Annotated in this window: 48 protein-coding genes and 2 pseudogenes (2 of these 50 cut by a window edge); 31 read left to right on the forward strand and 19 right to left on the reverse strand. The window is 65.1% G+C overall.

Annotated elements, in window-relative coordinates; translation table 11 throughout:
- From EIH27_RS00250 to EIH27_RS00255, 3 genes are all read right to left on the reverse strand, one after another.
- Positions 1-670: the start of an NAD(P)(+) transhydrogenase (Re/Si-specific) subunit beta gene (locus EIH27_RS00250; protein ID WP_420892131.1), read on the reverse strand. Its footprint begins 794 nt before the window's first position; 670 of the gene's 1,464 nt are visible here — the first part of the coding sequence; its start codon is at positions 668-670; its stop codon lies off the left edge, out of view.
- A gap of 121 nt (positions 671-791) precedes the next feature.
- On the reverse strand, positions 792-1,100 hold the full coding sequence (locus EIH27_RS07920) for a proton-translocating transhydrogenase family protein (protein WP_241152907.1): 309 nt from the start codon (positions 1,098-1,100) through the stop codon (positions 792-794).
- Between the two features lie 44 nt (positions 1,101-1,144).
- On the reverse strand, positions 1,145-2,341 hold the full coding sequence (locus EIH27_RS00255) for a Re/Si-specific NAD(P)(+) transhydrogenase subunit alpha (RefSeq protein ID WP_241152908.1): 1,197 nt from the start codon (positions 2,339-2,341) through the stop codon (positions 1,145-1,147).
- 239 nt (positions 2,342-2,580) lie between these two features.
- On the opposite strand from EIH27_RS00255, the gene EIH27_RS00260 reads away from it, so the two are divergent.
- From EIH27_RS00260 to EIH27_RS00285, 6 genes are all read left to right on the forward strand, one after another.
- The gene (locus EIH27_RS00260) at positions 2,581-3,363 is read left to right on the forward strand and encodes a hypothetical protein (protein WP_124038960.1); all 783 of its coding nucleotides are present in this window, start codon (positions 2,581-2,583) and stop codon (positions 3,361-3,363) included.
- A gap of 92 nt (positions 3,364-3,455) precedes the next feature.
- Positions 3,456-4,037 (forward strand): heme-binding beta-barrel domain-containing protein, encoded by a 582-nt coding sequence (locus EIH27_RS00265; protein WP_124038961.1) that lies wholly within the window; start codon positions 3,456-3,458, stop codon positions 4,035-4,037.
- Positions 4,030-4,680, forward strand: a complete 651-nt coding sequence (locus EIH27_RS00270) for a hypothetical protein (protein WP_124038962.1) — start codon at positions 4,030-4,032, stop codon at positions 4,678-4,680. Before EIH27_RS00265 ends, EIH27_RS00270 begins: the two co-directional genes overlap by 8 nt.
- Positions 4,670-4,972 carry a DUF2516 family protein gene (locus EIH27_RS00275; protein WP_164461555.1) on the forward strand — a complete coding sequence of 101 codons (303 nt, stop codon included), beginning with the start codon at positions 4,670-4,672 and terminating at the stop codon, positions 4,970-4,972. Before EIH27_RS00270 ends, EIH27_RS00275 begins: the two co-directional genes overlap by 11 nt.
- Positions 4,965-5,417, forward strand: a complete 453-nt coding sequence (gene dtd / locus EIH27_RS00280) for a D-aminoacyl-tRNA deacylase (RefSeq protein ID WP_124038964.1) — start codon at positions 4,965-4,967, stop codon at positions 5,415-5,417. The genes EIH27_RS00275 and dtd overlap by 8 nt, the downstream gene beginning before the upstream one ends.
- 265 nt (positions 5,418-5,682) lie before the next feature.
- Positions 5,683-8,283: an ATP-dependent Clp protease ATP-binding subunit gene (locus tag EIH27_RS00285; protein ID WP_124038965.1), complete on the forward strand. Its 2,601-nt coding sequence runs from the start codon at positions 5,683-5,685 to the stop codon at positions 8,281-8,283.
- Between the two features lie 144 nt (positions 8,284-8,427).
- Here EIH27_RS00285 and EIH27_RS00290 read toward each other — a convergent pair whose 3' ends face one another.
- Positions 8,428-9,291 (reverse strand): 3-hydroxyacyl-CoA dehydrogenase family protein, encoded by an 864-nt coding sequence (locus EIH27_RS00290; protein ID WP_124038966.1) that lies wholly within the window; start codon positions 9,289-9,291, stop codon positions 8,428-8,430.
- A gap of 357 nt (positions 9,292-9,648) precedes the next feature.
- On the opposite strand from EIH27_RS00290, the gene EIH27_RS00295 reads away from it, so the two are divergent.
- Both EIH27_RS00295 and purB read left to right on the forward strand, forming a co-directional pair.
- Positions 9,649-10,293, forward strand: coding sequence for a sugar O-acetyltransferase (locus tag EIH27_RS00295; protein WP_124038967.1), 645 nt, complete (start codon positions 9,649-9,651; stop codon positions 10,291-10,293).
- A 171-nt stretch (positions 10,294-10,464) separates the two neighbouring features.
- Positions 10,465-12,003 (forward strand): adenylosuccinate lyase, encoded by a 1,539-nt coding sequence (gene purB / locus EIH27_RS00300; protein WP_124038968.1) that lies wholly within the window; start codon positions 10,465-10,467, stop codon positions 12,001-12,003.
- Between the two features lie 64 nt (positions 12,004-12,067).
- Here the strand turns inward: purB and EIH27_RS00305 are convergent, their stop codons facing one another.
- From EIH27_RS00305 to purC, 10 genes are all read right to left on the reverse strand, one after another.
- Positions 12,068-12,313, reverse strand: coding sequence for a hypothetical protein (locus EIH27_RS00305; protein WP_124038969.1), 246 nt, complete (start codon positions 12,311-12,313; stop codon positions 12,068-12,070).
- A 234-nt stretch (positions 12,314-12,547) separates the two neighbouring features.
- Positions 12,548-13,957: a phosphoribosylamine--glycine ligase gene (locus tag EIH27_RS00310; RefSeq protein ID WP_164461556.1), complete on the reverse strand. Its 1,410-nt coding sequence runs from the start codon at positions 13,955-13,957 to the stop codon at positions 12,548-12,550.
- Positions 13,958-14,006: 49 nt separating this feature from the next.
- Positions 14,007-15,545, reverse strand: a complete 1,539-nt coding sequence (gene purH, locus EIH27_RS00315; protein WP_124038971.1) for a bifunctional phosphoribosylaminoimidazolecarboxamide formyltransferase/IMP cyclohydrolase — start codon at positions 15,543-15,545, stop codon at positions 14,007-14,009.
- Positions 15,546-16,133 (reverse strand): phosphoribosylglycinamide formyltransferase, encoded by a 588-nt coding sequence (purN, locus tag EIH27_RS00320; protein ID WP_124038972.1) that lies wholly within the window; start codon positions 16,131-16,133, stop codon positions 15,546-15,548.
- A complete protein-coding gene (purM, locus tag EIH27_RS00325; RefSeq protein WP_124038973.1) occupies positions 16,126-17,136 on the reverse strand; it encodes a phosphoribosylformylglycinamidine cyclo-ligase in 1,011 nt (336 codons plus the stop codon). Before purM ends, purN begins: the two co-directional genes overlap by 8 nt.
- A complete protein-coding gene (purF, locus tag EIH27_RS00330) occupies positions 17,136-18,686 on the reverse strand; it encodes an amidophosphoribosyltransferase (RefSeq protein ID WP_241152909.1) in 1,551 nt (516 codons plus the stop codon). The genes purM and purF overlap by 1 nt, the downstream gene beginning before the upstream one ends.
- Entirely contained in the window at positions 18,668-20,830 is a 2,163-nt protein-coding gene (gene purL / locus EIH27_RS00335; protein ID WP_277424084.1) for a phosphoribosylformylglycinamidine synthase subunit PurL, read from the reverse strand. Before purL ends, purF begins: the two co-directional genes overlap by 19 nt.
- 60 nt (positions 20,831-20,890) lie before the next feature.
- Positions 20,891-21,562, reverse strand: a complete 672-nt coding sequence (purQ, locus tag EIH27_RS00340) for a phosphoribosylformylglycinamidine synthase subunit PurQ (protein ID WP_124040067.1) — start codon at positions 21,560-21,562, stop codon at positions 20,891-20,893.
- A 5-nt stretch (positions 21,563-21,567) separates the two neighbouring features.
- A complete protein-coding gene (purS, locus tag EIH27_RS00345; RefSeq protein WP_124038974.1) occupies positions 21,568-21,816 on the reverse strand; it encodes a phosphoribosylformylglycinamidine synthase subunit PurS in 249 nt (82 codons plus the stop codon).
- Positions 21,816-22,532 (reverse strand): phosphoribosylaminoimidazolesuccinocarboxamide synthase, encoded by a 717-nt coding sequence (purC, locus tag EIH27_RS00350; RefSeq protein ID WP_124038975.1) that lies wholly within the window; start codon positions 22,530-22,532, stop codon positions 21,816-21,818. Before purC ends, purS begins: the two co-directional genes overlap by 1 nt.
- A gap of 260 nt (positions 22,533-22,792) precedes the next feature.
- On the opposite strand from purC, the gene purE reads away from it, so the two are divergent.
- The 6 genes from purE (at position 22,793) to EIH27_RS00380 (ending at position 32,989) form a co-directional block, all read left to right on the forward strand.
- Entirely contained in the window at positions 22,793-23,275 is a 483-nt protein-coding gene (gene purE / locus EIH27_RS00355) for a 5-(carboxyamino)imidazole ribonucleotide mutase (RefSeq protein WP_277424085.1), read from the forward strand.
- An 87-nt stretch (positions 23,276-23,362) separates the two neighbouring features.
- Positions 23,363-24,475, forward strand: coding sequence for a 5-(carboxyamino)imidazole ribonucleotide synthase (purK, locus tag EIH27_RS00360; protein ID WP_124038976.1), 1,113 nt, complete (start codon positions 23,363-23,365; stop codon positions 24,473-24,475).
- A gap of 147 nt (positions 24,476-24,622) precedes the next feature.
- On the forward strand, positions 24,623-26,254 hold the full coding sequence (locus tag EIH27_RS00365; protein ID WP_124038977.1) for a formate--tetrahydrofolate ligase: 1,632 nt from the start codon (positions 24,623-24,625) through the stop codon (positions 26,252-26,254).
- Positions 26,255-26,511: 257 nt separating this feature from the next.
- Positions 26,512-29,232: a pyruvate, phosphate dikinase gene (ppdK, locus tag EIH27_RS00370; protein WP_124038978.1), complete on the forward strand. Its 2,721-nt coding sequence runs from the start codon at positions 26,512-26,514 to the stop codon at positions 29,230-29,232.
- A gap of 282 nt (positions 29,233-29,514) precedes the next feature.
- Positions 29,515-30,942, forward strand: coding sequence for a restriction system modified-DNA reader domain-containing protein (locus EIH27_RS00375; RefSeq protein WP_124038979.1), 1,428 nt, complete (start codon positions 29,515-29,517; stop codon positions 30,940-30,942).
- Between the two features lie 433 nt (positions 30,943-31,375).
- Complete coding sequence (locus EIH27_RS00380) at positions 31,376-32,989, forward strand: C40 family peptidase (RefSeq protein WP_241152910.1); 1,614 nt, start codon at positions 31,376-31,378, stop codon at positions 32,987-32,989.
- A gap of 145 nt (positions 32,990-33,134) precedes the next feature.
- On the opposite strand, the gene EIH27_RS00385 is transcribed toward EIH27_RS00380, so the two are convergent.
- The gene (locus EIH27_RS00385; RefSeq protein ID WP_124040070.1) at positions 33,135-33,632 is read right to left on the reverse strand and encodes an inorganic diphosphatase; all 498 of its coding nucleotides are present in this window, start codon (positions 33,630-33,632) and stop codon (positions 33,135-33,137) included.
- Positions 33,633-33,981: 349 nt separating this feature from the next.
- On the opposite strand from EIH27_RS00385, the gene EIH27_RS00390 reads away from it, so the two are divergent.
- The 16 genes and pseudogenes from EIH27_RS00390 (at position 33,982) to EIH27_RS00465 (ending at position 51,041) form a co-directional block, all read left to right on the forward strand.
- The gene (locus tag EIH27_RS00390) at positions 33,982-35,109 is read left to right on the forward strand and encodes a D-alanyl-D-alanine carboxypeptidase/D-alanyl-D-alanine-endopeptidase (protein ID WP_164461557.1); all 1,128 of its coding nucleotides are present in this window, start codon (positions 33,982-33,984) and stop codon (positions 35,107-35,109) included.
- Positions 35,109-36,134, forward strand: a complete 1,026-nt coding sequence (gene tilS, locus EIH27_RS00395; protein WP_124038981.1) for a tRNA lysidine(34) synthetase TilS — start codon at positions 35,109-35,111, stop codon at positions 36,132-36,134. The genes EIH27_RS00390 and tilS overlap by 1 nt, the downstream gene beginning before the upstream one ends.
- A 13-nt stretch (positions 36,135-36,147) precedes the next feature.
- Positions 36,148-36,714 carry a hypoxanthine phosphoribosyltransferase gene (gene hpt, locus EIH27_RS00400; protein WP_124038982.1) on the forward strand — a complete coding sequence of 189 codons (567 nt, stop codon included), beginning with the start codon at positions 36,148-36,150 and terminating at the stop codon, positions 36,712-36,714.
- Positions 36,711-39,041: an ATP-dependent zinc metalloprotease FtsH gene (ftsH, locus tag EIH27_RS00405; RefSeq protein WP_241152911.1), complete on the forward strand. Its 2,331-nt coding sequence runs from the start codon at positions 36,711-36,713 to the stop codon at positions 39,039-39,041. The genes hpt and ftsH overlap by 4 nt, the downstream gene beginning before the upstream one ends.
- A gap of 62 nt (positions 39,042-39,103) precedes the next feature.
- Positions 39,104-39,670: a GTP cyclohydrolase I FolE gene (gene folE / locus EIH27_RS00410; RefSeq protein WP_124038983.1), complete on the forward strand. Its 567-nt coding sequence runs from the start codon at positions 39,104-39,106 to the stop codon at positions 39,668-39,670.
- Positions 39,671-39,718: 48 nt separating this feature from the next.
- Positions 39,719-40,561 carry a dihydropteroate synthase gene (gene folP, locus EIH27_RS00415; RefSeq protein WP_241152912.1) on the forward strand — a complete coding sequence of 281 codons (843 nt, stop codon included), beginning with the start codon at positions 39,719-39,721 and terminating at the stop codon, positions 40,559-40,561.
- Positions 40,561-41,514: a 2-amino-4-hydroxy-6-hydroxymethyldihydropteridine diphosphokinase gene (folK, locus tag EIH27_RS00420; protein WP_124038984.1), complete on the forward strand. Its 954-nt coding sequence runs from the start codon at positions 40,561-40,563 to the stop codon at positions 41,512-41,514. The genes folP and folK overlap by 1 nt, the downstream gene beginning before the upstream one ends.
- Complete coding sequence (locus EIH27_RS00425; RefSeq protein ID WP_124038985.1) at positions 41,511-41,975, forward strand: DUF3180 family protein; 465 nt, start codon at positions 41,511-41,513, stop codon at positions 41,973-41,975. Before folK ends, EIH27_RS00425 begins: the two co-directional genes overlap by 4 nt.
- A gap of 97 nt (positions 41,976-42,072) precedes the next feature.
- On the forward strand, positions 42,073-42,567 hold the full coding sequence (locus tag EIH27_RS00430) for a PH domain-containing protein (protein WP_124038986.1): 495 nt from the start codon (positions 42,073-42,075) through the stop codon (positions 42,565-42,567).
- 275 nt (positions 42,568-42,842) lie between these two features.
- Positions 42,843-43,061: pseudogene (locus tag EIH27_RS08105) on the forward strand (PH domain-containing protein); the annotation flags it as partial.
- Positions 43,062-43,500: 439 nt separating this feature from the next.
- Complete coding sequence (locus tag EIH27_RS00440; RefSeq protein ID WP_124038987.1) at positions 43,501-44,247, forward strand: PH domain-containing protein; 747 nt, start codon at positions 43,501-43,503, stop codon at positions 44,245-44,247.
- 109 nt (positions 44,248-44,356) lie between these two features.
- The gene (locus EIH27_RS00445; RefSeq protein WP_124038988.1) at positions 44,357-45,226 is read left to right on the forward strand and encodes a ketopantoate reductase family protein; all 870 of its coding nucleotides are present in this window, start codon (positions 44,357-44,359) and stop codon (positions 45,224-45,226) included.
- A 427-nt stretch (positions 45,227-45,653) separates the two neighbouring features.
- A complete protein-coding gene (poxB, locus tag EIH27_RS00450; RefSeq protein WP_124038989.1) occupies positions 45,654-47,387 on the forward strand; it encodes a ubiquinone-dependent pyruvate dehydrogenase in 1,734 nt (577 codons plus the stop codon).
- A 178-nt stretch (positions 47,388-47,565) separates the two neighbouring features.
- On the forward strand, positions 47,566-48,453 hold the full coding sequence (locus tag EIH27_RS00455) for a Rossmann-like and DUF2520 domain-containing protein (RefSeq protein WP_124038990.1): 888 nt from the start codon (positions 47,566-47,568) through the stop codon (positions 48,451-48,453).
- 105 nt (positions 48,454-48,558) lie between these two features.
- A complete protein-coding gene (gene lysS, locus EIH27_RS00460) occupies positions 48,559-50,073 on the forward strand; it encodes a lysine--tRNA ligase (RefSeq protein ID WP_124040056.1) in 1,515 nt (504 codons plus the stop codon).
- 8 nt (positions 50,074-50,081) lie between these two features.
- A complete protein-coding gene (locus tag EIH27_RS00465) occupies positions 50,082-51,041 on the forward strand; it encodes an NAD(P)-dependent oxidoreductase (protein ID WP_124038991.1) in 960 nt (319 codons plus the stop codon).
- Positions 51,042-51,167: 126 nt separating this feature from the next.
- Here the strand turns inward: EIH27_RS00465 and EIH27_RS00470 are convergent, their stop codons facing one another.
- The 3 genes from EIH27_RS00470 to EIH27_RS00480 form a co-directional block, all read right to left on the reverse strand.
- Positions 51,168-52,013 (reverse strand): SMP-30/gluconolactonase/LRE family protein, encoded by an 846-nt coding sequence (locus tag EIH27_RS00470; RefSeq protein ID WP_124038992.1) that lies wholly within the window; start codon positions 52,011-52,013, stop codon positions 51,168-51,170.
- Positions 52,014-52,179: 166 nt separating this feature from the next.
- A complete protein-coding gene (locus EIH27_RS00475; RefSeq protein WP_124038993.1) occupies positions 52,180-53,850 on the reverse strand; it encodes a S1C family serine protease in 1,671 nt (556 codons plus the stop codon).
- A gap of 130 nt (positions 53,851-53,980) precedes the next feature.
- Complete coding sequence (locus EIH27_RS00480) at positions 53,981-55,972, reverse strand: dolichyl-phosphate-mannose--protein mannosyltransferase (RefSeq protein WP_241152913.1); 1,992 nt, start codon at positions 55,970-55,972, stop codon at positions 53,981-53,983.
- 132 nt (positions 55,973-56,104) lie between these two features.
- On the opposite strand from EIH27_RS00480, the gene rsmI reads away from it, so the two are divergent.
- Positions 56,105-56,917, forward strand: coding sequence for a 16S rRNA (cytidine(1402)-2'-O)-methyltransferase (rsmI, locus tag EIH27_RS00485; RefSeq protein ID WP_124038994.1), 813 nt, complete (start codon positions 56,105-56,107; stop codon positions 56,915-56,917).
- 525 nt (positions 56,918-57,442) lie between these two features.
- On the opposite strand, the pseudogene EIH27_RS08075 reads toward rsmI, so the two are convergent.
- Positions 57,443-57,671 (reverse strand): annotated as a pseudogene (locus tag EIH27_RS08075) (isochorismatase family protein); its annotated part runs 347 nt beyond the window's last position; the annotation flags it as partial.

Raw genomic sequence — 57,671 nt, forward strand, 5'->3', positions numbered from 1 at the left:
TGATGCCCAGCGCCAGGGCCGCCACGGCCACGATCACGAGGTAGCCGATGCCGCCGCGCACGCCGGTGGTATGCCCGAACACCACAATGAACGCGATGGCCAGCACCGCCAGGCCGAGGTTCACCCAGTTGTGTCCGGGGAGTGCCCGCGGTTTGCCACTGATACGCCCGGAGAGCTTGAGGTAGGCCACGATGGATCCGGTGAACGTGTAGGCGCCGATGAGCACGGCCAGGCCCACCTCACCCATGTGGAACGCGTTCGTCTCCGTGGCGGCGCCCGGCGTGGTGAGGAAGGAATTGAATCCCACCAGCACCGCGGCCAGCCCCACGAAGGAGTGGAGCATCGCAATGAGTTCCGGCATGCCGGTCATTTCCACCCGTCGCGCCCAGGTAATACCGATCGCGGCGCCAATGATGAGCGCGAGGGCGATGAGCGCGGCCGAAAGCACGCGGTTACCGGAGTCCAATGTGAGGGCCAGGAAAATAGTGCCGATCAGCGCCGCCGTCATGCCGACAATGCCCAGCGTGTTGCCGCGGAGGGCGGTGGTCTGCTTGGAGAGTCCGGCCAGTGCAAGGATAAAGAGGAGCGCGGCGGCAATGAGAACCAGCGTGTCAATGCGGGTGGCGGCGCTCGCGAGGCCCGTTGACGCGGCCGCGGTTCTGGTTGACACGCCGGCTGTTCGAACCAGGGCCCCTGGGCCGGCCGCTGCGCCTACCGCCCGGACCGGACCGGTAGCGAGAGCGGCGCCCGCACTTCCGATCGCCGTCGCCCCAAGAATAATGAGTGGCATATCAACTCCTCTTGAACATTTCGAGCATCCGGCGCGTCACCGTGAACCCGCCGAAAATGTTGATGGCAGCTACCGTGAGGGCGATAAACGCGAGGATACGCACGGCCAAGTTGCCGGAGGTGATCTGCATGATCGCGCCCACCACGATGATGGCCGAGATCGCGTTGGTCTCGCTCATGAGCGGGGTGTGGAGCGCGTGCGTGACCGCGGTAATCACGTAGAAGCCCACCACGCAGGCCAGCATGAACACCACAAAGTGGCTGGCCATGGAGGGTGGCGCCAGCAGGATGAGTAGCACAAAGAGGGCCACCGCCAGTGTTTTCCACAGGTACGACGTCGTCCGCTTCCGCGCGGCTACCTGCGCCGCCCGCTTTTCATCGGCGGGACCGACGGGGCGGCTACAGGGGCCGGGGCCGGGGCTGGCGCCGCGGAGACCTTGATCGCGGGTGGGGGCCAGGTGATGTCGCCGCTATGCGTGGTGAGGATGCCGCGCACAATCGGGTCCTCTTGATCGAGGACCAATTGGCCATCCTTGGCCGGAGTAGCAAGGCGCAGGAAATTCACCACGTTCTGCCCGTAGAGCTGGGAGGCCTGCGCGGGCAGCCGGGCGGGAAGATCCTCGTAGCCGATAATGCGGACACCGTTATCGGTGGTCACCGCTTTACCCGGCACGGTGCCCTCCACATTGCCGCCCGCGCTCGCACCCATGTCCACGATCACGGAACCGGGAACCATCCCGGCCACGGCGTCGCGGGTAAGCAGAATCGGCGCGGCTTTCCCCGGGATCAGGGCCGTGGTGATGACAATGTCCGCGCTCGCCGCCTGCGCGGCGTAGACGGCCTGGGCACGCAGGGTGTCGTCGTCGGACATTGCTTTCGCGTAGCCGTCCGCGGATTCCTGCGTGACGGGGATGGCCACGAACTCGCCGCCCATGGATTCCACCTGCTCGGCGGTTTCGGGGCGCACGTCCGTCGCTTTGACGACGGCGCCGAGGGCATGCGCGGTCCCGATGGCCGCCAGGCCCGCCACTCCGGCACCGATCACGTAGACGGTGGCGGGCGGCATTTTCCCGGCCGCCGTCACCTGGCCGGTAAATACGCGACCGAACGCCGCGGCCGCCTCAATAACCGCCCGGTAGCCGGCAATATTGGACATCGATGAGCGCACATCCATGGACTGCGCGCGGGAAATACGCGGGATGGCGTCCAGCGCGAGGCCGGTGATGCGGCGGGCGGTCAGCGCCTCCGTCAAGTCCTTACGCTCGGCTGGGTGAAGCCGCGAGATGAGCGTGGCGCCCGGATGCATGAGGGCAAGCTGAGCATCCGTGGGTGCGCCGAGCGCGGTGACAATGTCCGCGCCCCATGCCTCCGCGGCGGTGCCGATCGTGGCGCCCGCATCTTCATAGTGGGCGTCCGGCATACTGGCGCCCGCCCCGGCGCCGGCTTCCACCACCACCTGGTAGCCAAGTTTGATGAGCGCGGTCACCGATCGCGGCGTGGCAGATACCAGCGGTTGGCCGGGCCCCGATTCATTGGGTATTCCTATCAGCAACGTGTGCTCCCTTGCATCCGTAGTATTCGCTGACAGCTCCAACGTAGCGCGAATTGAGGCGGGGATGCGAATGATGGGCGCACACGGGCATGCAAAGAAAATGCGTGATGAAGTAGGGACGCCGGACCCGAGAGCGCCTGTCGGCGCGAAGGCCGCTCGAAGCGGCAATAATTGGAGCCCGGGGCTTTCTAGGCCCGGCGTCGGCCCCAGTGTATCGGGTAAATGGGATACTTGAAAACATGACAGCACGCATCGCCCACACTCCCGCGCATCTTAAACCGCACGTTTCCGCGGGTATCCCCCTGTTTGACGCGGCGGATTTGGTGCCGGTGGTGCTGGCCGGACTGCTGGTAGCGGGTGCGCTCCTGGCGCCGAACTTTCTGCTCGGCGGTGTAGCCGTGGCGGGAATAGGGGTGTGCCTGGCGGTGGATGGTGGGCCGGCGCTAAGACTCCCGCACCATGAAATGGCGGGCGGCATGGCGGCTCTAGTGCTGGCCGCCGGTATTCTGGCCGGCTTCTACGGAACCGCTATCACCCTCGCCTGCGTGGCAGGGATCGGGGTAGCGCTGGTGTTTGTGGCCGAGATGCTCCGGGCGGACGGGCGCCTGGACCTGCTCCGTCAGTTGACGGGCACCTTTGGCATCATGATGGCAATTCTGGCCGGATGCCTGTGGGTGCTGGCCTTTCGCGTGCTGGGAGATGGGGCCGCGGTGACAACCACGGCGTGCGCGCTCGCGGGTGCCACCGTAATCCGCGCGCTACTGGGTGGACGCCTGGGGGCCCGGTTGGGGGCCGAGTGGACAGGGGCGATAGTTGGTATGCTGGCATGCGTCGCGGGTGCGGCGGGCGCCGTGTATGCGGGAGCGCCGCTGTGGATGGGTGCGGCCGGTCTGCTCGCCGGACTTCTCTCCTGGGTGGGGGACGTGCGTCGGAATGGTGCGCCGGCAAATTTCGCCACACGCACCGCGCCACTGGCGATATACGGCGCGCTCGCCTACGCGCTCGCGGCCGCCATCGCGTAGGACGGCACACGGGACGTATGTGGGCAGAAATGTGCGCGAACGGCGTCGTCGGAACCGTGGCCCGCACCGGCGCGATGCCTTAGCCTGGACGCATGACATTTGCGATTCCCGCTGATCTAGCACCGGAAAACTACCCGATGGCGTGGCTGGTGGGCGCCTGGCGCGGCGCTGGTGTGCTCGAGTATGAGGGCATCGAGGCTACCGGATACGTTCATGAACTCCATATTGATAACGACGCCGCTGGCCCCTACCTGCGTCTGCGCTCCGATATTTGGCTCACCACCGAGCCGCCGGAACAGGTGGATAACGAGGTGGCCGGCGGGCGCATGTACGCCGCGCTCACCAAAGGGCAGCTGTGGAGCTCCACCACCGGATACCTGCGTACCTCGCCCGGCAAGAAGCCAAGCGATGGCCAGTACCCGCTGGAGGGGATGACGGCCTCGGGCGCCGGGCATGCCATCACCTGGGCCGGCGTGATTCGCGGCCCCCAGTTGCGTTTCGTTACGGATCTCATCGCTACCACCCCCACGGCCACCGGTATCGACGGTGAGCAGATCATTGCAGGCCTGGTGGATTCGGACCTGTTCTACCGCGTGGATATGGCTGCCTTCGGTCAGGAGATGCGCTCCTACTTCGCCGGCCGGCTCTCCCGCATCGAGACGTCGAGTGAGTAGTTTCCTTCAATTACCGGGTGCCGTTCCCGGGCTCGACGCCGATGTTCCCGCCCACTTTGGGCGGCCCGGTGCGGAGCAGCGGAACCTTGGAGAGGGCCGCGCGGTCGTGGACCTGGGGATTGCGGGGGAGCGGGTGCAGGCAATCGTCGGCGCGGGCGGAATCGGGCTGCGCATGCTGGGTATGCGTGCGGACGCCGCCGCTCGAATTCCTGGGACCCGGGTGGAGTTACCCGGCACGCTGGGGGAGGGCACCTCGCGGTACTGCGTGGTGCTGGTGGACGACGCCGCTGCGCCGGCCGCGCTTGAGGCGGGACTGGAGCCAGCCGGGATGCTGGCCTGGGAGGCGGAGCGAGTCCGTGAGGTCCGTCCACGTCTCCTGCGGCCCGCGCCGGCGGTCGACGTCGCGCATCACGCGGTGCGGCGCCTCTACCTTGAAGGGCACGAGGCCGATCTGCCCGCCACCGGCACACCTGTGACCGTTGAAGCCACGGCGACGCGTGTGGGCACGGTGACCACCGCTGTGCGGGACTGGGAGGACGGCCCGGTGGCGCTCGCCGTCGTCAGAACTGACGTGCCGCTAACCGCTATCCTTACCGTTGGCGAATTCCGCGCCGCTCAAGAGGAGGTGGACCGTGGTCTATAACATTATTTCCGGAGTGTTCCTGGCGATTCGGGCGGCCATTTTCCTATTCAGTACGTGGGCGCTGGTGAGCATGTTGCGGCGGGACGCGATGGATTTTTCAGCCACGGTGCGTGGGCGCGGATTTTGGCTGGCCGTACTGATTGGCTGCGCGGCGGTGTCACTGATCGGGCTGCTGCGCGGCGGTGTGCCAGGGCTGCTCGAGTGGCTGGTGCTTTACGGACTGGTGTATTACATGGGCCCCGAGGAGCAGCGCATGGGGCCGCCGCGGGAGCAATGGGGGCATCATGCGTAGCATTATTCAGCGCGTCACGCGTGCCAGCGTGAGCATCGACGGACAAAAGACGGCGGAGATTGGCCCAGGCCTGCTGGTGCTGCTCGGCGTGACGCACACGGACGGGCCGGCGCAGGTGGAAAAGACCGCGCGGAAAATTGCCCAGTTACGGATTCTTCGGGCCGGCGACGGCGGTGACTCGCCCAAGGAACGCCGCAGTGCGGAGGAGGCCGGCGCGCCCGTGCTGGTGGTTTCCCAATTCACGCTGTATGCGGATGTGCGCAAGGGACGCAGCCCCTCGTGGTCTCATGCGGCACCCGGGGACGTGGCCGAACCCATCTATGAGCAGGTGGTCGCCGCGCTGCGGGACACCCACGGTCTGGAGGTATCCACCGGCCAATTCGGCGCGGACATGGCAGTGGAACTGGTGAACGACGGCCCCTTCACGCTGCTCGTCGAGGTGTAGCGGAGCGGGCGAACGGGCTGGATGGCGGGGCGGGGGGGCCCCCCCGGGGGGGCAAGCCTGACCGCCCGAAGCGGGGGCACACCCGCCCGCCTAAGGCCAGATATACGCGCCTCGCTGTTGTACACGCAGCCGCGCGCGAACGTCGTCGTACTCGCGTCCGCACCTCGGCGTCGTTGTGCATCCCACCCACGCCGGTGGCGAACAGTGGCCTAGAACCGGCCGTGTTCTGGTTACTGTTGGTGATAATCCATGAGAAGGAGTACCCATGTTTGAACGGTTTACCGACCGCGCCCGGCGAGTCATTGTGCTCGCCCAGGAGGAGGCTCGGGGCCTGAAGCACAACTACTTGGGTACGGAGCATATCCTCCTTGGCCTCATTCGCGAGGGGGAGGGCGTGGCAGCCAAGGCGCTGGAATCGCTGGGCATCACGCTGGACGCCGTACGTGCCCAGGTTATTGACATCATCGGGGAGGGGCAGGAGTCCCCTACGGGCCACATCCCGTTCACCCCGCGAGCCAAGAAGGTCATGGAATACGCCATGCGAGAGGGCCTTCAGCTCGGACATTCGTATATTGGTACGGAGCATCTGCTGCTCGGCCTCACCCGTGAGCCTGACGGCGTTGCGGCGCAGGTACTGGTGAAGCTCGGCGCGGATATGCCCACCGTGCGCAACCAGGTGAACCAGCTGATCTCCGGATACCAGGGCAAGGAAACGGCGGGCGTTGGCGCCGGGCCGGCGCAGCGCGAGGGCCGCAAGTCCGGCTCCACGGTGCTCGATCAGTTCGGACGCAACCTCACCCAGGCTGCGCGGGACCACAAACTGGACCCTGTGATCGGGCGGCATCGGGAAACCGAGCGCGTCATGCAGGTGCTCTCTCGGCGCACCAAGAACAATCCGGTGCTCATCGGCGAACCCGGTGTGGGCAAGACAGCCGTGGTGGAAGGCTTGGCGCAGCTGATCGTGGCCGGCAATGTGCCCGAAACGCTCAAGGATAAGCAGCTCTACTCCCTCGATATGGGGTCCCTGGTGGCCGGGTCGCGCTACCGCGGTGATTTCGAGGAGCGGATGAAGAAGATCCTCAAGGAGATCACCACCCGCGGGGACATCGTGCTGTTTATCGATGAGATTCACACACTGGTGGGTGCCGGTGCGGCGGAGGGTGCACTCGATGCGGCCTCCCTCCTCAAGCCCATGCTGGCGCGTGGCGAAATTCAGGTGATTGGCGCTACCACACTTGATGAGTACCGCAAGTACATCGAGAAGGATGCGGCCCTGGAGCGTCGTTTCCAGCCCATCCAGGTGGATGAGCCCTCCACGGAAGAAACCGTGGAGATCCTCAAGGGTCTGCGTGACCGCTATGAGAACTTCCACCGCGTGACCATTACGGATGGCGCTCTCGAGGCGGCGGCTCGCCTTTCGTCCCGCTATATCAACGATCGCTTCCTGCCGGACAAGGCCATTGATCTCATTGACGAGGCCGGGGCGCGCCTGGCCATTCGTAAGATGACGGCACCGCCGGAATTGCGTGAACTCGATGAGAAGATCGCGGAGGTGCGCCGCGCCAAGGAAGCGGCCATTGACGCGCAGGACTTTGAGAAGGCGGCCTCCCTCCGCGACGAGGAACAGAACCTCGGCAAGGAGCGGGACGCCAAGGAAAAGGCCTGGAAGGACGGGGACATGGATACCGTCTCCGTGGTGGATGAGAATCTCATCGCGGAAGTGCTGGCCATGTCCACGGGTATCCCGGTGTTCAAGCTCACCGAGTCCGAATCCGAGCGTCTTCTCCACATGGAGGATGAGCTGCACAAGCGTGTGATCGGCCAGGACGACGCCGTCAAGGTGCTCGCCCAGGCAATTCGCCGTGGCCGTGCCGGTCTCAAGGATCCCAACCGTCCCGGTGGCTCCTTCATCTTTGCCGGCCCCACCGGCGTCGGAAAAACGGAGTTGGCCAAGGCCGTAGCGCAGTTCCTGTTCGGGGACGAGTCCGCGCTCATCACGCTGGACATGTCCGAATACGCGGAGAAGCATACGGTCTCCCGCCTGTTTGGTGCCCCTCCGGGGTACGTGGGATATGAGGAGGGTGGCCAGCTCACCGAAAAGGTGCGCCGCAAGCCGTTCTCCGTGATCCTGTTCGATGAGATTGAGAAGGCCCACCCGGACCTGTTCAACTCGCTTCTCCAGATCCTGGAGGAGGGACGCCTCACGGACTCGCAGGGCCGCATGGTGGACTTCAAGAACACGATCATCATCATGACCACGAACCTGGGCACGAAGGACATTGCCAAGGGCGTGCAGACGGGCTTCCAGTTCGATCAGGACACGAAGACCAGCTACGAGCGGATGAAGACGAAGGTTTCCGAGGAGCTCAAGCAGAACTTCCGCCCCGAGTTCTTGAACCGTGTGGATGAGATCATCGTGTTCCCGCAGCTTGGGCGCGATGAGATCCTTCAGATCGTGGATCTCATGGTGGGCCGGTTGGACAAGCGTCTCGAGGACCAGGGCATGGCGCTGGGTATCACCCAGGATGCAAAGGAGCTGTTGGCGGACCGCGGTTTTGATCCGGTGCTGGGTGCCCGGCCGCTGCGTCGCGCCATTCAGCGAGACATTGAGGATGAGCTGTCCGAGAAGCTGCTGTTCGGTGAGTTCAAGCCGGGTGAGCGGATCATTGTGGGTGTGGACAAGGAAAACATCCCGATGAGCTTCACGTTTACCGCGCAGCCGAAGGATGACCCGCTGCCCGAGGGCGTGCAGGCCGTTGAGGCGGCGCCGGAGATGAACGGTATGGTTCATTCCGTTGCGACGACGCCGGGTGGTTCCGGTGATTCGCCGCAGCCGGAGGGCGGACTCCGGGCTGCTGTGGAGTAGGTGATGGCTGATGGGGGCAGCTCACGCGCGTGAGCTGCCCCCATTGCTATGTCCGGGTGCCTGACCGGGCTCTTCTGCGTTTCAGGATTTGAGTTCCCGAGGTGAGAAGAGCTCGCGGTAGAGGAGTCCGCGGTAACCGGGACCTTACTTATAGCTGTAGAAGCCCTCACCCGTCTTCCGGCCGAGCTTACCGGCGTCGATGTACTGACGGAGAAGCTTGCGCGGTCCCTCCGGCAGGTGTGGGTTCTCGGCGGCATAGTGCTCTTCGATGTCAAGCACAACATCGAGGCCCACCTGATCCATGAGCTTGAATGGGCCGAAATCAGACCCCACAAGGTTACCCAGCATGGCGTCAATGTCCGCCGGAGTGCTCACGCCTTCGTAGACCACCTCGAGGCTTTCCCGCTTGATAGCAGCCCAAATGCGGTTTGCGATGAAGCCGGTTGATTCCTTCATGGCTTCGTGCGGATCGAGTCCGTATTCGGGCAGAACCTTCTTCAGCGTGTCCATGACCTCCGGAGCCGTCTCCCCATCGGACATGAGATCCATGACGGTGACCGTTGGTGGCATGTAGAAGTGCGTGTTCAGGAAGCGTCCCTTATCGGTGATGGGACCGGAGAGAAGGCGGGAGGCATAGGACGAGGAGTTGGTGGCGAAAATCGTGTCCGCGTCCGCGGCGGCGTTGATCTGCGTCCACACTTCCTTCTTGAGGTTGGGGATCTCCGGTACCGCCTCGATGACCAACCATGTCCCCTTGAGCGCATCCTCGAGCGACGTGTAAGCGACGGCACGCCCAGCCTCGCCGCTGCCCCGCTGCTCAATAACGCTGGGGAGAGTCTCCTTGACATACTCCACGGCGGCAGTTCCAGCCTTGGGGTTCGTATCGTAAATACGCACTTCGCCGCCGCGCGTGGCGAACATGAGGGCAATGCGGCGCCCGAGCGTGCCTGATCCGACCACCGTGACCGGGCGATCCTTTACCTCTTCAAAAGTGTGCGAGTAGTTCACGTTTCCTCCTTGAATCTGAACTATGTGTATGAGAGATCATATGAATTCTTGGCAATTAGCACAACAGGCATATTTAAATTAGGGACTTACGCCCCGACGTGTGGTCCTGGGTGCCGGCGTAACGGCCAATCGTGAAGAAGCGGCGCGCATTGCATGCGGGGCTTCGCGCCGTACCGAGCCCGTGTTGTCATTAGGGGTCTACGGTTTTGTTTGTCCTCGACGCCTGTTACCGGCACCTGTGTTGCGGGATGGATACCGCCGGAGAGCGATACAACGCGGCGGCCCCATTGCTATGCCGCGCGAGAATTTGACACGATAACTGGTTGCGAATGACTAGTTGTGGATAAGGGGACTCACATGGCAATGAGCACGTGGGATGCAATGGTGGCGGGTAAGCCGTACGTGGCGGAATCACCGGATTTGGCGGCCGTGCGCGCTGAGCACCTGGCCGTGCAGGATCGGCTCAACGCGCTAGGCGCCGCGGACTTGGACCGGGTGCGTGAACTTGCCCCGCAACTGTTCGGCAGCTTCGGTGCGGGCTCCACGCTGGTCCCGCCCATCTACTTTGACTACGGCGCAAACACGACGGTGGGTGAGAACGTGTTCATCAACACCGGCACGATCATTTTGGATTGCGCGCCCGTTCATATTGGCAACGAGGTGATGATCGGCCCGCGCGTCACCATCACGGCCGCCTCGCACCCGGTTCATCCCGGCACGCGCCGCTCGCTCATCGAGTACGCGAAGCCCATCACCATTGAGGACGGTGTGTGGATCGGTGCATCGGCCACCATCGGTCCCGGCGTAACAATCGGTGAAAACTCCGTGGTGGGCGCCGGTGCCGTGGTGCTCCATGACGTGCCCGCAAACGTCGTGGTGGGCGGCGTGCCCGCCCGCGTGCTGCATGAGATCGGGGAGCGCGACGCCGAACGCGGACGCGAGTTCGTGGCCGGCTACCGGGAGTGGTCCGGCATCGACAAGTCTGAGGAAGCGGGCTTTTAGGGCCGGCGAACGCGGTGGGCCTCGGGGATGCGCTGCGTGCGCTCCGGGGCGGGGGACGACGACGTCGTGCGCCGTCCAGTAGGTAGACAGCTCGCGTTCGCTATGTGAAAGTGTGGAGGACTTCTCTCCACCGGGCCGTTTTATGTCGGAGCGACGTGCCAGAATCGAAGCATGATCGACTTCTCCCAGGATCCTTCGATTACGCTCGGCCCACTGGATGGCCGTTACCGTGCTACCGCTGCGCCGCTCGTCAACTATCTCTCGGAGGCGGCGCTCCACCGCAACCGCGTGCGCGTAGAGGTGGAGTGGCTCATCTTCCTTTCCACCTACACGCGTGTGCTCACCCGGCCCGCTGGGCTTCCGGCGGCCTGCGAGGCGGATATTGCCGCGGCGCAGGCCGTCCCAGAGGGTGATACGGATGCTGTACGCGAGAACGGGGCCGAGCACCTCGACGTCGTCGAACCGGCGCTGGATAGGGAAGAAATCGCCTATCTGCGCGCCATCCCCGCGGCCATGGGAGATGCGGAGCTGGCGGAAATCGCGGAGATCGAGCGCACCACCCGGCATGATGTTAAGGCCGTCGAGTACTTCATTAAGCGTCGGCTGGATGAGGCGGAGGAGAAATTGGGGCGGGCCACGGCGCTCTCTCATTTCCACGAGGCCGTGCACATTTTCGCCACCTCAGAGGACATAAATAACGTGGCCTACGCACTGGGAGTGCGTGAGGCGCTCGCCGGCGTGTGGCTGCCCGCCGCGCGGGAACTGGAAAACCGGCTGCGCCAGGCGGCGGCCAAGTATGCCGACATTCCGATGATGGCGCACACCCACGGACAGCCGGCCACGCCCACCACCGTGGGGAAGGAAATGGCCGTGTTCGCCAGGCGTTTCGCGCGGGCGCTGGCGCGGGTGGCCGCGGACCCGATTCTGGCCAAGTTTAACGGTGCCACCGGCACGTACGGCGCGCATGTGGTCTCCGCACCTGGCGAGGATTGGATTGCGCTTTCGCGGGCTTTTATTGAGGGGCTGGGACTCGAGTGGAATCCGCTCACCACGCAGATTGAACCCTCCGATTGGTTTGCGGACATTGCGGCGGATATGGCGCACGCAAACCGCATCGCGCACAACCTGGCCACGGACATGTGGACCTACATTTCGCTGGACTACTTCCACCAGAACCTGGCGTTCCAGGGCTCCACCGGTTCCTCCACTATGCCGCACAAGGTCAATCCCATTCGCTTCGAAAACGCGGAGGCGAATCTGGAAATCTCGAGTGCGCTGCTGGAAACGCTGGCGCAAACGCTGGTCACCACGCGCATGCAGCGGGACCTGACGGATTCCACGACCAAGCGGAATATCGGCAACGCGCTGGGCCACTCCGTGCTGGCTTTCCATAATCTGTGCGGCGGCCTGGATGGCGTGGATCCCAACCGGGTGCGGCTGGCTGAGGATCTGGATCACGAATGGGAGCTGCTAGCCGAGCCGATTCAGCAGGCCATGCGTGCGGCTTCGCTGCGTGGTGCCACCGGTATGGAGGACCCGTATGAGCGGCTCAAGGCACTGACGCGCGGCCGCAAGGTGGGGGAGCAGGAGATGCGCGAATTCATTTCCGGGCTCGGGATGCCCAAGGATGTGGAGGCCCGCCTGCTTGCACTCACCCCCGCGGATTACGTGGGCCTGGCCGGAAAACTGGCCGGCATGATTGACGCGTAATGAAGTGGCCTTCACGTCGAGATCGGCGTGAAGGCCACTTATGTCTTGGTATCTCCTGCGCTAGCTACGCCTTGTTACGCCCTGCCTGGATGAGGCGAAAAAGAATGCACGCGACAGCGGCCATGACGGTCAGCATGAGAAACGTGGGGATCCAGTTGTTGCGAATCGAGGTGATCCCAACGCCGAGTGCATGCTGCCAGGTTTCGCCGGCGCTCAGGGCATCCCCGAAAGGGAAGAGAAAGAATCCTGCGAGTGTTCCGAATATAACGGCTACCCACGCGGTGACGAATTTCTTTGCGGTTAGCTTCATTGCAGCCCCTGACTGACTATTTGTTTAGTAGTAGCAGGTTCAACGGAGCCGCCGTTTGCAATTACTGTACGTTTGTCAGCTCGGGTCCGTTGAGATCCTTTGAATCGATATAGACATGCATGACGATACATGGCCGAGGGCTCCCGTGGGTCTTTTTGCTTGAGTAATACGACCGGGTTGGAGAACGGTTAACAATCATTGGTATTAAATCTTCAGAGCACACGCTAGGCTGCCCTAGAGCGCGCGGGCGGCGATGTCCCGGTGATAGAACACGTGCTCCAGCTTGAGCCCGTCCAGATAGCCGAGTGCCCGGTCGCGGGCCGCGCGCAGATCGGCGCTGTGGCACACGGCCATGAACAGCCGTCCGCCATCGGCCGTATATCCATCCGGCCCCGCGGCCACACCGGAGAAGTACACGTGCACTCCGCCGGTGGGTGCGCCCGCGGCCGGCGCCTCGAGATTTGGCAGATCGCCCAGTGGGAATCCCCTGAGCGGCGTGCCCGGGTAGCCGTCAGCGGCGGCCATAATCCCCACCGTAAATCCGTTCCGCCAGCGAATCTCCGGCGTTTCCTCGGCGGCCACGCGCTCCACCACCTCGGCCAGATCCGAATCCATCTGCTCCAGGAGCACCTGTGTTTCCGGGTCCCCGAAGCGGCAGTTGAACTCAATGACCTTGGGGCCCTGGGCGGTGAGCATAAGGCCCGAGTAGAGCATGCCCGTGAACGGGCACCCCTGTGCCCGCATCTCCGCGAGCACGGGTGCCACAATCTCGCGCTCCGCCCGCGCGATCACGGCCTCGGAAATTTGCGGCACCGGCGTGTAGGCGCCCATCCCGCCTGTATTTGGACCGCGGTCCCCGGTAAAGGCGCGCTTGTGGTCCTGTGACACGCCCAATCGCACCATCGAGCGTGGCCCCACCAGGTGGAACAGGGAGAACTCCTGGCCCTCCAGGTATTCTTCGACGACGACGCGCGTGCTCGCCTCCGCCTCTGTGCCATCCTCTGCCCCGGCGCTCGCGGTGGCCTGATCCGCGGCCTCTGCCAACCCGGCGCTATCGGCGCAGTGCTCCGCAACCACACGGGACGTGGATGAGACGGGGGATGTGGCGGTCGGCGTCGTCGAAAAAATGGCCGCCAGCGCATTCTGTGCGGTAGTCGCATCCGCGGCGATCGTGACGCCCTTGCCCGCGGCGAGGCCATCCGCCTTCACCACGAACGGCGTGGAGAAATCATGGGCGCGGGCGAAGGCGAGGGCTGCGTCGAAGGAAGAAAACGTGCGGGAACGGGCCGTGGGCACGCGGCGGGCGGCCATGATGCGCTTGGCGAAGCTCTTGGACGCCTCAATGCGCGCAGCTGCGGCGGTGGGTCCGACGGCCGGGATACGCGCCTCGCGCAGGTAATCCACAATTCCGGCCGCCAGCGGATCCTCGCTTCCCACGAACACCCAGGCCACGTCGTGCTCGCGGCAGAAGCGCGCGATAGCGGGGAAATCCATGATGTCCAGTGGGGCCAGCTCGATGCCGTCCCGCACCATGCCCGCGTTTCCAGGCGCGCAATACACGCGCGCCACCCGCGGCGAGGCGAGTAGTTTCCGGGCAATGGCGTGCTCGCGGCCGCCGTGGCCCACCACCAGTAGCGTTTCCATGTGTTCTCCTTCGCAGCGCACCATAGCCCGGGGCGCCTCACTCTGGTCCCTAGTGCTTGAAGTGGCGCATCTTCGTGCCCACCATGGCCATGCCGTATTTATCGGCCACATCCACGGAGTCCTGATCGCGAATGGAGCCGGAGGGCTGGATTACGGCCTTGATACCGTGCTCTCCGGCCAGCTCCAGCGTGTCCGGCATGGGGAAGTAGGCGTCAGAGGCGAGTACGGCCTCGGAAAGGTCAAAACCGTTGGCCATGGCCTCCTCGATGGCCAGCTTGGCCGAGCCGACGCGGTTCATTTGCCCCGCGCCAATACCCACGGTTTGCACCCCATTCACCAGCACGATTGCGTTGGAGCGCGTGTGCTTGACCACCCGGAAACCGAACTTCAGCCGCTTCATTTCCTCCGCGGTGGGCTCGCGCCGAGTCATGACGAACAGGTCCCGTGGCTCCCACAGCTCGGTGTCGCGATCCTCCACCAGCGCGCCGCCAGTCACGGAGAACAGTTCAAGGCCCTTCTCGGCCATGGCGGAGGTGGAGAGTTCCAGCAGCCGTACATTCTTCTTGCCCTCCAGCACTTCGCGCGCATCGGCGTCAAAGGCCGGGGCAATGATCACCTCGAGGAACATCTCGTGGAGCCGCTGGGCCAGATCCAGCGTCACCGGGCGATTGAAGGCCACGATGCCGCCAAAAATAGAGACGGGGTCTCCGGCGAAGCAGCGCGCAAACGCCTCCGCCGGCGTCGTGCCCAGGCCTACCCCGCAGGGCGTCTGGTGCTTGATGGCCACGGCCGCGCACTCCTCGAACTCATTGAGGAGGGAGGCGGCAGCGTTTACATCCTTGATGTTGTTGAAGGAGAGCTCCTTGCCGTGCAATTGCTTGGCGGCCGTGATGGAGCCCGGGGCCGGCAGCGGATCGGCGTAGTAGGCGGCCTTCTGGTGCGAGTTCTCGCCGTAGCGCAGCGGCTGTTTCTTCTCGAAGGTGACCGTGAGGGTTTCGGGGAACTTCGTCCCCTCCCGTGCGGTGAGATACTGGGCGATGAGGGCATCATAGGCGGCCGTGTGCCGGAAGGCCTTGGCCTGGAGGCGCGTGCGCGTGGCCGCCGAGAGCCTGCCACGGTCCCGCAGCTCCGCCGCCACCATCTGGTAATCGGCGGGATCCACCACCACGCCCACGCTCGCAGCATTCTTCGCCGCCGCACGAATCATGGACGGGCCGCCGATGTCGATGTTCTCGATGGCGTCCTCAAAAGCCACGTCCGGCTTCGCAATCGTCTCCTTGAACGGGTAGAGGTTGACCACCACCAGGTCAATGGGCGTGATACCCAGCTGCGTGAGTGTTGCCATGTGCTCCGGGTTGGAGCGCACGGCCAGGAGGCCGGCATGAATGGCCGGATGGAGCGTTTTTACGCGGCCGTCCAGTACCTCGGGGAAGCCGGTCACGTCACTGACCTCGGTGACGGGAATGCCGGCGGCGGCGAGGGCGGCGTGCGTGCCACCAGTAGAGATAATCTCCACCCCGAGTTCTGTGAGATCCTGGGCGAACTCAACCAGCCCGCTCTTGTCGGACACACTTATCAGTGCGCGCATTTACTGTCCTTCCGATTCGATGGCATTGAGGAACGATTCAATAACCGCTGGGTAAAGCTCATGTTCGACGCCGTGGATGCGGGCTTCCAGTGTGTCGAGCGTGTCCTCCGGGTAGCGCGGTACGCGTACCTGGCGGAGGATGGGCCCGGAATCCACCCCCTCATCAATGAGGTGGACCGTGACGCCCGTTTGCGCCACGCCCGCGTGAAAGGCATCCAGGATGCCCTGCTTGCCGGGGAACTCCGGCAGGTAGGCCGGATGAATGTTGAGAATCCGGTTCGGGTAGGCGGCCATGAGCAGCGGTGTCACAATCCGCATGTACCCGGCCAGCACCACCACGTCCACCCGGTAGAGGCGCAGGCGATCGAGCACGGTCTGCTCGTAGTCCGCCTTGGAGGCGAAGCGCCGGGGTGCGAGTTCCAGCACCGGCACACCGGCCCCGCGGGCTCGCTCCACCACGGGCGCCCCCGGCCTGTCACATACCAGTAGCACCACGTCCGCGTGCAGGCTTCCCGCGCGCACATGATCCACGATGGCGGAAAAATTGGTGCCCGTCCCGGAGGCGAACACGGCAAGCCGTCTACTCATGGACCACCTCGCCGACCACCTGGGCGTGCTGCCCGGACGCGGCTACCGCGTCCACCACGGCGTCGACGGCATCGGGAGCCACCGCAAACACCATGCCGAGACCCATATTGAACACGCCGGACATGTCCTCCCAGCTGAGATCACCCGCTTCGCCGAGCACGTCAAAAATGCCGGGCACGTGCCAGGCACCCCAGTCCAGCCGATAGGTGAGGCCCGCCGGGAGCATGCGCGGCAGATTCTCGGGGAAGCCGCCGCCGGTTATGTGGGCCACGCCGTGGAGCCCGCCCGTTGCCTTGGCGGCCAGCGCCGCACGCACGTAAATGATGGTGGGGGCGAGGAGCATCTCGCCGAGCGTGCGTCCGCCCAGCCGCTCATCCCGGTAGTCAAGGGAAAACGCGTGGTCCTTGAAAAGAATCTGGCGCACCAGGGAGAAACCATTGGAGTGCACCCCGGAGGAATCCAGCCCCACCAGCACGTCCCCGGCGTGCACCAGCGCCGGACTTATCCGCTCGTCCGCTTCCACCGCACCCACGCAGAATCCGGCCAGATCGAACTCGTCGGGTGCGTACATGTCCGGCATTTCGGCGGTTTCCCCGCCGATGAGCGCCGCGCCCGCCTGGACGCAGCCCTCCGCCACGCCGGCCACAATGGCCTCCACGCGGGCCGGATCATTGTGCCCCACGGCCACGTAATCGAGGAAGAACAGGGGAGCCGCGCCCTCGGCCACGACGTCGTTCACGCACATGGCCACGGCGTCGATCCCGATGGTGTTCAACTTCCCCAGGCGCTGGGCAATGAGCAGCTTCGTGCCCACCCCATCGGTGCCGGAAATGAGCACGGGATGGCGCAAACCAAGCTGCGCCACATCAAACATGCCGCCAAAACCTCCCAGCGGGTCCGTGGCTTCGGGACGCGCTGTTCGCGCCACATGCTTCTTCATCCGCTCCACGGCCTCGTAGCCGGCCGTGACGTCCACGCCGGAACGTCGATATGCCTCGCGCACTACTCCTCCTCGCTGTGCGCCCCAGCAAGTGCCGCTGCGGCGTCGTATGAACTCCAACCGAAACGCTCTGCGCACTCGCGCTGGATGGCGGCCTGCACGGGCGTGTAATGATCTCGCAACTCGGCTTCGTAGTCATAGAGCGGGATCGGGTAGTAGCCGGTGAAGGACTCCATGCATAGGCCTCCGTAGGGGGCGTCGAATGGGAGCCCGATGGCCTCCACCAGGCCCGTAACAGACAGGTAGGCCAGTGAATCCGCCCCGATGTACTCGCAGATTTCCGGCACCGTCCTGTGGGCGCCGATGAGTTCCGCCGTGGTGGACACGTCGATCCCGTAGAAGGAGGGGAAGGCGAACACGGGGGAGGCGATGCGGACGTGCACCTCCGCGGCGCCGGCATCCCTTAGCAGGCGCACGATGCGGCGCGAGGTGGTGCCGCGCACAATCGAATCATCGATGAGCGCCACCTTCTTGCCCGCCACTACGCCGCGCACAGCCGACAGCTTCATGCGTACGGCCCGCTCCCGCAGGTCCTGGGTGGGTTGGATGAATGTGCGCGCCACGTACTGGTTTTTAATCAGCCCCATCTCATAGGGAAGACCGGAGGCCTCGGCAAAACCGGAGGCGGCGGACAGCGAAGAATTCGGCACGCCCACCACGATGCAGTCATCAGGCACCGGCGCCTCCTCGGCGAGCCTGCGCCCGCTGCGCTTCCGTGCCGTGTGCACCGTGACACCGCAAATTTCCGAATCGGGCCGCGCGAAGTACACGTACTCCATGGCGGCCACGGCGATCGGCTCCTCATGGGTGTAACGGAATACGCGCATGCCCTGCTCGTCAATCTGCAGGTACTCGCCCGGCTTCATCGAGTAGACGAACCGGGCCCCCACGGCGTCCAGTGCGCATGTTTCACTCGCCACCACGTAACCGCCGTCCTCCATTTTCCCGACGACGAGCGGGCGCAGCGCGTGCTGGTCCACCGCCGCGTAGAGAGTGGTTTCTTTGAGGAGTACGAAGGAGAAGCCGCCGCGCAACTGCCGCAGCGCCTCCTCCAGGCGCTCGTTGAAGGTGAGTTGCGGGGAGTGGCGGATGAGATGGATGAGGATTTCCGTGTCCGAGGTGGAGCGGAATACGGCGCCCCGGGATTCGAGGGTGCGGCGCAGGGAGCCCGCGTTCACGATGTTGCCGTTGTGAGCGAAAGCGATCTGCATGTCATAGAACGTGAACACGAAGGGCTGCACGTTATTCATGAGATTATTGCCGGCCGTGGCGTAGCGGACGTGGCCGAGCGCGAAATCGCCGCTCAGGTGGGCGAGGTGGGATGCCTTCTGGAATACGCGGGACAGCAGGCCGAGCCCCAGGTGCTGATGGAAGCGGTACGCCTCCGTGTCAAAGGAGACGATGCCCGCCGCCTCCTGGCCGCGATGCTGCAGCGAATGCAGGCCCAGGTAGGTGAGCTGGGCGGCGTCCTGCGCGTTCCACACGCCGAACACGCCGCATTCCTCGTTGAGGCCGGTGGGGGTGGCTGGCATGCCTACTTGTTCATCAAGCACGGAATGGCCTCCTCCCACAGCTGTTCGAGTTCGGATACGCGGGCGCTGGCGCGCTGATCGCTGGCCGTGATGGCCAGTGTGCCGGTGTCCGTCACGGTGCCGATGCGGACGGCCTCGGGGACCGCCGCGCAGAACGCGGCTCCGTTGGCGGCTGTCACCGAGCACACGAAACGCGAGGGCGTTTCGGCAAAGAGCAGCGCGGCGGGCATATCCATGGTCACCTCGGCGCCCAACCCGGTGCCGAACAGGGATTCGGCCAGGTTGATGGCCAGGCCGCCCTCTGACACGTCGTGGCAGGAGGCGAGGAGGCCGGCGCGGATGGCGCCGAGGATGCGCGCCAGCCGCGCCCGGTGGGCCGGCAGATCAAAGTCCCGCAGAGTCCCGAAAATCCGGCCGGCCTGCATGCGCTGCAGTTCCGAGCCCGCGAAATCTGCCTCGGTATCACCCACCAGGTAAATCCCGTCACCGGCATGCTTGAACCCAATGGTGGTGACGTCCGTGAGGGAGGCAACCTTGCCCACCATGCCAATGGACGGGGTGGGGTAGATAGCTTCGCCGTTGTACTCGTTGTGGAGGGACACATTGCCGGAAATTACCGGGGTATCCAGCACCCTGCAGGCCTCCGCGATGCCGACGGCCGCGTGGTACATCTGGTAGAACACCTCGGGCCGCTTGGGGTTACCAAAGTTGAGGCAGTCCGTGATGGCCAGCGGTTCACCGCCGGCGGCCACAATGTTGGCGGCCGCCTCGGCCACGGCCAACTTCCCGCCTGTTTCCTGGTCCAGGTACATGTAGAACGCGTTGCAATCCATGGTCATGGCCACGGCCTTGTCATAGCCGCGCACGCGCACCACGGCCGCATCGGCGCCCGGGCCCTCCACGGTGTTCGTCTGAACCTGAGAATCATAGGTGCGGAACACGGACCGCTTGGAGGCCAGGTTCGGGCGCTGCAGCATGGCGCGCAGCGTCTCACCCAGTTCCACCCGGGGGTTAAAGGGTGCCGCCGCTGCCGTCTCATCCAGGTAGGCGGGCCGCACCATCGGATTGTCCGGCTCCGGCACATCGTCCACCAGCGAGTGGACGGGCAGATCCGCCACCAGGGCGCCGCGATGGTGCAGCTGGTACCGCGTCCCCTCCACCACGTGACCGATCACTACGGCGTCGAGCTCATAGCGCCCGAACAGATCAATAATCTCCTGCTCATGGCCGGCCTTAATACACAGCACCATGCGTTCCTGAGATTCGGAGAGCATCATCTCATAGGCGCTCATCCCAGTTTCGCGCTGCGGTACCAGATCCAGATTGAGCGAGAGTCCCGAATCCGCCTTGGCCGCCATCTCCGCGGTGGAGGAGACCAGCCCGGCTGCGCCCATATCCTGGATGCCCACCAGCGCATCCGCGTGCTGCTCAATCACCTCGAGGCACGCCTCGAGCAGCAGCTTCTCCATGAACGGATCGCCCACCTGTACGGCAGAGCGCTGCGCCTCCTTCTCGGAGAAGAAATCCTTGGATGCGAACGAGGCTCCGTGGATGCCGTCCCGCCCCGTCTTAGCGCCCACGTAGATGATTGAGTTTCCCACGCCGGCGGCGCGCCCGGCCTGCAGGTTCTTCTGGTCAATGAGACCCAGATTGAACGCGTTGACCAGCGGGTTGCCGGCATACGAATCGTCAAATACCGTTTCGCCGCCCACGGTGGGCACGCCGATGCAATTGCCGTAGTGGCCAATACCGTGCACCGTTTCCGTGAAGATGTACTTGACGTGGGAGCTGGTGAGTTCGCCGAAACGAATGGAATCCATGGACGCGATGGGGCGGGCACCCATGGAGAAAATGTCGCGGAGGATGCCGCCCACACCCGTGGCGGCGCCCTGGAACGGTTCAAGAGCGGAGGGGTGGTTGTGGGATTCGGTCTTGAATACCACGGCCTGTCCGTCCCCAATATCGACGACGCCGGCGCCCTCGCCCGGTCCCGTCACCACCTGGCCGCGCGCTCCACGGTTGGGGAAGAGACGGAGGATCTTCTTCGAGTTCTTGTAGGAGCAATGCTCAGACCACATGACGCCGTAGAGTCCGGCCTCCGTGTAGTTGGGGAGGCGTCCGATCTGCTCGCAAATCAGGTTGTATTCGGCCTCCGTGAGCCCCATTCCTCATACAGGTGGGTGTCACGAATTTCTTCCGGCGTCGGCTCTGCTACCGCCGATGCATTAGGCATGACGTGTTCCTTCCTCAATCATGGAGGTGAAGACTCCGCGCCCGTCTGTCCCACCCAGGATGGCTTCGACGGCGCGCTCCGGATGCGGCATGAGTGCCATGACGTTGCCGGCCCGGTTGCAGATCCCGGCAATGTTATGGACGGAGCCGTTGGGGTTTGCCGCGTAGGAGAACACCACCTGGTGGTGTGCCTGGAGTTCGCGGTAGGTGGCGGCGTCGCAGAAATAGTTGCCCTCGCCGTGGGCAATGGGGAACGTGACCTCCTGGCCCTGTTCGTAGGAGCGGGTGAACGGCGTGTCCGCGTTCTCCACCACCAGGCGCTCCGGTTCACAAATAAAGGAGAGCCCCGCGTTCTGGTGGAGCGCGCCGGGTAGCAGGCCCGCCTCCGTGAGGATCTGGAAGCCATTGCAGATGCCCAGCACCAGGCCGCCGGCCCGGGCGAATTCGGCGACGGCCGTCATAACCGGCGCAAAACGGGCGATCACCCCGGCGCGCAGATAGTCGCCGTAGGAAAAACCGCCCGGCACCAGGACGGCGTCGAACCCGGTGAGGGTGGTTTCGCGATAATCCACGAACGCGGCATCCTGCCCCATCACGGCCGTCACCGCATGGCAGAGGTCCCGGTCGCAATTTGAGCCGGGAAACACCAGGACGGCGAAACGCATTGTGCTCACTTGGCGGCCCCGGCGGGATCAAAGCGGACCGTGAAGGTTTCCATGACGGGGTTGGCCAGCAGGCGGGTGGCGATCGCCTCCACATCTTCGCGCGGGGTGCCATCGGCCAGGGTGAGCTCAAAGTAGCGGCCCATGCGAATGTCCTCCACGCCCGTGTAGCCCATCTGGTGGACGGCCTTCTTAATCGCCTCACCCTGCGGATCGAGGATCGAGGGCTTGTAGGTGACGTGAACCGTTGCCTTCATTAGTGAACCTCCTTGATGCGGCGCAGTACCTCGCGGTAGGTGGCGAGGAGATCTCCGGTGTCCTTGCGATAGACGTCCTTATCGAGCGAGGCCATGGTGGATGCGTCCCACAGGCGGCAGGTGTCCGGGGAGACCTCGTCGCCCAGCGTGATGGCGCCCGCCGCGTCGAAGCCGTACTCCAGTTTGAAATCGGCCAGGATGAGGCCGGCGGCGGCGAAGAATTCAAGCAGTGCCGCGTTGACCTCCAGCATGTGCGCCTTGAGGGTTACAACCTGTTCCGGGGTCAATATATGAAGAACGCCGGTCACCTCATCATCGGTGACCAGCGGATCATGGAGCGCGTCATTCTTGAAGAAGAACTGCGTGAGCGGGGAGGCGAGCTTCGTGCCCTGCTCCAGGCCCAGGCGCCGGCATTCGGAGCCGGCCGTATAATTGCGCACCACGCATTCCAGCGGGATCATGCGCATTTTCTTGATGACCTGGTGGGTGGCATCCGTGCGGGCCACGAAGTGGTTGGGGATGCCGCGCGCGGTGAGGTACTCGAAGATGATCGAGGTGATCTCATTGTTGAGTGCGCCCTTGCCGCTGAAGTGATCCTTCTTGGCGCCATCGCCGGCGGTTGCCTGGTCAAGGTATTCAACATCGAACGTGCCCGGTTCGGTGCCTTCGTAGAGCTTCTTGGCCTTGCCCTCGTAGAGAGGTTCCTGGCTCGTCACTGCCTGCTCCTCTGCATCTCGGATAGCAGTGACGGTAGAGCTCAACGCGCGCCGCGGTCATGTGATCTCACATAGCGAAAGAAAAAAGGCAAATAACGTCCATATTGTGGAATTAGTCGAGGTGTGACGGTGGGACGGCTACGCTGCCAGCCGAAGGGACCGCGGTTATCGATTTCGACGACGCCGGCACCTCGAGCCCGTTTGGCCGCCGAGTGACCGGAGCGGCCCGGAGTACCAGTGCGCCAGGGAAGCGAGGAACCGTGAAGGTTGCCGTAGTAATGGGAAGTGCCTCGGACTGGGACACGATGAAGAACGCCTGCATCATGTTGGAAAAACTGGGCGTTGCGTATGAAAAGCAGGTGATCTCCGCTCACCGCACCCCGGACCTCATGTTCGAGTTTGCCAAGGGGGCCCGGGCGGCCGGCTTTGGTGCGATCATCGCGGGCGCCGGCGGGGCGGCGCACCTGCCCGGCATGATCGCCGCGCAAACCACTCTCCCGGTGATCGGGGTGCCCGTACAATCCCACGCTCTCTCTGGGCTGGACTCCCTGCTTTCCATCGTGCAGATGCCCGGCGGCGTGCCCGTGGCCACCGTCGCCATCGGCAACTCCGGGGCCAAAAACGCGGGCATTCTGGCCGCCCAGATTCTAGCCGTGGGGGACCCGGCGCTCGCGGAGCGGCTGGCCGCCTACAAGCGCGAGATCCGGGACGAAGCGCTGGGTATGACGGCGCGGCTGGATTAGTGGCGGGTACCGGCGCGCGAACGTGACGCGGGTGCGGCGTAGTGAGGCCGCCCGCCGCGATAGGCGGGCGGCCACGGAAAGGGGAACATGGAGCATCGGCTCGCAACAATTGGCATTATTGGTGGCGGTCAGCTGGGCAAAATGATGGCGCAGGCCGCCGGACGCATGGGGCACCGGGTGGTGGTGCTGGATCCCACGCCGGATTGCCCGGCCGCACAGGTTTCCGAGGCGCAGATCGTGGCGGCCTACAACGATCACGCGGCCCTCGCAGAACTGGGACGCCGCGTGGATCGGGTGACCTACGAATTTGAGAACGTGGATGCGGCCACTATTAAGGCCACGCTGCCGCGTGAAAAAATGCCGCAGTGGACCAGGGCACTGGAGCTTACGCAGGATCGCGTCACTGAGAAGCAAACGGTTAACGCCGCCGGTCTGGACACGGTGGAATGGCGCGACGTCGAAACGCTCCCCGATTTACTCAGCGCGATCGATGCTCTCGGCTACCCAGCCGTGCTCAAAACCCGCCGTTTCGGCTACGACGGCCACGGTCAGCAGGTGCTACATTCCGCGGCGGATTTGCCGGCCGTGCGCGAACTCGTGGCGGCCGCGCCCTGCATTCTGGAGGCACTCTCGCCGTTCGAGTACGAGGCCTCCATCATGGTGGCACGTAACCCACGCGGGCAGGTGGTGACCATGCCACCTTCGCGTAATGAACACCGCAACGGGATCCTGCACACCTCCACCGTGTCATCCCGGTTCGACGCCGAGGTGGCCGCCGCCATGCGCCGCGGAGCGGAGAAGCTCGCTGACGTGCTGGAACTGGTGGGCGTGATGGGGATTGAGTTCTTCGTGGAAAAGGACCGGCTCCTTATCAACGAGATTGCCCCGCGCCCCCACAATTCTGGGCACTACTCCATTGAGGCCTGTGACTTTTCCCAGTATGACCTCCATGTGCGTGGCATTCTGGACCTGCCGCTTCCGCCGCGGGTGCACCTGCTCCGCCCGGCGGTTATGGTCAATGTACTGGGACAGCACCTGGCGGGTACGGAGGAGCTCAAGGAAACCAAGTTCGCGTGGCACTTTCATGATTACGGGAAGACGGAGGTCAAGGAGAATCGGAAGATGGGGCACATCACCATCCTCACGGATGATACGGATGCCACCCTCGCGGAGATCGCTGCCACCGGCTTGTGGGACTAGGTGGGCCTGAGGCCCTCGCGGGGTCTGATGCCCGGGCGGGGTAACGGCCGTGTAGGGCCGAAACTGAACCATCCGACGGCCACCCTACGCACCACCGTCACGTGTCCACATGGAATCAGGCTTTAGTAAATAGTAAGGAGCGTGCATATGTCTCTTCGCCCAATTTCAGAGGTGGCCCGGGCGGCCGGAATTCCGGACGCCGCCTTCATCCCCTACGGCCGTGAGATGGCCAAGGTGGACCGGTCCGCCTACGAGGGTAAGCCGGTAACGGGCAAGCTGGTGCTGGTTACCGCGCTCACGCCCACGCCCCCGGGGGAGGGAAAGACCACCACATCCATCGGCCTCGCCGACGGCCTGCGCCGCATCGGCAAGAAGGCGGTGCTGGCGCTGCGGGAACCATCCATGGGTCCGGTGTTCGGAATGAAGGGCGGGGCGGTTGGCGGGGGCCGCGCCCAGGTTATTCCCGGCACCAAGATTAATCTGCACTTCACTGGAGATTTCGCGGCGATCGCCGCCGCCCAGAATCTGCTTGCGGCCATGGCCGATAATGCGCTCCATTTCAGCACGGTGGACCTCGATCCTCGCTGGGTGACCGTGCGCCGGGTCCTCGACTCCAATGATCGTCCGCTTCGCAACACGGTGATTGGCCTGGGTGGGCATGGCGGCGGCGTGCCCCGCGAGTCCGGTTTTGACATCACGGCCGCCTCCGAGGTCATGGCCGCCTTCTGCCTGGCAGAAAACCTTGGTGACCTGCGGACGCGCCTGGGCCGCATCGTCGTCGGACAATCCCGCGAGGGCACCCCCGTGACCGCGGATGATCTCCAGGTCACCGAGGCCATGCTTGCCCTCCTCGTGGACGCGTTCAACCCGAACCTGGTGCAAACGTTGGAGGGCACCCCCGCGTTCGTCCACGGCGGACCGTTCGCCAATATCGCACACGGGTGCAACTCCGTGCAGGCCACCCGGGCCGCGCTCGCATTCGGGAATATTGCCATTACGGAGGCGGGCTTCGGGGCGGATCTGGGGGCCGAAAAGTTCATCGACATTAAGTGCCGCCAATCTGGTTTGCGCCCGGACCTCTCCGTGTGCGTGGCCACCGTGCGCGCGCTCAAGTACCACGGCGGTGTGGCGCCGCGGGATCTCGAAACGGAGAACGTTGCGGCCGTTCGCAAGGGTGGCGCGAACCTGCTCCGGCACGTGGCGAACCTGCGGGACGTGTGGGGGCAGAACGTCGTCGTGGCGATTAACCAGTTCACCTCGGATACGCCGGCGGAACTGGAGGCGGTCAAGGAACTGTGCGCCGCCGAGGGTGTGCGTGCCGAGGCCAGCAACCATTTCGCCTTTGGCGGCGAGGGGGCCGAGGCGCTGGCGTGCGCGGTTGTGGAGGAGCTCGCGAAGCCGCACACCACCACGTTCACGTATCCGAGTGGCGCGACGCTCCGCGAAAAGGCCGACGCCGTGGTGCAGCGTGTATACGGGGGCACCGGTGTTTCCTACACGAAGGCGGCTGCCAAGGAGATTGATCGGCTGCAGGATGCGGGACTGGGCGCGTTACCGGTGTGCATCGCCAAGACCCAGTACTCCTTCTCTACCGATCCGAAGCTACTGGGTGCGCCGAGCGGATTTGAGGTGCCTGTGCGGGAGGTACGGCTCTCCGCCGGTGGCGGTTTTGTGGTGCTCGTATCCGGCACCATCTACCTCATGCCCGGCTTGCCTCGCGTCCCAGCGGCCGTCAACATGCACGTGGCTGAGGACGGCACCATCTCCGGGATCCACTAGGGAGACCGGGGCGCGTTTGCCGGTGCGCGCTGGACGGTGCGCGCGTGCCGGCGCATGCGGGACGGCGTGAATGCGCCGTGATGCGGGGCGGCAGCGATGGTGACTGCCCCGCAGTGCCGCCCCGCCTCGCGGGAACGTGGGGACTACGGGCGGCGTCGTCGGTGAACGAACGTGCATGCCCGTCCGGGTACGGGGTCCCGTATTACTCATCTGAACTGCGCGGTAGGGTTAAGAAAAAATCGCAAACGGAGGCTTCGATGACGAAGTTCGTGTACGCATTCGCTGAAGGCAATAAGGATATGCGGGACTTGCTAGGTGGCAAGGGCGCTAACCTGGCCGAAATGACCAATATGAACATGCCGGTGCCCCCGGGATTCACCGTCACCACCGATGTGTGCCGGCAGTACCTGGGCAACGGCTCTCTGCCAGATGAGCTGGCGGATCAGGTATCCGCAAACCTCGCTGAGGTAGAGAAGGCCATGGGCCGCAAGTTCGGTGCCACGCAGTCCCCGCTCCTCGTGTCCGTGCGAAGCGGTGCACCCTTCTCCATGCCCGGCATGATGGAAACCGTGCTCAACGTTGGTCTCAACGACGAAACGGTGAAGGGCCTGGCCGCCATGGCCGGCAGTGACCGCTTCGCCTGGGATTCCTACCGCCGTCTGCTCCAGATGTTTGGCAAGACGGTACTTGATATTGATGGTGATCTTTTCGCCAACCCCCTCCACGAGCTGCAGGCAGCCAAGGGCTACAAGGGCGATCTGGACATGACCGCGGAGGATCTGCGCGGCCTCGCGGATCAGTTCAAGCAGGTGATCCTGGAGCAGACGGGCAAGCCCTTCCCGCAGGATCCGCGCGAGCAGCTGAACATGGCCATTGAAGCCGTGTTCCGGTCCTGGAACACCGAGCGCGCGCAGGTCTACCGGCGTCGTGAGCACATTTCCGAAACCCTGGGCACCGCGGTCAACGTGCAGACCATGGTGTTCGGCAACATGGGCGAGAATTCCGGTACCGGCGTGGCATTCACGCGTGACCCGTCCACCGGCCGCTCCGGCGTGTACGGCGATTACCTCCCCGACGCGCAGGGCGAGGACGTGGTGTCCGGAATCCGCAACACCCTGACGCTCGACGATCTTGCCGGCATCAACAAGCCCGCCTACACGGAGCTGGTGGACATCATGCACCGGCTCGAGGAGCACTACCGGGACCTGTGCGATATCGAGTACACGGTGGAGAACGGCAAGCTGTGGATGCTGCAGACCCGCGTGGGTAAGCGCACCCCGGCCGCCGCATTCCGCGTAGCCACCCAGCTTGCCGATGAGGGCCTCATTACCGAGGATGAAGCCGTCACCCGCGTGACCGGCGAACAGCTCACGTCGCTGCTGTTCCCGCAGTTCGATCAGGCCTCCCATCCGGAGCCCATCACCGTCGCCACGCCGGCCTCCCCGGGTGCCGCCTCCGGTGAAATCGTGTTTTCCGACGCCGAAGCGGTGCGTCGCGCCGGTGAGGGCGCCAAGGTAATCCTGGTGCGTCGCGAAACCAACGCTGAGGATCTGCCGGGCATGGTGGCCGCTGTTGGTGTACTCACCGCTCGCGGTGGCAAGACTTCGCACGCCGCTGTGGTGGCCCGCGGCATGGGCCGTACCGCCGTGGTGGGCGCCGATGAGCTCATCGTGGACGAGGCCGCCCAGACGCTCAAGGTATGTGGCGGCAAGGAATTCCACGCCGGGGACATCATTTCTATTGATGGCACCTCCGGTGAGGTATTCGCGGGTGCTGTGGATGTGGTGGATTCACCGGCCATGGTGTACGTGGAGTCCGGCCTGGAGGCCGGCCTCGCGGCCGCTCGGAGCGACGATGATAAGGCGCTGGTGCGCTCGCTGGATCGCATCCTCACGCGTGCGGACAAGGCCGCCCGTATGAAGGTGCGCGCAAACGCCGATAACCCGGAGGACGCCCAGCGCGCCCGCGAGTTTGGCGCCACCGGCGTGGGCCTGTGCCGCACCGAGCACATGTTCCTCGGCGAGCGCCGTCCGCTGGTGGAGCACGTGATTCTGGCTCGTACCCCCGAAGAACAGGCCGAGGCGCTCTCCAAGCTGGGGCCGCTCCAGAAGTCTGATTTTGAGGGCATTTTCAAGGCTATGGACGGCCTGCCCGTGGTGGTCCGCCTCATCGACCCGCCGCTGCATGAGTTCCTGCCGGATCTCACCCAGCTGACCGTGGAGATCGCGGTCAAGGAGGCCAAGGGTGAAGAGGTCACGGAGCATGAGCGCGCCGTGTTCGAGGCGGCCAAGTCCCGCCACGAAGAGAACCCGATGCTGGGCCTGCGCGGTGTCCGCCTCTCCATTGAGATCCCGGGCTTCGTGGACATGCAGGTGCGTGCGGTAGCCGAGGCAGCGGTTGCCCGCATCCAGGCCGGTGGCGATCCGCATCCGGAAATCATGATTCCGCTCATTGGCTCCGGCCGCGAGATGGAGATTGTAAAGACACACGCGGAGCGCGTGATCGCGGACGTGGAGAAGGAATCCGGCATCAAGCTGGAGATTCCGGTGGGCAACATGATCGAGCTGCCTCGCGCTGCTCTGGTAGCAGACGAGATTGCCGAGCAGTCCCAGTTCTTCTCCTTCGGCACCAACGATCTCACACAGACCACGTGGGGCTTCTCGCGCGACGACGTGGAGGGCGAGTTCATTCCCACCTACATCGCCGACGGCGTGTTCGATACCTCTCCGTTCGAGTCGATCGACGAGCACGGTGTGGGCCAGCTGGTGGAAACGGCCGTGGCGCGTGGCCGGAAGGCCAACCCGGATCTGCTGTGCGGCATCTGCGGTGAGCACGGTGGGGATCCGCGGTCCATCCACTTCTTCAACCGGGTGGGCCTGGACTACGTGTCCTGCTCGCCGTTCCGGGTGCCGATCGCTCGGCTCGAGGCTGGCCGCGCCACCCTCATGGAGAGCCTGGAAGCCTCGGAAACGAAGTAGCGGTACGCGGCTGTTCGTTATCGGGGTGAAACTCGGGTAGCTGACAGCTGATGGACGGGCGCCGGCCGGTGGGTCGGCGCCCTTTTGCGTGCGGTGTGCGCATGGGCGGTTAGTGCGTGCGGGCAGCGGGGCTCGGGCCCGTGGGTCCGGCGCATAAATCCACGCGTGCGGATATACGTTGGTGACCTGCGGGGTACGTGTACGTCGTCGTCCACACTTTTCCTATGAAGCTTCCAGGACGTGGCCGTACAATGAGGGCCGGCGTGCGGCGAAAGGGGAACAGTGGCGGTTTTCTCGATTCGAAATGGGGATATCGGGCCTGCTCCGTGGCGCTCGAATGTGGCCGACGATGTGGCCGAATCGGTGCTTACCACGCTGCATTCGCGTGCGGTTGACCTCATTTCCACGCCGCTCTTTGCCGTGGCATACGTGGATGATGCGCCCGGTGAACGCGCGCCGCTGGTGGCGTTGGACGGCTCCGGGCAGGTGGTGACCGTCGAGGTGGTGCGCAATCTCACGTCCACGGGTCTGCTGGCCGGGCTGACGCGCGCCGGTTCCCACGTGCGCTATAGCCGGGACCGGGTAGAGAAGCTCTATGCCGGGGATTTCGAGGCCAATTGGAAACGGTTCTCGGCTCAGAATTCGCCCGTGGCGCGGGCGGGGGCGCGGTTGTATGTGATGACGCTGGCCGTGGCGCCCGACGCCGTGCCCGTGGTGGAGGCGCTGGCCGGGGCCGGGGTGGAGGTTCGCGTGGCGCGGCTGATCGATGGCGTCGGCGAAACCATTGTGTCCCTGGAGAACGTGGGGGTGCAGGTGGCCCCCGCCGTGCGTGGTGGTGTGAGTCTCCCCGTTATTTCCGACGACGCCGCCCGCCCGGCCGTCGCGTCTCTTGCTCAGACGGAGGAACCTGCGCCGGTGGCGGGTAGCGTGGTTGGCGAAAATACGGACCGGCAGGCGGAAGAGTTCGCGCCGGTGGCGGGCCCCGGTGACGAGGTGACTCCCGAGGAGGCCGGCGTGACGGCTGTGCTCCCGGCGGATACCGATGCGGTGGCCTCGGCCCGTGGGGAGGATACAGCCGATGCGGCGTCCGGCCGCACCGCCGCGTTGGGCCACACCGCCGTGGCGGACGATGCTGATGTTGACGTGCCCGCTCTCCGTGATAGCTCTCTGCGGCGTCGTGTTCACGGAGCCGATGAACTCGCATCAGATGCACTTCATACGGTGGCGGAAACCGCCGAGCATGAGGCGGTAGCGGCTGAAAAAGCGGAGGTGGGTAAAGAGGTGGCTGACACTTCAGAGTCACCCGCCGCCGGTGCGCCGCGAGAGGGTGCGGCGCATGCGGGTGAGTTTGTGCCCGCCTGGCTACCGGTTGATTCTGCTGCGGTCAGTGGACGCCACCACGCCGGTGGCATTCGGCGCTTTCTTGACACCATGCAGCGATCGGCTCGCGGCCGGCACGGTACGGCGCCCGTGTTGAGTCTTGGCGCCACGGCCGCTCGTGCTGGTGCGCCCGTCCAGATTCGGTTGCGATTCCGCAGGCGCGGTGTGGATGAAACGGCCACGCTCACCGTGGACGGCCGCATCCTGCTGCCGGATGGGCGTGAGTTTACTGACCCCTCTCAGGCCGTAGAGGCTATTACCGGCGTTAAGAACGTGGACGGCTGGCGGGCCTGGCGCACCGTGGATGGCCGCGCGCTTCGCGATCTTTAATGCGGCGCCGCTGGGCCTGTACCTGTCGTTTGGTCCTGTGTCCGGTGGTCGGGCCTGCACCCATTGCTCCGGCCTACCCCGCCGTTTGGGACTGCACCCCTTGCTCAAACTCCCATCGCCGGGCCTTCTATTGCCCGGCTCTATAGCGCCCGGCTCATGCCCACACGCGCACGCTCCGTTGTGCTCTGGGGAGTGCCATATGGCCGATTTTGGCGGGGTGCGGCGTGTTGCGTGGTGCATGCGCGGGCCCGCTGGAAACGTCCACCCCGCCGGTGTAAGCGATGTGACAACTGAGCAGTATGAGCACAGAATTACAGGTGGGAAATTTATCTAATAGTGTTCCAATTGTTGCAATTTTGTTATAGATTCGGGACATTGAGGTTCGGCGGGTCAAGCCGACACGCCGAGACGCATTAATATCCCAAGGAGTGAAGTGAGCGTGCGATCTCACACAACGCGCTGGATAGCGACACTCGCGGCGGGAGCGCTGGGTGTGTCGCTGGTGCCCGCGAGCTTTGCAGATGACGTAACGGATCAGGACGTGGCGAACGCGAAGAACGCGGAGCAGTCCACACAGAATTCGATCGCGGGCATGGAGGCGCAGCTCACCTCGCTCGGTGCCCAGATGGATCAGGCCCGCATGGACGCCACGCTCAAGCAGACGGCTAACACGGCCGCGCAGCAGGACCTTGCGGATTCTATTTCTGACGCAATGAATGCGCAGGATGCGGCCAACCGTGCGGATGAGGCGGCGAAGGAGGCTCTCTCCGCACTGGGGCAGGTAGCTTCGGCGGATTATCGTGAGGGTTCCACGGCGCTCGGTGCTGCGGCCTTCGTAACCGGCGCTACCAGCCTTCGTGAGGCCTCCGATCGCGCCCAGGCCTACCGAGTGCTCGGCGATACCACGGATTCCCAGCTTCAGCACTACCAGGCCCTCAGTGACGTGGCGAAGTCCATGAAGCAAACGGCCACAGAAAAGGCCAACGAGCAGGCAAAGGTTGCGGACAAGGCGCAGAAGGCGCAAGAAGCGGCGGATGGCGCCGCGGCCGTGCTAGAGGGTCAGCTGGCGGATATCGAATCCCAGCGTGATGCACTCTTCACCAAGCTGGCCGCCCAGAAGGGCACCACGGCGGCGCTCGAGCGGCAGCAGCAGGAGCAAAAGGAAGCAAAGGCAGCGCAGGCCGCGGCCCAGGCCCGCCAGGCCGAACTTGACCGCGCGGCTAAGGAGGAAGCGGAGCGCACCGCCAAGGAACGCAAGGCGGCCGAGGCGGCGGAGGCCGCTCAGGCTAAGCAGGCGGCAGCCGAGCAGCAGGCCAAGGCGCAGCAGGCTGCTGCGCAGAAGCAAGCGGCAGCGAAGGCAGCGGCCCAGCAGCAGGCGGCCGCGAAGAAGCAGGCCTCCCAGTCCGCGCAGAAGGCTGCCCAGCAGAAGGCCTATGAAGCCGCACAGGCCGCCGCGGCAAAGCAAGCGGCCGCGCAAAAGGCCGCGGCTCAGAAGGCTGCCGCGCAAAAGGCAGCGGCCCAGAAGGCAGCTGCACAGAAGGCTGCCGCGCAAAAGGCAGCGGCCCAGAAGGCAGCTGCACAGAAGGCTGCCGCGCAAAAGGCTGCCGCGCAAAAGGCGGCCTCGCAGAAGGCCGCGAGCTCTAAGTCCTCCAGCACCAGCAGCTCCAAGTCCTCGAGTTCCTCGGCGTCCGGCGCCGCTCTCGGCAACGCGGTGGTGGCCTACGCACGTCAGTTCGTTGGCGTTCCCTACGTGTGGGGCAAGTACAGCCCGCTCACGGGGTGGGATTGCTGCGGTTTCACCTACTACGTTTACAAGCACTTTGGCATTAACACGCCGCGTGCTACCGGCCGGTCGGTGAGCACATACTGGGGCGCCTACAAGCAGGTATCGGCCTCGCAGGCCCGCCCGGGTGATCTGCTCTGGTGGCCCGGCCACGTGGGTATCTACACCGGCAATGGCATGCACATCGCGGCCTGGAACCCGGCTATGGGCACTCAGGAGCGCGCCGTGTGGGGTAGCCCACTCTACCTCCGTGTGATCCAGTAGGTGTCCGGGCGACGTCGCCCGCAGCGTACGTAGCGCCCGCGGTTAGGGCGTGGTTGCCGCGTACCACGGGCACAACGAAGGCAAATGAAAGGTCCCGCAGGCTCAATCCTGCGGGACCTTTCATTTGCGGGGTTAGTCCCCGGTGCTAATCCTCGTAGAAATGCTGGTCCTTGGCGCGCTGGATAGACACCTTGATTTCTTCCTCGGCGGCCTCGCGCCCCACCCAGTGGGCACCCTCCACGGATTTGCCGGGTTCGAGGTCCTTGTACACCTCGAAGAAGTGCTGAATCTCAAGGCGGTGGAATTCGGAGACGTCCTCGATCTCCGTGCGCCAGGATGCGCGCTGGTCGGAGGCCGGCACGCACAGCACCTTGTCGTCGCCGCCGTTTTCGTCACGCATACGGAACATACCGAGCGCGCGGCAGTGAATGAGGCAGCCGGGGAACGTGGGCTCCTCAAGCAGTACCAGGGCGTCCAGCGGATCCCCGTCTTCCCCTAGCGTGCCCTCGATGAAGCCGTAGTCGTCGGGGTACTGGGTGGAAGTGAAGAGGAGCCGATCCAGGCGGATACGTCCCGTTTTATGATCCAGCTCATATTTGTTGCGGTTGCCCTTGGGAATTTCGACGGTGACGTCAAACTCCAACATTGCGGTACTCCTTCGTTCTGGGCGCCGTGCCACAATTGCATGCGTGAAAGGCAAATCCCAGCTTGTAATCTCCGTCTGCATAGCGCTTGGCGGAGCGTATGCGTTCGCCGATGCGCTGAATTTTGTTCCGGGGCCCCTCACGGTAGCTCCGCTACAGGGTGAGCCTATCGCCTATCCGAGCGTTGTGCCCGCGACACCGGCTACGGTTCCGACGGTGTCGAGCGGGGCGGAAACGGAGAAAGGGACGACGCCGGCGGCGTCGGCGAGTAGTAGCGCCGGTAGCGCGTCCCCAAGTAGTACCGGTGCTAGCGACAGGCGGGTGAGCGCCGCGGCGGTGGCGAACGCGGTGAAAGAATTGGAATCGGACCCGCGGCGCAGCGGTGAACTGTCGCTTGAGGTGCGGGACGCGGCAACCGGCACGGTGCTGGCTGAGAAGGCGCCGGAGAAGGGACGCACCCCGGCGTCCTCGATGAAGCTGGTGACGGCCGCCGCTGCCTTGACCCAGTTCGGCGCTGACCGTCAGTTCAGCACGACGGCGGCGCGCGAGGGCTCCACGGTGTACCTCATTGGCGGCGGCGACACCATGCTTGCCGCGGGCGCGGGGAACCCGGCCGTGGCCGAGGGGCATGCGGGGCTTGGTGATCTCGCCAAGGCCACGGCGGCCAAGCTCAAGGCGGCCGGTGTCACAACGGTGAGCCTCCGCGTGGACACATCTCTATTCGGTGGGGATGCCTACCATCCGCGTGTGGAGGGGGCGGATCGCAGCTTCATTATGGCGATGTCGCCGGTGGCTGTGAATGAATCGCGGGATGCGACCGGTGCCTTCACCGCGGATCCAGGGCTGGGGGCAGGCAATGTTTTTGCCCAGCGGCTTAAGGAGAACGGCATCGCGGTGACGAATGTGAGCGGTGGAAAAGCGGGTGCGGGTGCAACCAAACTTGCCTCCGTCCAGTCCGCCACCCTGCGCCGTATCGTGGATCAGATGCTCACGGAATCGGATAACACGCTGGCCGAAACTCTGGGGCACCTGGTGGCCGTTGACCGTGGGCTTTCCGCTGATTTTCCGGGTGGGGCCAAGGCGGTCACGCAGGTGCTCAAGGAACTGGACTATCCGCTTGAGGGCGTACGCATTTCGGATAATTCTGGGCTCTCCACGGATAACCGCGTGACCACCGGCCTGGAGCTGGCCATTCTTGATGATGTGCTGGCGGGGAAGTATCCGGCCATCGCGGCGGGGGTGCCCGTGTCCGGCTATTCCGGCACGCTGGCGAACCGCATGGGCGGGGATATGGGCGGGCACGTGCGGGCCAAGACGGGCACGCTGGTGCGCTCCATTTCCCTGTGCGGCCTGCTCCGCACGGATAACGGGCAACTGCTGGAGTTCGCGCTGTTTGCCGATGAACTGGACGAGGGCACCGCCCTCCAGGCCCGCGAATCGCTGGACACGTTCCTCACGAATCTGGCGGGCGCATAGTGGGCGGACCAACACGCGAGGTGGCGGCGGCACGCGGAGCCGTACGCACGGCACTCTCGCACTATTCGGCGGGTGCACCGGTGCTGGTGGCGCTCTCCGGTGGCTCGGATTCGACGGCGCTCGCCGCGGCCACCCTGTTCGTGGCGCGGCACGCCGGCCTGGTGCCCGTGTGCCTGACGGTGGATCATGGCCTGCGCCCGGAATCGGCTCGGGAGGCAGCGGCGGTGGCCGCATGGGCGCGGCAAGCCGGCTTTGAGGCGCGGGTGACGCGCGTGGACGCCAGCGGAACGGGCGAGGGGCCGGAGGCGGCTGCACGCCGGGCCCGGTACGCGGCGTTGGCTACGGCGGCACGCTCGCTTCCTTTCCGCGGCGTACCGGCACCCGTGCTTCTGGCCCACACGGCCGATGATCAGGCCGAAACGGTGCTGCTTGGCCTTGGGCGGGGGAGTGGTGCGCGCTCACTGGCCGGCATGGCGCCCACCGGCCCGCTCCCGTATGCGCCGGATGTGACGGCTCTCCGCCCCTTCCTGAGCATAAGAAAGGCGGACCTGCGCGCCGCCCTGCGGGCCAAGCGCATCCCCTGGGTGGAGGATCCCACGAATTCCCCCGATTCCGAGTGGCGCGCGAAGGATGGCTCTTTGCTCACCCGCTCGGCTATTCGTCATGGCGCCCTGCCCGCCCTCGAACGGGCGCTTGGTCCCGGCACGGTGCCGGCCCTGGTCCGTACCGCACGCCTGCTACGCCGTGATGCTGATGCGTTGGATGCTCGCGCGGAGGAACTGGCCGCGCGCTTCGAACGCGAGGTGCCCGTCAGCGACGTCGTCACCCTTCCGGAGGCCCTTCGTACCCGTGTTTTTCGTCGCTTGGCGATACGATACGGCGTTCGCGCCGGGGAGCTAGGTAGTGTACACCTGGAAGCATTAGACACCCTCGCATGCGGGGCGAACGGGCGGGCCCGTGTGGACCTGCCCGGACTTGCCGTGTATCGCGAGGGAGGCACCCTCCGTTTTGGGGAGGGCAACTGACGGAAGGATCGCGGTGGACGCGAAGGATATGGGAGCTGACCTGGATCGCATCCTGGTTACCGAGGAGCAGATGCATACGCGGCTGCGCGAGATTGCGGCGCAGATTGACGCGGATGTGGATAACACGGCGGATTCGCCGCTCCTCGCCGTGGGGGTGCTGCGCGGCGCTGTCATGGTGATGGCGGACCTGACGCGCTACATTCACACGCCCCTTGAAATGGACTGGATGGCGGTTTCCTCGTATGGGAACTCCACGAAGTCCTCCGGCGTGGTGCGAATCCTGAAGGACCTGGATACCGAGGTGGCCGGACGTGACGTGCTGGTGGTTGAGGACGTGGTGGATACCGGCCTCACCCTCGATTGGCTCACGAAGAACCTGGCGTCTCGGGGTGCGCGGAGCGTGCGGATTGCGGCCGCACTGCGCAAGCCCGAATGCCTCAAAGTGAACGTCCAGGTGGATTACGTAGGCTTTGATATTCCAGACGAGTTCGTGGTTGGGTACGGGCTCGATTACCAGCAGCGCTACCGGAATCTCCCGTTCGTGGGAACGCTGGCGCCGCACGTGTATGGAGCAGAATGAACGACGACGAAGTGAAGAACCCCGGTTCGGCCTGGCCTCGGCATGGGGCCATGCTGCCCGGATACGGTCAGCCCGGGTGGGGCGGTAGTGACGACGCCGGTGGCGGTGCGCCCGACGCCGGTGGGTCCGGTCCGTCCGACGGCGGCGTCCCTGCGGGCGCACCTGTCCCCGCCGGTCCGTGGCCTGCGCCTGATAATGAGCAGCGCAGTGCCTACGAGCGTGAGCGGCAAGCGCGCCGTGTGCCGACGAATCATCCCGCGCACCGTCCGGCGCCTGGGAATAACAATGAGGACCATCAAAAGCGCGTGCGGCGGATTTCGCTGTGGGGGCTGGTGGCGCTCGTGATCCTCGCCGTCGTGAGCTGGAATATGGTGAGCTCCAGCCAGTGGCACCCCATCTCCACCTCCGAGGGCATTGCGCTCCTCAAGGGGGACACGGTGGAGCGCGCCGAGGTGACGGATGGCTCCAACACGGTGAAACTGTGGCTGTCTAAGTCCACGAAGACGGTGGTGCCCAAGGGCGATGACACCGAGTCCGTTGATGCGGGCAAGCAGGTCACTTTCCAGTACGTGGATCCGCAGGGAGAATCCGTACTCAAGCTGGTGGGTGACGCCAATATCAAGAACGGCTATGACTCGGTGGTGCCGCAGACCTCCATCTGGACCAGTCTGCTGCTCACGTTCCTGCCGATGATCCTCATCTTTGCCCTGTTCTTCTGGCTGATCCGTAATCAGGCCAGCCTCATGAACCCGAGCCGAGATAATCAGAACGCTGAGGCGGAGATGCCGGACGTCACGTTTGCGGACGTGGCCGGCGAGGATGAAGCGGTCCAGGAGGTGGCCGAGGTGGTGGACTTCCTCAAGCACCCGGCCAAGTATGAGGCGCTCGGCGCCCGTATTCCCCGCGGCGTGCTCCTCTACGGCCCTCCCGGCACCGGTAAAACACTGCTGGCCCGCGCGGTGGCCGGCGAGGCAGGGGTGCCTTTCTACTCGGCGTCGGCATCAGAGTTCGTGGAGATGTTCGTGGGTATGGGTGCCTCCCGCGTGCGTGATCTGTTCAAGAAGGCCAAGAAGAAGGCGCCGGCCATTATCTTTATTGATGAGCTGGACGCCGTTGGGCGCGGGCGGGGTTCGTCCGCGCTTGGATCCAATGATGAACGGGAGCAGACGCTCAACCAGCTTCTCGTGGAGCTGGACGGTTTCGATGAGCGCGACGCCGTTGTACTCATCGCGGCCACGAATCGGCCGGATGTGCTGGATGAGGCGCTGCTGCGTCCCGGGCGTTTTGACCGGCAGATTGCCGTCGATGCCCCGGACATGAACGGCCGTTACGAGATCCTCAAGGTGCACGCGAAGGGGAAGCCACTGGGGAAGGACGTGGATCTCCGCGGCCTGGCCAAGCGCACGCCCGGCTACTCCGGTGCGGACCTGGCCAACGTGCTGAACGAGGCCGCCCTGCTGGCGGCCCGGCGTAATGCGTCTGAGATTTCGAATGCGGACATGGATGAGGCCTCGGACCGCGTGATGGCCGGTCCGCAGCGGCGCTCTCGGCCGATGACCCCGGAGGACCGGCGCATGACGGCCTATCACGAGGGCGGCCACGCGATTGCCGCCGCCGCACTCCACTACACGGATCCGGTCACCAAGGTGACTATCCTGCCGCGTGGCAAGGCGCTGGGCTACACGATGGTGATGCCCACCGAGGATAAATATTCGGTGACGCGCAACGAGCTGCTGGACCAACTGGTGTATGCGCTGGGCGGGCGCGTGGCCGAGGAAGTGGTGTTCCACGATCCCTCCACGGGCGCCTCGAACGACATTGAGAAGGCCACGGAAACCGCCCGCAAGATGGTGACCGAGTACGGTATGAGTGCCAAGATCGGTGCCGTGAAGGTGGGCTCCTCGGAGAAGGATGCGCTGGGGCGCAGCGCGGACGGGGAGCATTCCGATCAGCTTGCCCACACGGTGGACGCGGAGGTGCGCGCGCTGATGGAGCAGGCCCACCAGGACGCCTGGCGGATTATCACGGAGAACCGGGATGTGCTCGATGAGCTGGCCACGCGGCTGCTGGATGAGGAAACCGTGCTGGAGGCCGAACTCACGGAAATCTTCAAGAACGTGGTGAAGGCGCCGGAGCGGCCCGTGTGGCTGTCGGCACCGGATCGGACCGTCTCCGCCAAGCCGCCCGTCCCGCTGCCGGCGGAGCCGCGCGGTGCGCACGGGGATACGCCGGATAGCACGCGCGGGGATACGCCCGGTAGCGCGAACGGGGAAGCCCCGGGCACGCAGAACGGCGGCACGAACGGCGGGCACGCATCCACGTGGTAAACGGGGTGATGCGCCCTTCCGATGAGCGGGGTGCGGCGAAAACCTCGGTGGGGAAAGGACCGATGAGAACATACGATGCGGCGGGCGTGGCGAAAGCGGCGCGCGATTTTCTTGAGGCCGTAGGTGAGGACACGAACCGTGAGGGGCTTCGAGAAACCCCGGATCGGATTGCGCGCGCCTACACGGAGATTTTCTCCGGGCTGGGTGAGGACCCGGGTGCGGCGCTGGATACTCAGTTTGATATTGGCTACCGGGACCTGGTGACCGTCCGCGACATCACGTTCTACTCCATGTGTGAGCATCACCTGCTGCCGTTCTACGGCCGGGCGCACGTGGCCTACCTGCCGGGCGCCGAGGGGCGCGTTACCGGCCTGTCCAAAATGGCGCGACTGGTGGAGGGCTTCGCGCGCCGCCCCCAGGTGCAGGAGCGCCTCACCACGCAGGTGGCGGACGCCCTCGTGGAGCACCTCCACGTGGCCGGCTGCCTGGTGGTGATTGAGGCGGAGCACATGTGCATGACCATGCGCGGCATTAAGAAGCCGGGTAGCTCCACGGTCGCCGCGGTGGCGCGCGGAGTATTAACCGATCCGGTCCGTAGGGCAGAAGCCATGGCGCTCATTCGCGGGTAACCTCGGTGGCATAGCGCGCCGGTGTGGCGCTCGGCGGGAGGAGAAGCGATGGCACGCACGCTAGTAATGGGGATTGTCAATGTCACCCCTGATTCGTTTTCGGATGGTGGGCGCTGGCTCGGGGCCGACGCCGCCATCGCCCATGGCCGCGCACTTATTGCGGCGGGCGCGGATATCTTGGATATTGGTGGCGAATCCACTCGCCCGGACGCCACACCAGTGAGTCCCGCGGAGGAATGGCACCGTATTGGCCCGGTTATCGCCGAGCTGGCAGGCGAGATTCCCCTCTCCGTGGATACATACCACGCTGAAACGGCGCGGCGAGCGGTGGCGGCCGGCGCCAGCATCATTAATGACGTCACCACCGGCGCCGGGGATCCGGACATGTTCGCCACAGTGGCGGCGGCCGGGGTCACCTACATTCTCCAGCATGGGCGCGGAAACGCACGTACCATGACCAGCCTGGCCACCTACCACGACGTCGCCGCGGAGGTACGGAGCGAGGTGGCCGACGCCGTTGCACGCGCGGTGGCAGCCGGCGTGGCGCGGGAGAAAATCATCGTGGATCCCGGGTTTGGGTTTGCCAAAATGGCGCCGCAAGACTGGGAACTCGCGGCGCGAATTGACGAGTTCTTGTCGCTTGGGCGCACGCTCGTCGGGGTGTCCCGGAAGGGCTTCCTGAGTGAGGTGAGTAATGGGGCGCCGGCGCCGCAGCGCGACGCCGCCACGGCTGCGTTCTCCACCTACTTCGCCGAGCACGGGGTGTGGGGTGTGCGCGTCCATAACGTGGCTGCCTCCCGCGCGGCCGTGGAAACGGTGGCGCGCCTCGAGCAGGAGCGCATCAGGCGAGCCGGTAATGAAGAAGCCGGTACCGTCAAGGAGGAGAGCTAGTGGCGTGTTTCGACCGCACCGAACTGGACCGCATCACCGTACGCGGGGTGAGGGCGGCGGCTAGCCATGGCGTCCACCCGCAGGAAAAGCATGAAACCCACCCCTTTGTCGCGGACGTTACCGCGCTCACGGATACGCGGCTGGCCGCCGCTACCGACGCCCTGAGTGCCACCGTCTCCTACTCGGACGTGGCACGGGACGCCCGGGCCGTGCTCGCCGAGCGTCCGCGGAATCTCATTGAAACGCTCGCGGAAGAAATCGCTACGCGTGTGCTTCGGCGCGGCGCCCTCGGGGTGGAGGTGAGTGTCCACAAACCGGAGGCGCCCCTGGGGCTGCCGTTTGACGACGTCGTCGTCCACATTAAACGCTGGTCACCGCTCCTGGAGGCCGGCACAATTCGGCGCGTGGTAGTGGGCCTGGGGGCGAATCTGGGGGATGCGCCCGGCGCGCTCGCGTGGGCGACGCGGCAGATCGCTGCTCTCGATGTTGCCGTGACCGGCGTCTCCCACCTTTATCGTTCGGCGCCGGTACTTGCGCCCGGGCAGGCGCCGCAACCTGACTACGCAAATGCGGTACTCACGCTTGAAACGGCGCTGGCGCCGCTGGATCTACTGGCGGAGCTCGGGGCCATTGAGGTGCGCGGCGGCCGTGTGCGGCGGGAGCACTGGGGTGCGCGGCTGCTGGATCTGGATATTGAGGACGTGGAGGGCGTCACCTCGGATTTCCGGCGCCTGGTGCTGCCGCATCCGCGCGCCTCGGAGCGTCTGTTCGTGCTTGAACCGTGGGCGGAGCTGGAACCGGGCGCCGTTGTTGGTGGCGTGCCGATCGCGGAGCGAATCGCCGCGCTGCGGGCAGATGGGGAGCAGCGCATTGAACGCGTGGGCGTGCTGGACGTGGCCGACACCGTGCGAACAGCTACGGGTGCACCGACGGTCAATGGCGGTGCGCGATGAAAGCATGGGCGCGGAGGGGGCTGTGGGCGCTGGCCGGCGTCGTGCTGGCACTGGTTACCATGGGGCCGCTGGTGCGCCACCCCGTGCCGCTGCCCGCATTCATGTGGCTTCCCATCGTGTTAGTGGCGATCGGCCTGGTGGCGGCGGGCTGGCGCGTGAAAAAGCGGAAATCGGGGAGCCGGGCCGCGATTACGCCGCTGGGCGCCGCGCGGGTGGCGCTTTTTGCCGTGGCGTGTGATCGCATCAGCGCGTTCCTCATCCCGCTCGCTGGGATCTGGACGGTGGCGTATCTGGTGGCGCTGGTCACTACTTTTAATCGCAGTCAGTCCCTGGCGCTCGGCTTACTCACGCTCGCGGCTGCGGCGCTATTCGCGGTGGCCCTCCTGGTGGAGCACTGGTGCGAAATTGACGACGACGCCGCGCCCGTCACCCCGCCCAGCCCCCGCGGTGTGGCCGCTTAGTAGTCCGGCGGCAGAGAGGGGAAGCCGCGGAGCCAAACGGGCAGCGGTGACTAGCTGTTCGGTGGCGGAGCCGGGTACGCTCACGCATACTTGAACGGTGATCACCTCACCGCTTGCTCCGGACACGGCTTTCACGCGCGTTGACCCGAAACTAGTGACCATCCGCCGTATTCACTGGCTCATTAATCTCGCGTTTCTGCTTGCGGCCGCCCTGCTGGCGATTGGACTGGGCGATTCTGGCTGGCGGATTACCGGTTATATCGGCCTCGCCGCCACCGTGGCGCTCGGCGCATGGGCGATGTGGCTGGTGGGCCGACAGGTGTCCGCCTACGGGTACGCCATGACCGATCGCGAATTCCTCGTGTGCCGCGGCATCATGTTTCGGCGGGTGGACATTGTGCCCCTCGGCCGCATCCAGTCCGTCAACATTGACGCCGGTCCGCTCTATGCCCACTATGGGCTCGTCAAACTCTCGGCGGATACGGCGGCGATGGGGGATAAAGGGGCGGTGGCCGGCCTCAAGCGTGAGGATGCCGAACGCATGCGCGAGGCCATTCTGGCCCGCGGCGTGGCCCACATGGAGGGTGTGTAATGTCCTCCGGTGCGCTATCGTCCCGGGACATCCCAGCCAAGGAATGGCGGCGTGTCAGCCGCGCGACGCCGTGGTTCACCGTGGGCAGCTGGGCGTGGGCGGTGGTGGCGCTTATTGTTAGCGAAATTCTTCAAAACGATCGCCTGATGGGCTCCCTCGGGACCTTGTGGGCCGCCGTTTCGCGCGTATCCGGCCTCATGCTCCTCACGGTGGCGGGAATCCTGCTTGTGGTCGGTGTGGTGTCATTCGGCGGCGCCTGGCTGATCTGGAGCCAGATGCGGTTCGCGCTCGCGGATTCCGGCGTCCATTTTCGCTCCGGCGTGATCATCAAGAAGCACCGTTCACTGGCATGGAATCGTGTGCACGGCGTGGAGATCCAGGAGCCGCTCCTCCCTCGCCTATTTGGCCTGGCACGTGTGAGCGTTTCGGGTGCCGGCGGTAAAGAATCAAGCGTCACCATCGGCCTGCTACGGGAGAATGAATGCCGGCAGCTCCGCGCGGAAATCCTCGCGCGCCTTGCCGCCAAAGGTTCCGCGGGAAGGTGGACCGGTGCTCCTGGCGACGACGCCGCCCGCAGCGCCCGTCCGGTACCCGCCCCGAGTGGCGCTACTGCTGCCACAATGCACTCCGGTGCCGGCGACCCCGCCGGCACGGAAGCTGGCAGTCAGGTGCTGAGCACACAGGCTGCGGGCGCGGCGGGGGACCGTGCCACCGACGTGGCTACAGGTATCGGCGTGCTGAATACTCCGGCACCGGCTGCGGGCGAGGTGTCCAGCGCCGTTGCACCCGCCACCGGGGCACTCCCGCCTCAAACCCCGGAACCCGAACCCTTCTACCGCCTCTCCCCGGGACGGCTGGCGGCGTCGTCGTTCTTCCACCCGCATACCATCCTGCTCGCGTTGACGGGGGCTTGCGCTGTGCATCGGAAGCGTGGTGAGCGGACAGACCGTGCTGGCCATCGTGCTGCTGGTGGGGCCGATGCTGCTGCGCGTCCTGAAGAACCTGTCGATTTCGTGGGGAACCGTCATGAGCGTGAGCGGGCGCAACGTGCGGCTCACGCGCGGACTGCTGGACCGGACCACGGTGACCGTTCCGCTGGGTGCCGTTCACGCCGTCATCGTGGAGCAGCCGAATTTCTGGCGGCCGTTTGGGTGGTGGAGCGCCACCGTGCTGGTAGCGAGCACGATTCAGGAGAAAAAGGCGCCGTCCCACGTGATCGAGATGCCGGCCGGGAAACTGGAGGATGTGCTCCGGCTGTTGCACGTGGTGCTGGGCGATATCGGGGTGGCCGATCCACGCGGATTCCTGGTGGAGGCGCTGGAGGGGACCACGTCAATGGGCGGGTTCCGGCCTAATCCGCGCTCCTCGCGGTGGCTGGACCCGATCGGGTGGCGGCGCTCCGGTGTGGCGCTCACACCCACCGCGGTGGTGACGCGGCACGGCTGGCTGTGGTCGCGGACGCTGGGCATTGTGCTGCATAGACACGTGCAGTCGATGTATCTCACCCAGGGGCCGCTGGAGCGGATGTGCGGCGTAGACACGGTGAACTTCGGGACCATTTTCGGGCTGCCCACGAACGTGCGGGTCCGGCACATGGGTGTGGCCGACTCGCTGCCGATGGCGGCCGAGGAGCGCCGGCTGGCGGAAATGAGCTCGAGCGTGATGGAGCTGAAGGGATAGGGCGGCCGTCGTGGCGCAGTACCGGTGGGTCGCGGGCTAGCGCGGGTTGGGCTGGGCCGCCGGGCCGGGCCGCGAGGTCAGGACGCGCGGCGCCAGCTAGGCTGGACGCATGCTCAATATCTATGGTCCCGGTGGCGTTGGCGGTGTACTGGCGGGCGCGCTCGCGCATGCGGGGGTAGATGTAGCCGTGGTGGCCCGCCCATCCACGGCGGCGGTGATCAATCGCGCCGGCCTCCGGCTTGATTCGGCGCAATTCGGACACTTCACGGTGGAGGTACCGGCCGTAACCGCGCCGATGAAGGGTGCCCCCACACTCATCTGCACGAAGTCCTATGCGCTTGACGCCATTGCAGACGCAATCCGAGCGGCCCATCCCGCCGAGGTGGGTGCCCTCTGCAACGGCGCCTCCCACGCGGAAAAGGTGCGTGCACTCGCGGAGGTCGCCTGGTCCGGGTCCATCCGAGTGATCTCCGAGCGGGTGGCGCCGGGCGTTATCAAGCAATCATCTACGTTTTCGGATATCCGGGTGCCGGACGCGTTTGCGGATGGGGAGATTGCCGCGGCGCTGCGGGCCGGCGGCGTGAAGGTGGACGCGGGCGGTACGGAGCCGCAGGTGCTCTGGAACAAGCTAGCATTCCTTTCACCGATGGCGCTCCTGACCGCCGCTACCGGTGTGGGTGTTGGTGTGGCAATTGAACAGCAACCGGAGCTGGCCGAGGCGTTGACGCGGGAGATGGCTACGGTGGCTCAGGCCGAAGGCACTGCGATCACGGCGGGGGACATTATGGCGAATCTCCGCTCGCTGGGGCGCGATTCGCTTTCCTCGCTGGCACGAGATGTACGGGACGGAAAGCCGCACACGGAATTTGATGCCCTTGGCCCGGCTGTACTGGATGCTGCCAGCGCCCGCGGAATCGCGACGCCCGCCCTGGCCGCACTGGTTAGTGCGGTTGACGACCGCCTGCATCCCGAACGGTAGGTGGCGGTCGGGCGGGGCCCGAGCGGTAGGACTCGGGGCAGGGGTGCCTGTGAACGGTAAGAAAACTCTTCAAACCGCGCTGGATGCCCGGTTTAGGGCCCGATTCGGTCCGAAAACCGGCAGTTTTCCGTCAACTCGGGAGTTTTCATACGGTTCAGCCCGCCTGAGCGGAGCGATCCCGCCATGGTGCCGCCACCGGTTGGCCGAACGCTGCCCATGCTTCGGCGTCGTCGAGACGCCTCCCTTCTCACACTCCCTCAATTGGGCCTTTGGTCCCCCTCTCACTACACTTATTAGGGTTTGCGCCGGATAAGACGCATAAAGGTCGCATAACAGGCGGATGCGGGACGAGGCACATGGTGCGCGCGTGACCGGCACGCGGCGGGCTGTGCGGGACGTCCGGCGGCGTCAACAGAGAGGGACATAGATGGCAAACGTTGCCGAAAATATGGTGGAGACGCTCGCAAAGAGCGGTGTCAAGCGCGTATACGGGGTTGTGGGCGATTCGCTCAACGGCTTCACGGAGGCGATTCGCCAGCAGGATGGCATCGACTGGTTTGCCGTGCGCCATGAGGAAGCGGCGGCGTTTGCGGCGGGCGCGGAAGCGGCGCTCACGGATCACATTGCCGTATGCGCCGGATCCTGCGGGCCGGGGAACCTGCACCTCATCAATGGTCTCTATGACGCGAACCGGTCCGGCGTGCCCGTGCTGGCCATCGCGGCCCACATCCCGCACGCGGAGATTGGCGGCGGCTACTTCCAGGAGACGCACCCGGAAAACCTGTTCCAGGAGTGCTCCGTGTACTGCGAGATGGTATCCACCCCCGAGCAGATGCCGCGCCTCATGCGCCTCGCCATGCGCGCGGCCATTGAGCGCCACGGTGTGGCCGTCCTGGTGGTGCCGGGTGAGCTGTTCCTCGACGATGTTCACGGTGACAGCGAGGCCATTCGCCCCGCCGGCTACCACGTAATTCCGGATGATGCGGATCTGGAGCGCGCGGCGCGTGCGCTGTCCGGCGCGAAGAACATCACCATGCTGGTGGGCGCGGGCGCCCAGGGTGCGCACGATGAAGTGGTGGCCATGGCTCGCCACCTCCAGGCCCCGATTGTGCACACCATGCGCGGCAAGCAGTGGATCGCCTACGATAACCCGTTCGACGTGGGCATGACGGGCCTGCTTGGCTTCACGTCCGGCTACACGGCGCTGGTGAACGCCCAGACGCTGCTCATTGTGGGCGCGGATCTACCCTATCGGCAGTTCTATCCGAAGAACGCCACCGTGATCCAGATTGACGTGAACGGTGATCACTTCGGGCGCCGCACCCACGTCGACGTCGCCCTGCGCGGCACGGTAAAGGACACGCTCCCGCTGCTCCAGGCGAAGACGGTGGCCAACAGTTCGGATCGGTTCCTCAAGCGCATGCTGAATGAGTACAGCGCGGCCACGAAGGACCTGGATGATCTAGCCAAGCCGTCCCGGAGCGTCATCCACCCGCAGTACATTTCTCGCCTTCTTGATACCTACGCGGACGACGACGCCGTCCTTATTCCCGATGTGGGTACCCCGGTGATCTGGGCCGCGCGGTACATGAATGCGAATGGCAAGCGGTCCATTATCGGTTCCTTCGTACACGGGTCTATGGCTAACGCGCTGCCGCAGGCCATCGGCGCTGCTGCCTCTCAGCCGGGCCGTCAGGTGATCGCCATGTGCGGCGATGGCGGGCTATCGATGCTCATGGGTGAATTGGTGACCGTCAATCAGCACCAGCTGCCGATCAAGGTGGTGGTGTATGACAACGCGTCGCTGAATTTCGTGGCACTCGAGATGAAGCAGGGCGGCTACGTTGACTACGGCACCCAGCTCAACAACCCGAATTTCGCGGCGGTGGCGAACGCCGTGGGTATTAAGGGATTCCGGGTGGAGAAGTCCTCCGAACTGGAGCAAACCATGAAGGAGTTCCTGGCCTGGGACGGCCCGGCGGTGCTGGACGTACGCACGGCCACGCAGGAACTGACGATTCCGCCCACCATCAACGTGCAGCAGATGAAGGGCTTCACGCTCTACGCTCTGCGCACGGTGCTTTCCGGGCGCGGTTCGGACCTCATCGACATGGCGCGCGTGAACATGCGCCAGGCCGGCAAGGTGTTTAAGAGCCTGTAAACTCGCGGGTTTCTGAGCAGAGCCGTCCATCGCACGACGCCGGTGGGCGGCTTTTTATGACGGGCGGGTTTTTATTCAGTTCCAGTGGTGGATGGTGGCCGGCGGATGATGGATGACGGCCGGCGGGGTACGTGACTTGCGGTCCGGCCGGGCGTCCCGCGGCCGTAGACTGGACGTCATGGCGCAACCGGGACGGCTCAAAATCGGCATTATCTCCGCAGGAAAGGTGGGCACCGCTCTCGGCGGCGCACTCCGGAACGCGGGGCACACCATCATTGGCGCGTACGCGGCGTCGGAGGATAGTCGGGATCGGCTTGATGCGATGTTGCCCGGAGTGCCGGCGCGGGAGCCGGAGGAGATTGTGGGCGCGGCGGACGCCGTGATCCTTGCGGTACCCGATTCTGAACTGGCCGGGCTGGTGGGCGGACTCGCCAAACTGGACGCGTGGCGGCAGGGCCAGGTGGTGGTGCACACGGCGGCGCGATTCGGTACCGGCGTGCTGGACCCCGCCGCCCGGGCCGGGGCGATCCCGCTGGCGCTTCATCCGGCCATGACATTCACCGGCACCTCCCTGGATATTGCCCGCCTACAGGGCTGCCCGATGGCCGTGACGGGCGCGTCTCTCTACCTGCCGATCGCCCAGGCAATGGCGGCGGAGATGGGCGGTGAGCCAGTGGTGATCGAGGAGGAGGATCGCCCGCTCTACCACGCCGCGCTCACGCACGCGTCCTCTCACCTGGCCACCGTGCTCACACAGGCGCAGCGCATGCTGGCTGCGGCGGGTGTGACAGATCCGGCCGGGATGCTGGCCACGCTGATAGATAGTGCGGTGGAGGGCGCGCGGCGCGGTGGCGAGGCACGCCTCACCGGCCCAGCCGCTCTCGGCGACACGGCGGCAATCCGTGACGACCTCCTCTCGCTGCGCGGGCTTGCCGCCACCGGGGATGACGGCGACATTCTGCCCAGTTACCGCGCGCTGTCCCGCGCTACCGCGGAACGGGCGAACCGCCGGCGCCTGCTCGGCGACCACGCGGCCGAGGCCGTGCGCCAGGCGCTGGAGGACTAGTAGGGGAGGGCGGCGTCGTCGCAACCAATCCCACACCCACTCCCGGGGCTCCGCGTGGCGGCCGTGATCACGCGGCGCCGGCGTAACCGTTATTCTTTATGGGTGATGACTTTGGGTGGGGATGTTCCGGAACAGGTTCGGGTGCGTTTGGAGAAGCGGGCGCGGTTGTTGGGTGAGGGGCGTGAGCCGTATCCGGTGAGCGTGCCGGTGACGACGACGATTGGTGCGGTGCGTGAGGAGTACGCGGGTATTGAGGCCGGTGTGGAACTCACGGACACGGAGGTGGCGCTGGCTGGCCGTGTGATGCTGTATCGCACGGGCGGGAAGATCGCGTTTGCCACGTTGCAGGCGGGGGACGGGTGCCGGCTCCAGGTGCTTCTCTCCCTGGCGAATGTGGGTCGGGAGGAACTCGACCGTTTTAAGACGGACGTGGACCTGGGTGATTTCGTGTTCGTGCGCGGCTATGTGGGTGCTTCCAAGCGCGGGGAGTTGTCCGTGTTTGCGCGGGAGTGGCGGATGGCGTCGAAGGCGATTCGTCCGCTGCCCAAGACGTATACGAATGAGGCGGGGGAGGATGTATCTCTCTCGGAGGAGTCGCGGGTGCGGCTGCGGCACCTGGATTTGATTACCCGGCCGGCGGCCCGGGAGATGGTGCGGGTCCGGAGCGCGGTGATGAAGTCGCTGCGGGATAATTATGAGGGGCGTGGCTATACGGAGATTGAGACGCCGATCCTGCAGTTGATTCATGGTGGGGCGCAGGCGCGTCCGTTTGTGACGCATTCGAACGCGTATGACGAGGATCTGTATCTCCGTATTGCCACTGAACTGTATTTGAAGCGTGCGGTGGTGGGTGGTATTGACCGCGTGTTTGAGATTGGCCGTGAGTTCCGTAACGAGGGGGCGGATTCCACGCATTCGCCTGAGTTCACCTCCCTGGAGTCGTATGAGGCGTATGCGGATTACTACGCGATGGCGGACCTGACTCGTAACCTGGTGCAGCAGGCCACCCTGGACGCGCTGGGTACCACCCATGTGACGCTGGCCGACGGGACCGACTACGAGCTGGGCGGCGAGTGGAAGCGGATTGACCTGTACACGACCGTGTCGGAGAAGCTGGGTGAGGAGATCACCGTGGACACCCCTAGGGAGAAACTAGTAGCAGCCGCCGAGGCGCATGGTATTACGGTGGCGGACTACTGGGTGCCCGGCAAGATCGTGGAGGAATTATTCGAGGAACTGGCCGGGGATGACCTGTGGGAGCCCACCTTCGTGTTTGATTTCCCGGAGGATACTTCCCCGCTTACTCGCCCGCACCGGTCCAAGCCGGGGCTCACGGAGAAGTGGGACCTGTACGTGCGGGGCATGGAACTGGCTACCGCCTATTCGGAGCTGGCTGACCCCGTAATCCAGCGGCAGCGTTTCGAGGCCCAATCCCTGGAAGCAGCAAACGGGGATCCGGAAGCCATGCAGCTGGATGAGGGCTTCCTCCAGGCCATGGAACAAGGCTTCCCACCCACCGGCGGCATGGGCATGGGCATCGACCGACTCCTCACCGCCATGACCGGCCTCGGCATCCGCGACACCATCCTCTTCCCCTTCATCAAACCCACCGACAAGTAAGCGGCGCCATGAAGGTACTCATTCCGAACAGCCTGGACCTGGACATGCCGCCCACGCCGGGCCTGGATTTCGTTACGTACGATGTTGCGGCGCCCATCCCCGCTGAGCATCACGATGCCGAGGTCCTTGTTGCCTGGGGTAACCCGGCCGAGATGATGCCGGTGCAGGCCGGCTCCCTGCCCCGGTTGAAACTGGTGCAGTCACTGGCAGCCGGCGGGGATCATGCTCGCCAGGCGGCCGCCGGCCCGAACGTGGCCTTGGCCGCGGGGAACGGTCTCCATGACGCCACCGTGACCGAGCACGCGCTGGCCCTCACGCTGGCGCTGCTCCGCCGAGTTCCCGCGTTGCTGGAGGCGCAGCGTGCCCACCGCTGGGACAAGGAGGGGACCGTTGGGCCGCAGGTGCTCCACCCGAAGGGCATGGTTAATACGCTCATCGATGCCTCGGTGACCATCTGGGGGTACGGGCACATTGGGCGGCGTTTGGCGCCGGTGCTTGAGGCGCTCGGTGCCCATGTGGCGGGCCTGGCGCATTCTCGCCGCACGGAGGGCAGCGTGGAGGTATTCCCGGCCGGCACGCCGGGGCACCTCACGGACGAGGCAGCGGACGTACTGCGTGGCACGGACGTGCTCATCATGATCCTGCCCTCCCAGCCGGACACGGAGCACTTCCTTGATGCGGCCGCGCTGGATTTGCTTCCGCGGCGCGCGTTCGTGGTCAACGTGGGGCGCGGCTCCACGGTGGATCAGGAGGCGCTGGCGGCGGCCCTGTGTGCCGGCTCCATTGCCGGCGCCGCGCTGGATGTCACCTCGCCCGAGCCGCTTCCGGCAGACTCCCCGCTGTGGGATGCGGCCACGATCATCAGCCCGCACGTGGCGGGTGGCCGGCCGGTGGACGCGGAGGCGCTGATTGTGCGTAACGCTCTGGCCGTGCTCAACGGCACCCCGGTGGAAAACCGGCTGAACTAGGGCCGCAGCCCGCGCCGGTGTTCGGATCGCGGCGAACGCCTATGTGGCCCATACGTCGGACCCGCGCGGCCCCGTTCAGCGCGTGCCGGCCGGGCCGCCACGTCGCTCGCCCGGCAGGTCCGCCTTTTACCCCGCGAACGCGGCGGTTTCCTGCCCTGGAACATCCACCCGGCCGTGCCACACGGCGCCGGCGCCAGCGACGTCGTCGGTTTCCCGCGACACCGTCACAAACAAATCGCGCCCATCCTCACCGCCGAGCGTCACCGCTGTACTGCCCGGAGCGCCCGTCTCCTGGACGTCCAGCACCTCGCCCTCCGGCGAATACAGCACCGCGCGGCCCAGATGATTGAGCGCCACCCACACGTTGCCGGCACTGTCCACCGTGAGGCCATCCGGGCTGCCGCCCATGCCGTCGTGGAAGTGGCGCCGGTTCGTGAGCATGCCGTCCCCGGTCACGTCAAATACGTCCGTGTAGCGCGTGGTGGTGTCGTTGTAGTAGGCGCGGGTGCGGTCCGGGGAGAAAGCGATCCCGTTCGACGTCGTTACGTGCGGTAGTGTCACGCTCACCTCGAGGGTGGGGGAGATACGGTAGAGCTTGGCGCTACCGGCGGTTTGCTCATTGCGCACGTACGGCATGGAACCGGCGTAGAGGTACCCCCACGGGTCCACGCCGCCCTCGTTCATGCGGATGCCCTCATCATCCCAGAGCGTGAGGGCCGGCGTGGGGAGGGCGTCCGGGGTGTCCGCGAGTGCGATGCCGCGGTCCGTGCCCACCACGTAGCCGCCGTTGGTGCGTGGGCGGACAAAAGCCGCCACGTGGGCGCCGGTTTCTAGGCGGGTGACGCTGCCGTCGGCGTGCAGGGTGAGAATTGCGCCGGCCAGCATGTCCACGAAGCGTAGTCCGCCCCACGTGCTGCTCCACACCGGGCCCTCCGCGTGGAATGCCACCCGGTCCGTGATCTGTTCAAGCATGTTGCCTCCTCGGGGTTTAAGTGTAGGGGGATGCGCCGATCCAGACGGCAACTGGACTCGGTGGAGCAGCTGTGGGCCTATACGGCTGACAGCATGTATGCAAGCTCGCGCCGTCCGGGCGCGAAAAAGGCGGTGCCGCTCGGCACCGCCCTCTTCGTTTCAACCGCTAGTTAACGGTGGATTCCACCAGCTTCACCTTGATCGTTTCGGTGGCGCCGGTGGTCTGCTTCTCAACGGTGAGGGTTACTTCGTCGCCGATATTGAAGCCACGGATACTACGTGCCAGATCGGAAGCCGCGTTGACGCTCTCACCGTTCAGTGCGGTGATAACGTCGCCGCGCTCCAGCCCCGCCGTTGAGGCGTTAGAGCTCGGATCGATGGCCATGACACTGACGCCATTACCCGACTGGCTGGTGCCCACCGTGATGCCCAGGGCCGCATTCGGTCCCACCACGACATCCCCGGTGGACTTGCCGGCGCGGATGGTTTTCACGATCTCCATGGCGGACTCGATCGGGATGGCGTATCCGTTCACGGCGGATGAGGTTTCGCCCACGGAGGCCGCGGAGTTCATGCCCACCACTTCGCCGTCCGAATTAAACATGGGGCCGCCGGAGTAGCCGGGCACCACGTCCGCATCTGTCTCGATGAGGCCCCGCAGCCAGGTGGGATCTCCACCGGTTTCATCACTGATAAGGATGCTTTCATTCGTGGCGGTGACGGTGCCGGTCAGCTTGGAGAGGTAGCCCTGGCCCTCGGAGTTACCGAGCACCGAGATTTTGTCACCCTTGGAGGCGGCGGACGAGGCAATACTCACGGTTTCAAGGCCGGACGCGTTCTGCAGCTGCAGCAGCGCAATATCGTGCGTTTCATCGTGGCCCACCACCGTGGCCGTGTACTGCTTGCCGGTGGAGGCTACCGTGACCGTGACCTCCGAGGAGCCCTGCACCACGTGATAGTTGGTGAGCACCTGTCCGTCCGAGGTGAGCACCATGCCGGTGCCTGCGCCCACGCCGGCCAGTTCGGACACGTTGATGAGTACCACGCCCGGTGCATTGTCCACGCGCGTGCCCTCGTTGACCGGATCGGAGCTGGCGTTCCCCGAGGAATCCGGCGTTTCGCTCTGCTGCGGCGAGGGCATGTACGGGTTGGTGAGGCCGTTACCCGAGTTGTTCTGACTCTGGTTTTCCAGCTGGGTGATCTGGTTCTGGAGGGACTGCACCTGGGAGCGATGGTCCAGTGCGGATACGCCGGCGCCACCCAGCGCACCGAGGATAAGCGCCAGCACGATGAAAACGGAGGCCCATCCCAACCCGAGGGAGTGCTTCTTGCGCTGCTTGACCGCGGGACTGGCCGGATAACTGTAGTAGTTCGACGACGGGTACCCGCCCGCTGCCGAGCCGTTGGTGCCGGGAGTCTGCTGATAGTACCCGCTGCCATAGTAGGTGCCGTAGCCGTTCGTGGACCCGCCGTAGGTAGTGCCGCTCGTGCCGTTGGCGCTGGCCCCACCCGTGCCGTACGTGGTGCTGTTGTAATACGGGCTTGAGCCTGCGGCGGAGTAGGCGCCGGTGGTTGAGCCGTACGCGGTGCCGTTGCCGTACCCGCTGCCGTAGTAGGTGCCGCTTCCATTACCCGGTGTGGTACTGGCGGAGGAGGCGCTACCGGAAGTACTGGCGCCGCCGGGAGCGCCGCTCGCACCGGTCCCTGCATCTGACGTGCCGTTGCCGTACCGATACCCGGCCGGCGGGTAGGCGGCCGTATCCCCGGCGGCATGGTCAGTGGCGCCAGGATTGGTGCCGTTGTGGTTGCGATCCTCGTTCGCGCCGTCCACGCTCATCTGTAGTCCTTTCATACGCCCAGCGGCTGCCGGCCGCTCGCTGTAAACGGTGTCAGTATGTTAGCGATGTCTGGAAAGTCTCTGGACGTTTCGTGGGGGTTTGACGAGTGCGATATGCACCCGCAACGGCCTAAATCCAGGACTTCAGCCACATGTGTATGTGCCAGAAATTGTAGGAGACGGTTTGGCCCGTCCAGATGGGATACCAAAATGCGGTAAACACCAGGATGACGCCCGCGAACACGTAGATAGGAAGCCGGGCGCCGGCCTTCGGATCCACATTCCACCACTCGTCCACTGCCGCGAAGTCCAGCAGCGCTTCCCGTGGCGCGTTCTGCTCGGGTTCCGGCGGCATGGAACCGTTCTCATCCGCCTCTGGGACGGCAGGAATAGTGGTAGCGGCGGGCACCGGCATCGCGACGTCGGAGGGGGCGGGTGCTTCGGCGTCGGAATGAACCTCAACCCACGTGAGGCGCCCCGGGGCGGCACCATCTGCGGGAGCATCCTCCACCGGGCGGGCAATTGTGCTGAACGGTTGCGGCGTACTTCGACCCGGAGCCAATTGGCGGCACAGCAGGCCCACGCCGTAGGTGAGTGCCAGCACCACAAACGGGAGAATGGCCACCGCGTAGAACTGGAAAATGGTGCGATCAACGTACATGAGCCACGGCGCCCACAGCGCCACATATCCGGCGATGATGGACCAGGCGCGCCAATCACGCTTGGCAAAGGCGGCCCAGATCACCAGAATCAGGCCCACCACGGCGGGCCACCAGATGGCCACATTGCCCACCGAGGTAATGGCCTGAACGCACTGTGAACCCGGTGCGCACTGCTTGGCCATCTCATCTGTGCCCTCCCAGTAGAAGGAGACGGGCCGAATCTGGAACAACCATTCCCATGCCTGCGACTGGTAGGTATGCGGGGTGGAAAGACCGGTGTGGAACTGATAGGTCTCCTCGTGATAGTGCAGGAAATCATTGAGCCAGTTCGGGGCGCTCGGAATGGGAATGCCCGCGCCGGCACCCGCCAGCTGCGTGGCCGTCCAGCCGTGGCCGTACTCCTTGCTGTTAGCGAACCAGGGAATCCAGCACAGCAGGTAGGTGACCACCCAGGTGACCACCAGGTTGACAAACGCCGGCACACCTTCCGCAGCGATACCGGCATCCACCCAGAGCCGGACACCCACTGCCTTCCGAGCCGCGACACCCCAGGCGAACACCAGAATGCCCATGACCGCCACCAGATAAATGCCGGACCACTTGACGCCCGTGGTGCACCCGGCGAACACGCCGGCAAGTACCAACCAGGGCCGCCACCAGATCACCGGGCCCCAGGCGGTAGCCGGGGAACCGTCAGCGCGCAGAGAACCGTGGGCCACCCGCCGCGCCAGCCGGGCCCGCGTCCAATCGCGATCCTTAAGGATCGCCCAGAACGTAAGCAGCGCGAACAGCGCCACCAGATTGTCCAGAATGCCGGTGCGGGAGAGCACAATGCCCATCCCGTCCAGAGCCACGGCAAAACCAGCGAAGGCTGCCAGCAGAGAATTATGGAACAGACGCTGCGCCACAAACACGGTGAGCATAACGATGATGATGCCGGCTATGGCCGTGGTGAAGCGCCATCCGAAGCTGGACTCCGGGCCGAACAACCATTCGCCGGCGGCCATAAGCCATTTGCCCAGCGGTGGATGCACCACGCGCTCCGCCTCCGTGGCCGAAAGCCCCGAAAAATCGCCCTTCACAAAGAGGTCATTCGCATTATCTGACCATTTGCCCTCGTAGCCCTGAAGCAGGATGGAGGTGGCCTCCTTGACGTAATACGTTTCGTCAAACACCAGCTGGTGGGGATGCGCGAGGCCCACCAGCCGCGCCACGGCGCCCAGCGCGCCCATAATGCCGGCAATAATCCACGCGCGGCGGGCTTCCGCACGGCTAAGCCAGTTACTAACCGGCATGAGCCCCAGGCGCCCGCGTAATTCGGCCTCGAGGCGTGCCGCGGCGGACGCGGGGAGAAGGGCGCTGGGGTGGACGGGTGCGATGGTGCGGGAGGCGCCGCGGCGCGGGAAGCGGCGGGCTGTGCTTACCGCGGGTGCCGGCCGGGTGGATTCTGGTGTGCTCACGGGTGGAGTCTATCCGGGGCCGCCGACAGAAGACTGTGGAACCGCCGGATGGCGGCTTCATGCCTCCGAAGGCTGTGCCCGCCGGTACTCGCCCGACTGCCGTTTCCACTTCCTACGTGGGATCATGGGCGCATGATCGTTCTTGCTGCCACCCCGATTGGTAATGATGCGGATGCCTCCGCGCGTCTGCGCACCGAGCTAGCCTCGGCTGACATCGTGGCCGCGGAAGATACTCGCCGGCTCCTGAATCTGGCCGGGCGACTGGGCGTGGAGGTGAGCGGTCAGGTGGTTTCCTATTACGAGCACAATGAGGCCGAGCGTGGCCCGTGGCTCATTGAGCGTGCTCGCGAAGGCGCCCACATTTTGCAGCTGAGCGACGCCGGTATGCCCTCCGTGTCCGATCCCGGTTTCCGGCTTGTCCAGCGAGCCATTGAAGCGGACATTCCCTTGACCGTGGCGCCCGGCCCCTCCGCCGCGCTCACGGCCCTCACCATTTCCGGCATCCCCACGGACCACTTCACCTTTGAGGGATTCCTGCCTCGCAAGGACGGTGAACAGGAGCGTGCGCTGGCCGAGCTGGCGGGGGAGGAGCACACCATGATCTTCTTTGAATCGCCGCGCCGCCTCGGCCATACGCTGGCGGCCATGGCCAACGTTTTTGGTGGGGAGCGGCGTGCCTGCGTGGCCCGCGAGCTGACGAAGGTGCACGAGGAGGTGGTGCGCGGCACTCTCGCGGATCTGGCTACTCGCTTCAGTGAGACGCGCGGTGAAATCGTCATCGTGGTGGAGGGCGGTAATCGCGCGGCCATCGCCCTGCAACGCGCGGTTGCGGACGTGAGTGAATTGGTGCGGCTCGGTGTGCGCACCAAGGATGCGGCCGGTTTCGTGGCGGCACGCACGGGCCTGCGTAAAAAGGATCTGTACGACGCCGCCTCGCGCGCGTAGTGCGGACTCACCTTTAGGCAGGGTGCTGCGGCGTCGTCAAACGGCGACGCCGTGGTTCTAGTGCTGTAGCTCGCCGGGATCGAAATCGATGTTCGAGAAGTCGAAGTCCGCTTCGCTGGCGTCGGCGGAGAAATCAGCGTCCTCGTCGAGTGCGTTTGCTACCTCGGCGTCGGCTGCGGCGTCCAGCTCATCACCATCGGTGACGTCCTCGTCCTCTCCCGATTCCACCTGGAATCCGGCATCCCGGATGCGCGCTAAATTCGCGGCGGCGGTATCGGAGGTGGGCTCGTTTTCGTCGTTCTGGTCACCGTCATTCAACTGGTCGGCCAGATCATCCGGATCTTCCTCGCTGAGCGAATCCTCGAGTTCGGCCTGGTTTGCCCCGTAGCCGGTACCGGCGCCGTCGTTGTAATCATCCACGTCATCCGTGTCGTAGAGGTCATACTCGTCGGCTGGCTCGTCCGCATCCGGACCATCAAACCTGTAGGAGCCGGACAGCTCGGTCTCTTCATCGGCGTCGTTCAGGAACGCGGTGGCGGATTCCACCTGGTCCACACCGGCGTCGTCCATCTCCTCGCGGGCAGCAATTCCCAGTTCCTCCGACGTGGGCGCCGTGAGGTCGGAGAACACGCGCGCGTTAAAGCCGTTACGCACCGCGTCGATAGCGGTTTCCTTGACGCAGTGCGATTCAGCGAGGCCCACCACGTCCACGTCCTTGATGTCGTGTTCGCGAAGCAGATCCTCCAGGAGCGTC

This window comes from Neoactinobaculum massilliense, assembly GCF_900604955.1.
Classification (GTDB): domain Bacteria; phylum Actinomycetota; class Actinomycetes; order Actinomycetales; family Actinomycetaceae; genus Neoactinobaculum; species Neoactinobaculum massilliense.

Bases quoted from the DNA above. Each gene is read 5' to 3' on its own strand.
- EIH27_RS00445 (WP_124038988.1), top strand. From the start codon at position 44,357: ATGCTCAATATCTATGGTCCCGGTGGCGTTGGCGGTGTACTGGCGGGC.
- lysS (WP_124040056.1), top strand. From the start codon at position 48,559: ATGACTTTGGGTGGGGATGTTCCGGAACAGGTTCGGGTGCGTTTGGAG.
- EIH27_RS00465 (WP_124038991.1), top strand. From the start codon at position 50,082: ATGAAGGTACTCATTCCGAACAGCCTGGACCTGGACATGCCGCCCACG.
- folP (WP_241152912.1), top strand. From the start codon at position 39,719: ATGGCACGCACGCTAGTAATGGGGATTGTCAATGTCACCCCTGATTCG.
- EIH27_RS00265 (WP_124038961.1), top strand. From the start codon at position 3,456: ATGACATTTGCGATTCCCGCTGATCTAGCACCGGAAAACTACCCGATG.
- EIH27_RS00310 (WP_164461556.1), bottom strand. From the start codon at position 13,957: ATGGAAACGCTACTGGTGGTGGGCCACGGCGGCCGCGAGCACGCCATT.
- rsmI (WP_124038994.1), top strand. From the start codon at position 56,105: ATGATCGTTCTTGCTGCCACCCCGATTGGTAATGATGCGGATGCCTCC.
- EIH27_RS00305 (WP_124038969.1), bottom strand. From the start codon at position 12,313: ATGAAGCTAACCGCAAAGAAATTCGTCACCGCGTGGGTAGCCGTTATA.
- EIH27_RS00470 (WP_124038992.1), bottom strand. From the start codon at position 52,013: ATGCTTGAACAGATCACGGACCGGGTGGCATTCCACGCGGAGGGCCCG.
- purL (WP_277424084.1), bottom strand. From the start codon at position 20,830: ATGGGGCTCACGGAGGCCGAATACAACCTGATTTGCGAGCAGATCGGA.
- folE (WP_124038983.1), top strand. From the start codon at position 39,104: ATGAGAACATACGATGCGGCGGGCGTGGCGAAAGCGGCGCGCGATTTT.
- ppdK (WP_124038978.1), top strand. From the start codon at position 26,512: ATGACGAAGTTCGTGTACGCATTCGCTGAAGGCAATAAGGATATGCGG.
- ftsH (WP_241152911.1), top strand. From the start codon at position 36,711: ATGAACGACGACGAAGTGAAGAACCCCGGTTCGGCCTGGCCTCGGCAT.
- purS (WP_124038974.1), bottom strand. From the start codon at position 21,816: ATGAAGGCAACGGTTCACGTCACCTACAAGCCCTCGATCCTCGATCCG.
- poxB (WP_124038989.1), top strand. From the start codon at position 45,654: ATGGCAAACGTTGCCGAAAATATGGTGGAGACGCTCGCAAAGAGCGGT.
- purB (WP_124038968.1), top strand. From the start codon at position 10,465: ATGATCGACTTCTCCCAGGATCCTTCGATTACGCTCGGCCCACTGGAT.
- purN (WP_124038972.1), bottom strand. From the start codon at position 16,133: ATGAGTAGACGGCTTGCCGTGTTCGCCTCCGGGACGGGCACCAATTTT.
- EIH27_RS00455 (WP_124038990.1), top strand. From the start codon at position 47,566: ATGGCGCAACCGGGACGGCTCAAAATCGGCATTATCTCCGCAGGAAAG.
- EIH27_RS00295 (WP_124038967.1), top strand. From the start codon at position 9,649: ATGGCAATGAGCACGTGGGATGCAATGGTGGCGGGTAAGCCGTACGTG.
- purH (WP_124038971.1), bottom strand. From the start codon at position 15,545: ATGCGCGCACTGATAAGTGTGTCCGACAAGAGCGGGCTGGTTGAGTTC.
- EIH27_RS00285 (WP_124038965.1), top strand. From the start codon at position 5,683: ATGTTTGAACGGTTTACCGACCGCGCCCGGCGAGTCATTGTGCTCGCC.
- purQ (WP_124040067.1), bottom strand. From the start codon at position 21,562: ATGCGTTTCGCCGTCCTGGTGTTTCCCGGCTCAAATTGCGACCGGGAC.
- EIH27_RS00365 (WP_124038977.1), top strand. From the start codon at position 24,623: ATGTCTCTTCGCCCAATTTCAGAGGTGGCCCGGGCGGCCGGAATTCCG.
- EIH27_RS00260 (WP_124038960.1), top strand. From the start codon at position 2,581: ATGACAGCACGCATCGCCCACACTCCCGCGCATCTTAAACCGCACGTT.
- purK (WP_124038976.1), top strand. From the start codon at position 23,363: ATGGAGCATCGGCTCGCAACAATTGGCATTATTGGTGGCGGTCAGCTG.
- dtd (WP_124038964.1), top strand. From the start codon at position 4,965: ATGCGTAGCATTATTCAGCGCGTCACGCGTGCCAGCGTGAGCATCGAC.
- EIH27_RS00475 (WP_124038993.1), bottom strand. From the start codon at position 53,850: ATGAGCGTGGACGGCGCGAACGAGGATCGCAACCACAACGGCACCAAT.
- EIH27_RS00425 (WP_124038985.1), top strand. From the start codon at position 41,511: ATGAAAGCATGGGCGCGGAGGGGGCTGTGGGCGCTGGCCGGCGTCGTG.